Source organism: Streptosporangium lutulentum, assembly GCF_030811455.1.
GTDB lineage: Bacteria > Actinomycetota > Actinomycetes > Streptosporangiales > Streptosporangiaceae > Streptosporangium > Streptosporangium lutulentum.
Genome location: NZ_JAUSQU010000001.1, coordinates 7104507 through 7160753 on the forward strand (window position 1 = coordinate 7104507; position 56247 = coordinate 7160753).

Sequence of the window (56247 nt, forward strand, 5' to 3'; positions counted from 1 at the left end):
CGCGGAGCCGTGGGCCGCTTCTCCTCGGGGAAGTTGACCGTTTCGACCTTCTTGAACATGGTGTGGAAGGTCACGCCGAACCCCTTGACGGGGTTCAGCCAATCAGTTAGTCCCACTGGGAACCTCCTTGCGCTCTACCCCGTGGTAGTGCGGCAGGTCGAGCGGCGGCACAGGGAAGCCACCTGCGGTTGGCTCGGCGTCGAGCCGCTCGAACTCGGCCTCGACCAGTTCGGCCCTGTTCTCCTTGCGCTTCTGCAGGACGCTGTCGAAGCGCCACCAGACTCCGAGGATGACCAGCAGGACGAGCGCGGCCAGGATCAGCACGAGCGACCTGTTCATCTCCGGGAGCTGCAGGGCCCTGACGGTGGCGACCAGCACGATCCACCCGAGGTTGATCGGGATGAGGATCTTCCAGCCGAGGGCCATCAGCTGGTCGTAGCGCACTCGCGGCAGCGAGGCACGACACCAGACGAAGAAGGAGAAGACCAGCACCATCTTGAGGAAGAACCAGAGCAGCGGCCACCAGCCGGTGTTCGCGCCGTCCCAGATGGAGATCGGCCACGGAGCCCGCCACCCGCCCATGAACAGGGTGATCGACACTGCCGAGACGACGAAGACGTTGACGTACTCGGCGAGCATGATGACCGCGAACTTCAGCGAGTTGGAGTACTCGGTCTGGAAGCCGCCGACCAGCTCGCCCTCACCTTCGGGCAGGTCGAAGGGGACCCGGTTGGTCTCGCCCAGCATCGTGATGACGTAGATCAGGAACGACGGGATCAGCAGGACCATGTACCAGGAGGGCATCGGGATGTCGAGGCCGCCCAGGCTGAGGACCCCGCCCGACGCCTGCGCGCTGACGATCTCCGAAGTGGAGAGCGTCCCCGCGAACAGGAACACGCCCACGAACGACAGGCCCATCGCGATCTCGTAGGAGACCACCTGGGCGCTGGCCCGCAGACCGCCGAGCATCGAGTACGGGGAGCGCGATCCCCAGCCGGCGAGCACGATGCCGTACACGCTGATCGAGGCCATCGCCAGCACCAGCAGCACCGCGACCGGAAGGTCGGTGAGCTGCAGCGGCGTCTCGACCCCGAACATCGAGACCATCGGGCCCATCGGGATGACGGAGAAGGCCAGGAAGGCGGGGACCGCGAGGACGACGGGGGCGATGAAGTAGATCACCTTGTCCACGGTCCGCGGCATCAGGTCTTCCTTGAGACCCATCTTGAGACCGTCGGCCACCGACTGGAGCAGACCGAACTTGCCGGCCCGGTTGGGGCCGTAGCGGTTCTGCATGCGGGAGATGAGCTTGCGCTCGAACCACACGCCGAACAGCACGCCCAGCATCAGGACGATGAAGATGACGACGGCCTTGATGATGCTGATCCAGATGGGATCCTTACCGAAGTCGGCAAGGGTCGGATCGGCCGCTAGGAGAGTCCGGGCATTCATTACCGCTCCTCGTTCGCTTCGCCGGCGGCAGTCGTGCCGGAGGCGCGCTCGGGAAGCACGGTGCTCGCCGCGCCGGGCTCGCTCCCGTAGGCCGTCCCGATCTTGACGATGACACCGGCCGTGGCATGCAGGTCACGGGTCACCGAACGGCCGGCGGAGTTCGACGGCAGCCACACCACCCGGTCGGGCAGGTCGGCGATCCGCACCGGCAGGCTCAGCGAGCCCCGCTCGGTGGTGACGGTGATCTTGTCGCCGTCGACGACACCCGACTCGGCCGCGGTGGCCGCGGAGACCAGCGCCTCGGCAGGGCGGGCGGTGCCCGCCAGGTACGGCTCGCCGGCCTGCATGCGGCCGTCGTCGAGCAGCTGGTGCCAGGTGGCCAGAACGGCCTCCCCCGCCTGCGGGGCGGCGGCCGTCTGGCCGCCGACGCCGGGGGCGGCGACTCTGGCACCGCGCCAGGCGCCGATCGAGGCGAGCTCGCGGCGGGCGGCCTCCGGGTCGGGGAGACCGAGGTGCACGTCCATGTGGTCGGCGATCGCGGCGATGACCCGCAGGTCGCTCATGACGCCGGGGACGGGCAGCGCCTCCTCGAAGGTGCGCCCGCGCCCCTCCCAGTCGACGAACGTGCCGGACTTCTCGGCCACCGCCGCGACCGGCAGCACCACGTCGGCGCGGTCGGTGACCGCGCTGGCGCGCTGCTCCAGGCTCACGATGAACGGGGTGTTCTCCATGGCCAGCAGTGCGGCCTGCGGAGCCGCCAGGTCGTAGGGGTCGACACCGGCGATGACGAGGGCGTCGAGCTCCCCGTCCAGCGCCGCCGCCAGCATGGCGGTGGTGTCGCGGCCCTCGGCCTCGGGAAGCGAGGAGACGTTCCAGACCCTGGCCACCTCGGCGCGGGCGGCCTCGTCGCCGACCGGACGGCCGATCGGCAGCAGGTTCGGCAGCGCTCCGGCCTCGATGGCGCCGCGCTCACCGGCGCGACGCGGGATCCAGGCCAGGCGTGCGCCGCTGGAGGAGGCGAGCCGCAGAAGCGCCGAGAGCGCGCCCGGCACGGTGGCGAGCCGCTCACCGGCGAGGATGACCGCGCCCGGCTGCCTGATCGCCTCGACGGCCAGCGCGTCCACGGCCGCCAGGTCGTCCAGGACCGCGGTCTCGGAGCCCGGCGCCGCCTGGATCAGCGTGCCGCCCATCTTGGCCAGGCCTGGCGTGGCGAACGGCGCGACCGAGAAGACCTTCAGGCCCTTCTTCCGCCACGCCTTGCGCAGGCGCAGGAAGACGATCGGCGACTCCTCGTCGGGCTCGAAGCCCACCAGGAGCACGGCCGGGGCCTTCTCCAGGTCCGAGTAGCGGACCTCGATGCCCTTGCCCGCGACGGCGTGCGCGAGGAACTGCGCCTCTTCCGCGGAGTGGGGCCGGGACCGGAAGTCGACGTCGTTGGTGCCGAGCGCGATCCGGGCGAACTTGGCGTAGCCGTACGCCTCCTCGACGGTGAGGCGACCGCCGACGAGCACGCCCGCGCGGCCGCGAGCCGCGGCGAGTCCCTTGGCCGCGGCGGCGAACGCCTCGGGCCAGGAGGCCGGAACCAGACGCCCCTCCTCGTCACGGACGAGGGGGGTCTTGAGCCGGTCGGGCTGGGTCGTGTAGGTGAAGGCCCAGCGACCCTTGTCGCAGTTCCACTCCTCGTTGACCTCCGGGTCGTCCCCGGCCAGACGGCGGGTGACCTTGCCCCGGCGGTGGTCGGTGCGGAGCGAGCAGCCGCTGGCGCAGTGCTCGCACGCGCTGGGCGTGGAGACCAGGTCGAACGGGCGGGCCTGGAACCGGTAGGCGGCACCGGTCAGCGCGCCCACCGGGCAGATCTGGATGGTGTTGCCCGAGAAGTAGGACTCGAACGGCTCACCGTTGGCCGTGGCGACCTGCTCCTTGGCCCCGCGCTCGAAGAAGTCGATGAGCGGGTCACCGGCGATCTCATCGGAGAAGCGGATGCAGCGGGCGCACTGGACGCAGCGCTCGCGGTCCAGCAGCACCTCGGAGGAGAGCGCGACCGGCTTGTCGAAGGTGCGCTTCTTCTCCTCGAACCGGCTCTCGCCCTGGCCGTTGGACATGGCCTGGTTCTGCAGCGGGCACTCGCCGCCCTTGTCGCAGACGGGGCAGTCGAGCGGGTGGTTCAGGAGCAGCATCTCCATGACACCGCGCTGCGCCTTCTCGGCGACCGGGGAGGTGAGCTGGGTCTGCACGACCATGCCCGGGGCGACCTCGATCGCGCAGGAGGGCTGCGGCTTGGGGAATCCGCGGCCGTTGCCGGCGTCGGGGATGTCCACCAGGCACTGGCGGCAGTTGGCCGCCGGCTCCAGCAGCGGGTGGTCGCAGAACCGGGGGATCTGGATGCCCAGCAGTTCGGCGGCCCGGATGATGAGCGTGCCCTTCGGGACGCTCACCTGGAAGCCGTCGATGGTGAGGGTGACCAGGTCTACCGGCGTCTGGGCCGGGGTCGTCGCTTGGACGGTCATGGCGCCTCCTTCGTCGGCCCCGTGACCGAAACAGTGCTGTGTCGCTTGGTTCCCTCGCCGCGCTCGGTCATGGCCCCCTCCGTCGGCCCCATGACCGAGACGGTGCTGTGCTTCCTGGCTCCCTCGCCGCGCGCGTTCACTTGCTCCCCCACACCGTGGAAGGAGCGTGGTCGAACGGGCAGGCGCCGAGCTCGAAGTGCTTGAGGTACTCGTCGCGGAAGTACTTCACCGACGAGTGGATGGGGCTGGTGGCACCGTCGCCCAGGGCGCAGAAGGAGCGGCCCAGGATGTTGTCGGCGATGTCGGTGATCGTGGTCAGGTCCTCTTCGGTGCCCTGACCCTTCTCCAGCCTCTTGAGCACCTGCTTGAGCCAGTAGGTGCCCTCCCGGCAGGGGGTGCACTTGCCGCAGGACTCGTGCGCGTAGAACTCGGTCCACCGCAGGACGGCGCGGACCACGCAGGTGGTCTCGTCGAAGATCTGCAGGGCCCGGGTGCCGAGCATGGATCCCTTGGCCCCGACCGACTCGAAGTCGAGCGGAACGTCCATGTGCTCGTCGGTGAAGATCGGGGTGCTCGATCCGCCGGGGGTCCAGAACTTGAGCCGGTGCCCCTCCCGGATCCCGCCCGCCATCTCCAGCAGCTCGCGCAGCGTGATGCCGAGCGGCGCCTCGTACTGGCCGGGCCTGGTCACGTGCCCGCTCAGCGAGAAGATGCCGAAGCCCTTGGACTTCTCGGTGCCCATCCCCGCGAACCAGTCGGCCCCGTTGGAGATGATCGAGGGAACACTGGCCACGGACTCCACGTTGTTCACGACAGTGGGCGAGGCGTAGAGCCCCGCCACGGCCGGGAAGGGGGGCTTGAGCCGAGGTTGGCCGCGATGACCCTCCAGCGAGTCCAGCAGCGCCGTCTCCTCGCCGCAGATGTAGGCGCCCGCTCCGCTGTGGACCACGAGCTCCAGGTCGTACCCGGAGCCGAAGAGGTCCTTGCCGAGCAGTCCCTTCTCGTACGCCTCGGCCACGGCCGCCTGCAGGCGGCGGATGACGTGGACGACCTCGCCGCGCACGTAGATGAAGGCGTGGTTGGCGCGGATCGCGTAGGAGGTGATGATGACGCCCTCGACCAGCGAGTGCGGGTTGGCCATCATCAGCGGGATGTCCTTGCAGGTTCCCGGCTCGGACTCGTCCGCGTTGACCACCAGATAGTGCGGCTTGCCGTCCCCCTGGGGGATGAAGCCCCACTTCATGCCGGTGGGGAAGCCCGCGCCGCCTCGGCCGCGCAGTCCGGAGTCCTTGACGGCCTGGATGACGGCGTCGGGGTCCATGCTCAGCGCCTTCTTGGCCGCCGAGTAGTCGCCGTAGCCCTCCAGGGTGAAGGAGTTGGGCTGATCCCAGTTCGCGGTGAGAACCGGGGTAAGAGTGGTCACTTCGTCTCCTCGCCTGGCAGCTCGTCGCTCCATGACGAGCCCATGCCGTGCCTGTTGGCTCGCTCGCTCACGAGGACCTCCTTCGTCGGCCCTCGTCCGCAGGCTGCTGCGTAACCAGCTCGCTCGCTCACGCTTCCGGAGCCTTCCATCCGTTGGCCTTGGCGATCTTCAGGCCCTCAAGGGAGGGGCCGCTCGCCGAGGGGCCGTCGCCGGCCAGGCCGTCGGGCAGGCCGGACAGCACCCGCGAGGCCTCCTTGAACGTGCAGAGCCTCTTCGGACCCCGGGTCGGCGAGATTTCCTTGCCGTCCTTGAGGTCGTCGACGAGCTGCTTGGCCGAGGCGGGGGTCTGGTTGTCGAAGAACTCCCAGTTGACCATCATCACCGGGGCGAAGTCGCAGGCCGCGTTGCACTCCAGCCGCTCCAGCGAGATCTTCCCGTCCGGGCTGGTCTCGTCATGGGCGAGGCCGGTGTGCTCGGAGAGCTCGTCCCAGATCTGGTCGCCGCCCATGACCGCGCACAGGGTGTTGATGCACACGCCGACGTGATACTGGCCCGCCGGCTTTCGCTTGTACATCGTGTAGAAGGTGGAGACGCCCACGACCTCGGCCTTGCTCAGCCCGAGCATCTCGGCGCAGAACTCGTGGCCGTCGTCGGAGACGTAACCGTCCTCCGCCTGCACCAGGTGCAGCAGGGGCAGCAGGGCCGACCGCGGCTTGGGGTAGCGGCCGATGATCTCCTTGGCCTCGCGTTCGAGACGCTCGCGGACCTGCGGCGCGTAGCCCTTGTCCATGGTCGCGCTCCCCTCGTCGTTCGCCACGCCGGCGGCCACGTCCCTCTGCGGGAACGTCGGCTCGTTCACCGGCTGACCGCCCGTGCCTGTCGCACTCATCGGTCGACACCTCCCATGACCGGGTCGATCGAGGCCACGGCCGAGATGACGTCGGCGACCATGCCGCCTTCGCATGTCGCGGGCATGGCCTGCAGGTTCGTGAAGGACGGGTCGCGGAAGTGTACGCGGTAGGGGCGGGTGCCGCCGTCGCTGACCACGTGGGCGCCGAGCTCGCCGCGAGGCGACTCGACCGAGGCGAAAGCCTGTCCCGCGGGGACCCGGAAGCCCTCGGTCACGAGCTTGAAGTGGTGGATCAGCGCTTCCATCGAACCGCTCATGATGTGCGCGATGTGGTCGGGCGAGTTGCCCAGGCCGTCGGGGCCGAGCGCGAGCTGCGAGGGCCAGCCGATCTTCTTGTCGTCCACCATCACGCGGCCGTTCTTGAGCGGCCCCGACAGGCGGTCGAGGGCCTGCTCAATGATCTTGAGCGATTCCTCCATCTCGGCCACCCGGACGAGATACCGGCCGTAGACGTCGGCGCTCTTCTCGGTCGGGACGTCGAACTCGTAGGTCTCGTAGCCGCAGTAGGGCTGCGACTTGCGCAGGTCCCACGGCAGGCCCGCGGCCCGCAGCATCGGGCCGGTGACGCCCAGCGCCATGCAGCCGGTGAGGTCGAGGTAGGCGACGTCCTTGGTCCGGGCCAGATAGACCGGGTTCGCGTCGAGCATCTTGCGCAGGTCCTTGATGCGCCCCGGCATGACCTTGAGCAGCTCGCCGACCTTGTCCACGGCGCCGGCCGGCAGGTCGACGGCCACGCCGCCCGGCCGGATGTAGGCCATGTTCATCCGCAGGCCGGTGATGTACTCCATCACGTCGAGCACCATCTCGCGCTCGCGGGACCCGAAGAGGAACGGCGTGGTCGCGCCCAGCTCCATGCCGAAGGTGCCGATGGCCACCATGTGCGAGGAGATGCGGGTGAGCTCCATCATCATCACGCGGATGGCCTGGGCCCGGTCGGGGATCCGGTCGGTGATGCCGAGCAGCTTCTCGACGCCCATGCAGTAGACGGTCTCGTTGAAGATCGGCGCGAGGTAGTCCATCCGGGTGACGAACGTGGTCCCCTGGGTCCACGTCCGGAACTCGGTGTTCTTCTCGATGCCGGTGTGCAGGTAGCCGATGACCGTGCGGGCCTCGGTGACCGTCTCGCCGTCCAGGTTCAGGATCAGGCGGAGCACGCCGTGCGTGGACGGGTGCTGCGGGCCCATGTTGATGACGAGCTGCTCGTCCTGCTGGCCGGTGAGGGTTTCGAGGAGTTCCGCCCAGTCGTTGCCGGAGACGTTGTAGACCTTGCCCTCGGTGGCCTCCTCATAGGGAGCGCTCACGAGTCCTCCTCCGTCTTCCTCGTTCGCGAGCTGCTGCGCATATCGGCTCGCTCGCTTCGCTCGCTCACTTGTAAGACCTCCTCTGGTCCGGCGCGGGGATCTCCGCGCCCCGGTACTCGACCGGGATGCCGCCGAGCGGATAGTCCTTACGCTGGGGGTGACCGTCCCAGTCGTCAGGCATCATGATGCGGGTCAGCGCCGGATGGCCGTCGAAAATGATCCCGAAGAAGTCCCAGGTCTCCCGCTCGTGCCAGTCGTGGGTCGGGTAGACCGAGACCGTGGAGGGGATGTGCCTGTCGTCGTCGGGGCAGGACACCTCGACGCGCAGGCGCCGGTTGTGCGTGATCGAGCACAGGTGGATCACCGCGTGCAGCTCCTCGCCCACGAGGTGGGGATAGTGCACGCCGGAGACGCCGAGCGAGAGCTCGAAGCGGAGGGCGGGGTCGTCGCGCAGGATCTGGGCGACCTCGATCAGGCGCTCGCGCTTCACGTGGAAGGTCAGCTCGTCCCGGTCCACGACCACGCGCTCGACGGCGTCGGCGAGGTTTCCGCCGAGCGCGCGTTCGAGCTCGTCGGCGATGGTGTCGAAGTACCCGCCGTAGGGGCGGGGACTGGACAGCTCGGGCCTGCGCCGTACGACCAGACCGCCGTAACCGGAGGTGTCACCGGTGCCCGAGGCGCCGAACATGCCCAGATGGGCGATCGGCTCCTCCGGGACCTCTGGGAGGTTGTCAGTACTCATATCGCTCGCTTACCGCTCCTCGTTCGCTGCGCGGGCCTCGCGGGCCGCGGTACCGGAGGCACGCCCAGGAGACGTGGTGTCCACCACGCCGGGCTCGCTCCTCATTTGGCGCTCCCCTGGTCGATCAGCGGCAGCGTCCGCAGCGCCTGCAGTTCGAGCTCGTCGATCTGCTTGGCGCGGTGCGCACCGAACTTCGTGTTCTGGATCTTGTCGTGCAGCTTCACGATCGCGTCGATGAGCATCTCGGGCCGCGGCGGGCAGCCGGGCAGGTAGATGTCGACGGGGACGACGTGGTCCACGCCCTGCACGATGGCGTAGTTGTTGAACATGCCGCCGCTGGACGCGCAGACGCCCATCGCGATGACCCACTTGGGCTCGGCCATCTGGTCGTAGATCTGGCGCAGCACCGGGGCCATCTTCTGCGACAGGCGGCCCGCCACGATCATCAGGTCGGCCTGGCGCGGAGACGCCGAAGCGCGCTCCATGCCGAAGCGCGCCAGGTCGTGCTTGGGACCGCCCGTGGACATCAGCTCGATGGCGCAGCAGGCGAGACCGAACGTCGCCGGCCATACGGAGTTCTTGCGTGCCCAGCCGGCAAGCTGCTCGACCGTGCTGAGCATGAACCCGCTCGGAAGTTTCTCTTCAAGACCCATATCTAGTCCCAGTCCAGACCCTTGCGGCGCCACACGTACGCGTAGGCCACGAGCACGGTGACGATGAACAACACCATCTCGACCAACCCGAAGATTCCGAGCTGATCGAAAGCGACCGCCCACGGGTAGAGAAAGATGATCTCGATGTCGAACACGATGAAGAGCATCGCGGTGATCATGTATTTCAGCGGGAATCGGCCACCGCCCACAGGCTGGGGCGTCGGTTCGATACCGCATTCGTAAGCGTCGAGTTTCGCGCGGTTCCAGCGCTTGGGACCGGTGAAGGGCGCGATCGTCACTGAGAAGATCGCAAATCCCGCCGCGAGAACGGCGAGTACGAGGATGGGTGCATACAGCTCCATCGCTACGCCTCCTCTCCCATCTCCACGCGCGCCGGCGCGCAGCTCTGCATGTTGGTGTATTTCGCAAGTCTAGGCACGGCGATCATCGCTCTTGATTCCAGGCTCGGAGCGTTTGCTGAGGTCATGCCGACGGCGCAACCTTCGACAGAGCGTTGATGATGCGGTCTGACGCATCGCCTCGCCGATCGGTGAGGTTAGCAAGGAGTTTCAACGCGAACCGCATCAGGTGGGGGTGGGGCAGTGCGTGACGGGTGGCGAAGTTCATCACACCGGGGTGCCCGAGCAACTCCACGAAGCCCCTGCCGAGGGTGAAGTAGCCGCCGTAGGCGTCCTTCAGCATCGTGGGATAGGCCCGCAGCACCCGCTCCCGCTGCGCGGGAGTCGATCTGCCCAGCGCCTGGACGACGGCCTCGGCGGCGATGTGGCCCGTCTCCATGGCGTAGGCGATGCCCTCCCCGTTGAACGGGTTGATCATCCCCCCCGCGTCGCCGACCAGCACCAGGCCCCGCGTGTAGTGCGGCTGGCGGTTGAAGGCCATCGGCAGCGCGGCGCCCCTGATGGGGGAGGTCATGTTCTCCTCGACGTACCCCCACTCGGCGGGCATGCCCTTCACCCAGCGCTTGAGCAGGTCGCGGTAGTCCATGCCCTTGAACGCCTCACTGGTGTTCAGCAGCCCCAGGCCCACGTTGGACGTGCCGTCGCCGACGCCGAAGATCCAGCCGTAGCCGGGCAGCAGGGTGTCCTCGTCCCACAGCTCCAGCCAGGTCTCCAGATAGTCGTCCTGGTGGCGCGGACTGGTGAAGTACGTCCGTACGGCGACGCCCATCGGGCGGTCCTCGCGCTTGTGCAGCCCCATCGCCAGGGAGATCCGGGTGGAGTTGCCGTCGGCGGCGACCACCAGGCGAGATCGGTAGGAGACCTCCTCGCCGTCCTTCTTGGCGGTGACGCCGACGATGTGGCCGCTGCGGTCGTCGAGGATCGGAGCCGTGACGTTGACGCCCTGGAGCATCCGGACACCCGCGCGCACCGCGTTGTTCGCCAGGATTTCGTCGAAGTCCTGGCGGGTGCGGACCAGCCCGAAGTCCGGGTAGCTGGAGAGGTCGGGCCAGTCGAGCTCGAAGCGCATCCCACCGCCGACGACGCGCAGACCCTTGTTCCGGATCCACCCGGGAGCGTCGATGTCGATCCCCATGCCGATGAGCTGCTTGACCGCTCGGGGGGTCAGCCCGTCGCCGCAGACCTTCTCACGGGGGAATGTGGTCTTCTCAAGCAACAGGACGTCAAGTCCGGCCTGTGCGAGGTGAAAAGCGGTTGTCGAACCGGCGGGCCCGGCGCCGACGACGATTACGTCGGCGTCAGCCTCAGCGACGTTCCGCTGTGTGGCGGCTGGCACGGTCACGGGACTTGTCCTGTCCTACATGCTTTGAGGGCCTCGGAGTAAGGGGCCTTTCGTTCCTTTGTGAAGGGCTTCACAAACTTGTCGGGCCGAAGTCTAACGCCTTTGCAGGGCAAAGTGTCAGGCGGGTGCTGCTATCGCCTGCGAATCTTCTATGCGGGCTTATATGCGCGGTGAAGCGCCACGATACCCAGGGCGAGGTTGCGCCAGGCGACCCGCTCCCAACCGGCCCTTTGAATGATCTTCGCAAGGCCCGCCTGATCCGGCCACGCCCTGATCGACTCCGCCAGATACTCGTACGAGTCATCGTTGGAACCGACCAGCTTGGCGACCTGTGGCATCAACTTCATAAGATACTCCGAGTAGACCAGGTCGAAGGACTTGATCACCGGGTGGGAGAACTCAAGGATCACCAGCCGCGCCCCCGGCCTGGCCACGCGCAGCATCTCGCGCAACGCCTGCTCGGTGTCCTGGACGTTCCGCAGGGCCGTGGAGATGGTCACCGCGTCGAAGACGTCGTCGGCGAAGGGCAGCCTGAGCGCGTCGCCCGCGATGAAGCTGACACCGCGCACCCCGCCGCCACTGATGCCCGAGCCGCCCCTCCGCTTCACCCCGGTGCGCAGCATGCCCAGGGAGAAGTCGGAGGCGATCGCGCGGGCGCCGAGCGCGGTGAACGCGTCGGTCGAGGTGCCCGTGCCCGCCCCCAGGTCGAGGACCAGCTCACCGGGACCGGCGTCGACGGCCGCCGCGGTCGCCTTGCGCCACAGCCGGACCTGCCCCAGGGAAATAACATCGTTGACCAGGTCGTATCGCCGGGCCGTGCGATCGAACATCGCGGCGACCTCATGCGGTTGCTTGTCCAAAGAAGCACGCGTCATGACAGCAAGCCTAGGTCCGACCACGCAGTCCATGAAAAGTAGTCATTCGATTACCAAGAGTCTGCTAGGACTTGTCGAATGTTTGCCAGAACCACTTCCGTGCTGGCCACGGCCATACTTCTGGTCCCCACCGGGATCGCCGCCGCCGGCACCGTGAGGCACGGCGGCGTCGTCTCGGCCGATCCGGTGAACACCACTCCCCACGTGCTCGACGGGATCGTCAACGCCATCGCGCTGGTGGGGAACACGGTGGTCGTCGGCGGCTCGTTCGGCAAAGTGCGCGACGCCGGGAGCGCCACCGTCCTCGAACGCGGCAACATCTTCGCCTACGACCTGGCCACCGGCCGGATCCTGCCCGGCTTCAAGCCCGGCCTCGACCGCCCGGTCCAGGCCCTGGCCGCCGGCGGCGGCGGCACCGTGTACGCCGGCGGCGCCTTCAAGACGATCGACGACGCGCAGGCCCCGAGACTGGCATGGCTTCGCCTCTCCGACGGCTCGCGGGTGCGCGGCTTCGACGCCCGGATCCAGGGAGGTACGGTCACCAGCCTGGCCGGGCGCGGCGGCCACCTCTACGTGGGCGGCGACTTCACCCGGGCCGGCGGCGCCTCCCGTACGGCCCTCGCCCGGCTGAACGCCGCCACCGGCGCCGTGGACCCGGGTTTCGCGATCAGGCCCGGCGCGCCGCGGGGCAGCCGCACCAAGGTCTACGCGATGTCCCTCACCACGAACCGGCTGGCGGTCGACGGCGACTTCACCACCCTCGACGGGCTGTCACGGCCGCAACTCGGACTGATCGACGTGGCCGCCTCCCCCGCGAAGGTCGACGGCTGGCGGACCGACGCCTACGCGGGCAAGTGCATGGACGACTTCCCCAGCTACGTGCGGGGCCTGGACTTCGCCCCCGACGGCAGCTACCTGGCGGTCGTCACGACCGGCGGCCCCGTGACCGGCCCGAAGATGTGCGACACCACCGCGCGCTTCGAGACCCGCGGGAGCGGCAAGGTGGACCCCACATGGGTGAACCACACCGGGGGCGACTCCCTCTACGCGGTGGCGGCGACCGGGGCGGCCGTCTACGTGGGCGGGCACCAGCGCTGGCTGAACAATCCTCGCGGCAGGGATTCGGCGGGGCCGGGCGCGGTGGAACGACCGGGCATCGGGGCGATCCACCCCCGCACCGGTAAGGCCCTCGCGTGGAATCCGACAAGAGATCGCGGAATCGGGGTCAAGGCATTCCTAGCGCACCGGGGGGGATTACTCGTTGGTAGTGACACAACTCACCTTGGTCACGAGTACCATGCCCGAGTCGGCATGTTTCCGTTGCCGATCACTCCCGATTCTTAGTGATTCGCTCGCTCACTGCGTCCCTCTGCTTGGAGAGCAGGACGTAACTGGCCACTCCGCTGACCAGGAATGCGGCGATCAGCAAGATTAGGGGCTGATGCAGACCGAGGATATAGAGCACGCCCAGGCTCACGGCCAGCAGGCCGACTCGGGACGCGGTGTAAACGAAGACGGGATGCACAGAGTCAAGGCTACGTCACCTCGCCCGCTCAAGCCCAGTTGCGAGGTTGAGCGGCACTCTTCGCATCGAGCACGAGCGCTGCTACTGTGCCCAAGAGACCAGTTTTGTAAAGAAACACCCACGAGAGTCCCAAAGAGGCTCTATCATATAACAATCGGGCAGTCAGTCGATAACAACCCGTGATCTTTGTTGAAAACCACGGATAAATCAGGCTTCGCTCGGCACACTGGTTACCTGTCCGCCCGCTGGCAGGAAGCGGGATGCGAGGGGGAGAGATTGTGGAGAGTAGCAGCGAGCGTCTGCTGACGCCCGGAGAGGTTGCCGCCCTCTTTCGGGTCGACCCAAAAACGGTTACACGCTGGGCCGCGGCAGGCCGCATCAGCAGCATCCGTACCCCCGGAGGGCACCGGCGTTTCCGCGAGTCGGAAGTGCACGCCCTTCTGCGCGGAGAGGACGTCTTGACGGCCGAACGGCCGGCAGGCGAGTCCCCGCGCGTTTGACGACTTATGACGTCACGCCTCGGTGATCCTGCGCGCCTTACCCGGAAGCCGCAGGGTCACCGTGGAGTCTTATGATCGCCACGCTCCACGTCGCGATCGGTGACCTCCCCCGTCACCCACCCGCTCGTCTCGCCCCGGATCGCCGTCGCGCCCGGCCCGAGAGTGCGTGAGCCCACCCCTGCCGGCCTGAGAGCCCGCCGGACACCCCCCGCCGAGCCGGGAACAAAAAGCCCCCAGGAACTTCCCCTCAGCTGTCCTGCTCCGCCTTGAAGGCCAGGAACTCCCGCTCCAGCTCGTCGTTCTCCTCCAGCCAGCGCCGACGGCGCTCGGCCAGTTCCTCCTCGGTGAGCGACTCGGGTAACCAGCGGTCGTAGTCGGGATCCCCCGGAGAGATCTCCACGTACGCGTTGCCGATCAGACGCCCGTCATCGCTGGACAGGCTCTGTGGCACCCGCAGAGTCCCGTCAGCGAGCCGGATGACGTACATCCCAGATCACCTAGATTCCGTAGCGCCGATTGAAGAACAACATGACGTTGAGCGCCATCCGCGTGTCGCCGCCCAGCATGTCCACCAGGGCCGGACGTTGCCGGGAGGCGATGGCGGCGAAGGCGTCGGCGAAGAACTCCTTGCGGCCCAGGTCTCCCGGTTGCAGATGGAATCCCGAGACCAGCTTGGGAACGCACTGGGCATAGAGCGCGGCGAACTCCGGGGAGTCCGAGACCCAGTCTCCATAGGGTGCGTCCACGTCGTCGAGGGCGTGTCCGACCTCGTGCATCATGACGTCGGGAGTGGGCGAGGGCCGGTCACCCACCACGATCTTGCGGTCGCCGTACGCTCCGGCGCAGATGTCCCAGGTCGCCCGCCCCGAGGGCAGCGGCGCGCCGCGCAGATAGCCCATGTCGTCCAGATCGGGCACCCCTCCGATGCCGACGTAGATGCCGGCGAGACCGTCGGCCAGCTTGGCCTTCAGCCCCTCCGGCAGCCTGGCGAGGCTCTCCACGGCCCACACGACCTCGGGGGGCGGCGACTCCTGCCTGGAATCCCACTGGCGGTGCAGGATGTTCTCCAGCGGCCCGCAGTGCCGCAGGCCGTCGCCCAGGTAAGGGGTGTCCGGGGCGTTGGGCTGGGCCCTGGGCCGCTCGTCCTCCAGCTCGAAGTCCTGCCAGGTGTATTGCGGGCGGTCGACCACCGGCGCCGTGACCGTCCCGACGCGCCGCTCGGGCTCGCGGGGGACCTCGCGCGGCGCCTCTCTGACGGCACTCTCCGCGCGCTGGGACGACCCTCGCTGCCACCAGCGCCGACGATGGCGGCCCTTATCGCCCGAATGTGCCATCACACCTCCCGCGGAAGCGGCAATGAGCTCTACGGTACGACCTGGATCTTCGTCAGTCACCCGGAATCCGGTGCCAGACCGCACCCCGGCCCACAATGGCTTACAGTTCGGGCATGCCCTTGCTTGTCGGCCTGGCGCTACTCGCCTTCTGGCTCTACTGCTTGTTCGACGTCATCACCACGCCGGATGAGGAGTCGAGAAACCTGCCCAAGCTCCTCTGGGTCATCATCGTTCTGCTGTTGATACCCGTCGGCGGTCTGTTCTGGCTGCTGCTCGGCCGCCCCACCGGACCTCAGGCACCTCGCTCGCTCCTCCCCAACGACAAGCCGCCCCGTCCCGAGGCCCCGAAAGGCCCCGACGACGACCCCGACTTCCTCAAGGATCTCGACCGGCGCCTGCGCGACGAGGACTGACGACCCGTCACACGATCGCCGGAAGACCGGCCCCCAGGGGAGCCGGTCTTCCGGCGGCACTCGACCGGCGTTCGGGGACGGCCGTCAGGGAACCTCGGCGTAGGAGTGCAGTCCGCCGAGGAAGACGTTCACCCCGACGAGGTTGAACAGCAGGCAGCCGAAGGCGATGATCTGCACGATCATCGCGGCCTTGCCCTTCCATCCCGCGGTGGCCCGGGCGTGCAGGTAGGCGGCGTAGGCGATCCAGGTGATGAACGCCCAGATCTCCTTGGGGTCCCAGCCCCAGTAACGGCCCCACGCCTTGTCCGCCCAGAGCGCGCCGGCGATGACGGCGAAGGTCCAGATGGGGAAACCGATCACAATGGCCCGGTGGGCGACCCGCTCCAGGTCCTGCCGGGACGGCAGGCGGACCGCGGTGTCCTTCCTGACCATGTAGAGGATGCCGGAGACACCCGCCACGGTGAACAGGCCGCTGGCGATGATCGCCGCCGACACGTGGATCGCGACCCAGTAGGTGTCCAGCGCGGGCACCACCGGGCCCGCCTGCACGTGCAGGTACCGTACGGCGAAGCCGAGCCCGAGGGCGGCGGCGACCGTGACGAACGCTCCCAGGAAACGGACCCGGTAGCGCAGGTGCATGAACAGGAACGCGCTCACCGCCGTGAAGCACATGGCGACCACGAACTCGTACATGTTGCCCCACGGCCACCGGCCCACGGACAGGCCGCGGGTGAGGATGGACGCGAGGTGCGTGGCCCAGCCGAGCCAGGTCAGCCCGACCGCGATCGGACCCGCCCACGCCATCCAGGCGGAGGGCTCCTTCTCCGTGCGGTTTCCGCCCTCTCCGGAGGCGGCGTCCGGGACGGACGAGGCGGCGGCCGTACCGCCGCCGACCGCGGCGAGCACGGATTCGGGCTTGGACTCGGCCTGCGCCTGGGGCCGCCCGAAGGCCAGACTCAGGGCATAGCCGATCATTGCGAAGACGTAGAGCAGCACCGTCGCCAAGATGAGCTGATCGCTCAGCGTGGCGAGGCCGGCATCGACCTCAGCGGGCATCCTTCACTCCTGGGTTCAAAACGGAGACGATCTCGGCGAACTCCTCGCTGAAATCGCCGCCTTCGGTACGCGTGAGACCGCCCACCTCGATGTGCCGGTGACTGTCCTCGCGACGATCCTCGGCGGGAGGAGCGGACTCGCTTCCCTCCGCCGCCTCTTCCTGCTCCTGCCCGGTCTCCCGGGTGGCGTCCTGGATCCGTACCCACACCCTGCGGCGGCGGACGGTCAGGGTCAGCACGAGCCCGGCGACGATCAGCACCGCGGCCACGAACGCGGGTATCCGCCCCGGGTCGTGGGTGATCTGCAGGGCGATCCATTGCTTGACGCCGGTGAACTGGATGGTGCCCATGCCGTTCGGCAGGACGAGGCTCTTGCCCACGGCCAGCGGATCCGCCTTCATGACCAGCGGCTTCATCTTCTTGAGGATCTCCGGCTCGATCTCGTAGACCGACTGCGGCTGGCCGTTCTTCATGCCCAGGTCGCCGGCGAACGCGCCGTACACCTGGGCGACCGGGTTGGCGGCGCCGGGGAAGACCGACACCCATTCCGTGCCCATCGGGACGGCGGTCGGCAGGAAGGCGATCAGGAGGCCGAGCTGTTCCGGCTGGGCGTCCTGGGCCTTGATCACGCATTCCGAGGCGAAAGTGGCAGGCTGGGAGACCAGGCAGGGCACCGGCCCGTCGAAGGCGACCTGACCCTTGCCGTCGGTGATCTTAAAGGTGGGCGCGTAGCCGTGGTCGATCAGATAGGTCAGCGTGCCGTTGACGTTCAGCGGCTCGTTGACCTTGAGGGAGTAATCATGCGCGGGCTTGCCCGGGGCGTCGGTGACCTTGAGCTTCGCCCCGAAGTCCAGGGGCTGCCCGGTCCGCTCGCCCTCCGCGATGTAGGTGGCCTGGAAGTCCTCAAGGGTGAAGGAGAACGGCTCCAGCGACTCGGCGTTCACCCGCTGGCCGGGCATGTAACGGTCGTAGGCCGCGACCGTGTTGGCGAACCCCTCGCCCTCCACGACCAGCACGTTGCCGCGGTAGCCGTACAGCGCGCCGACCCCGACCGCGAGCAGCAGCCCGAGCAGGGCGATGTGGAACACCAGGTTGCCGGTCTCGCGCAGGAAGCCCTTCTCCGCCGCGACCCAGCCGGGCCCCGTGGTCACCCGGAACCGCTTCGCGCGCAACCGCGCCACCGCCTCCTCGATGGTCAGGGCGCTCTCGAACGAGGCGTGGTGGGGCAGCCGGGTCAGGTTGCGCGGCGCCGCCGGCGGCTTCTTGCGTATCTCGCGCAGGTGGACCAGGGTCCGGGGGATCACGCAACCGATCAGCGACAGGAACAGCAGCAGATAGATCGCGGCGAACCACGGCGCCCTGACCGCGTCGAACAGCCAGAACCTGTCCAGCCACTCGGCGAGCCGGGGGCTGTCGGTGAAGTACTGCGAGACCTTCGCGTCGGAGATGCCGCGCTGCGGCCAGATCGACCCGGGAATCGAGGCCAGGGCGAACAGGAACAGCAGGATCAGCGCGGTCCGCATCGAGGTGAGCGTCCGCCAGAACCAGCGCGCCCAGCCCAGGACGCCCAGCCCCGCGGGCTTCGTCTCACGCTTCTCCCCGGCCGGAGCGTCCTTCACCGCCGTGCCGGTCGCACCGGCCGGGTCGCTCGCCGGCTCGGGATTGGTTTCGCTCACCGCTCGCTCTTTCGCAGTCGGCTTGACGTGCTCCATCAGATCACCGGCTCAAATCCGCCGATCCACACCTGCATCGTCGCGACGAGTTCCTCCCAGAACCCGGTGACGAGCAGCAGGCCGACGGCGACCAGCATGACGCCGCCTGCGCGTGTGATCAGCTGCGAGTGCCGCCGCACCGCCTTGAACGTCTCCAGAACCCTGCGGTAGGCCAGTCCGGCCGCCACGAACGGCAGGCCGAGGCCGAGCGCGTAGGCGAAGGCGAGCAGCGCGCCGCGTCCGGCGCTGCCCTCGTTCATTCCGAGGGTGAGCACGACCCCGAGGGTGGGGCCGATGCAGGGGGTCCAGCCGAGACCGAAGACCAGCCCGAGCAGCGGCGCCCCGGCGAGGCCCGCGGCCGGAAGCCTGTGGATGCGGAAGTCGCGCTGCAGGCCGGGGATGACCCCCATGAAGGCCAGGCCCAGCACGATCGTGAGCGCGCCGAGCACTTTCTTGATGATGTCCGCGTTGCCGAACAGCGCCGCGCCGATCCCGCCGAAGAGCGCCCCGCCCACCACGAACACCGCGGCGAAGCCCAGGACGAACAGCACGATGCCCGTGACCATGCGCCCCCGCTTGGGGTCGGCGCTCATTCCGGTCACATACGACAGGTAGCCGGGGACCAGCGGCAGCACGCACGGCGACAGGAACGACACCAGACCCGCCGCGACCGCGATCGGCAGTGCCAGCGCGAGCGACCCGCCCGCCACCGTGCTCGCCAGATCAGCGTTCATCGGAGGTCCACCGCCGCTCCGGGTTACTTCTCATCGCCGACCTTGGTGACCGCGTCGAGGAGATCGTTGTATTTGACCGCGCCGAGGGCCCTCGCCGCGATCCGCCCCTGGCGGTCGATGATCAGCGTGGAGGGGATCGCCGCGGGAGGGACCGTTCCCTGGAAGGAGAGCGCGACCTCGCCCGGCTGGTCGAAGATGCTCTGGTAGCCGGGCTGCTGGGTGCGCTCGAAGGCGAGGGCCTCGGCCTTGCGGTCCTTGAAGTCGATGCCGAGGAACTCCACGCCGTCGGCCTTGGTCTTGGCCGCGATGTCCTTGAGCACCGGGGCCTCGGCCCGGCAGGGCGCGCACCACGACGCCCAGAAGTTCAGCACCACGACCTTGCCCTTGTGGGCGGCGAGCGTCGCGGTGCCTCCCGACAGGGTCTCCCCCTCGACCGAGGGGGCGACCTTGCGGTCGGCGGCCTCGAACAAAGTGATCTTGCCGTCGCCGGCCACGAAACGGGTGTCCCCGGTCTGCGGCTGCGATCCCTGGTTGCCCGCGCACCCGGTCACGACGAGAAGCAGCGCGGCCGCGACGGCGGCGGCGGAGTTTGCGCGCATCAGAGGCCAGAATCTCCCTGTACTACAACCGGTAGAGCTTCACTCTATCGGCGGGGTCAGGCGCCCGGCACAGTGGGGCGCTTGACGAGGGCGGCCGCGGGTTCGCTGTATCCCACGCTGATCAACCGGTCTCCCTCGAAGGAGAAACTGGTGAGGCTGGCGAGGGCGCACTGCCTGCGGCGGGGGTCGTGAGGGAGTCGCCTGCCCTCGGCCGCGAGCCGGATGACCCAGATCGGGAGCTGGTGACTGACCAGGATCGCCTCGTGGCCGCGCGCGGCGTCACGCGCGGTGTCGATCGCACCCCGCATCCGCCGGACGATGTCCGCGTACGGCTCTCCCCAGGAGGGTCGCAGAGGGTTCCACATATGTCGGTAGTGGCGCGGGTTGCGGAAGAGCGTGTCGCCGACGGGGACACCCTCGAAGATGTTCAGCGCCTCGATGAGCCTGTCGTCGACGGTGACGTCCAGGTGGAAGGTCGAGGCGAACGGGGCCGTGGTCTCCTGCGCCCGCTCGAGCGGGGAGCAGAACAGGGCGGTGACATCGCGTCCGGCGACCGACTTCGCCACCGTCTCGGCCATCTGTCGGCCGTTCTCGGACAGGTGGTATCCGGGCAGCCTGCCGTACAGGACGCTAGCGGGATTGTGCACCTCACCGTGACGCAGGAGGTGGACGACGGTGGTCTCAGCCATGGTGTTCGTCAGCCTACCCACAGGTAGAAGCGAGGGCTCGTGCAGGTGTGCCACTCCGGCCACTTCAGCCACTCCGGCCGGACGGGACGGGCCCGCGGACGATCACTCCCGCCGCTCCGCCCCCTCCGGTCACCCCCCGCCGCTCCGCCTCCTCCGATCACCGCCCGCCGTTCCGTCCCCTCCGGTCACCGCCCGGCGCCCGGAACCGCCGGGCGACGTCAACGTCCGGAGGAGGCGATCCTCAGCGCGTCGACGGCCGCGCGGATCGCCGGGCGGCGGGCCGCGTCGCTCCGCCAGAGCGCGTAGATCCTGCGGCTCGGGCGCGGCAGGATCGGGACGGCCCTCACCCCGTCGGGCATGAAGTCCCGGCCCAGCCGGGGAATGATCGCGCATCCCTGCCCGGCCGCGACGAGGGCCATCTGGGTCGAATACTCGTCCGCCATGCAGGTGATGTCCGGCTCCAGCTCGGCCGAACGCAGTGTGTAGACCAGCCAGTCCCTGCAGACCGTGCCGGGTGTGGAGCTGACCCACTGCTCGGCGGACAGCTCGGCCAGCGCGATCTCGGGCCTGCCGGCCAGCGGATGGGACGCGGGCAGGATCACGTCGGCGATGTCGTCGAAGAGTGCCGCCCTGGACAGTCCCTCGGGGATGGCCATCGGCCGGTTCATCCAGTCTTGGATCACCGCGAGGTCGAGCTCGCCCCTGGCCACCTCGCGAACCTGCCGCTCGGGCTCCCGTTCGTAGAGCTGGAGCCGGAGGTCGGGGTGGCGCTCGCGGAGGAACACCAGCGCGGCGGGCATCAGCCCCCGGGCCGCCGTGGGAAAGGCTCCGATGCTCAGCCGTCCCACGACCTCCCCGCGCAGTGCCTCGAAGTCGGCCTCCGCGGTCTCCACCAGCGCGAGGATGCGCTCGGCGTGGTCGGCGAGCAGGCCGGCCGCGTCGGTCAGCCGCACGCCGCGCCCGTTGCGCTCCAGCAGCGTCGCTCCGGTCTCCCGCTCCAGCTTGGCGAGCTGCTGGGAGACCGCGGACGGCGTCACCATGAGGGCGTCGGCCGCCGCTCCCACCGATCCGTAGACGGACACCGCGTGCAGCGCCTTGAGGCGGTTGAGATCCAACATGTAAGCGATTCTAAATGACCGAGGCCGGAAATTCTTTCTTGTGCTGAATTATCGGCACAAATAATGATTAATCAATGCGAGCCAAGCGCCTTTTCCTCGCCATCGGTCTCGCGGCCGTCCGGGGTTCCCGCGATCCCTTCCTTCCCTATTCGAGACGGAGCAAGAGAGAATGGAACGAGGGCGACAGAGATGATGCGAATGAACACACCGAGTGACGGAGACGATGTTACGGTGACCGACGTGAGCGCCGCACTCGACTACTGGCCGGCCCCGCCCCCATGGGGGTGGACCGCCGACGACCTCGATCGTCTTCCCGCCGAGGGGCCCAACGGCGAGCCCGACTTCTTCAAGCACGTCGAACTGATCGATGGAGCTCTCGTCTTCATGTCCCCCCAGAAGCGCTTCCACCAGCGCATGATCCACCACCTCACCGAGACGCTCTGCCGTCAGGCCCCAGCGCATTTGTCAGCGGTGGACCAGATGGACGTCAAACTCGGATACCGGATGCGCCCCTGCCCCGATGTGCTGGTCATCGACGCTCAGGCAGCCGACGACGACGACCGGACGTTCTACACTCCGGCCGAGGTGCACCTCGTCATCGAGGTGGTCTCACCCGAGTCCGAGGACCGCGATCGCAAGACCAAGCCGTCGCGCTACGCCGAGGCCGGCATCACCCACTTCTGGCGGGTGGAGAACAACGACGGCTCTCCCGTCGTCTACGTCTACGAGCTCGACCCCGCTACCCACGCGTACGGCCTCACCGGCATCCACCACGAGCGGCTGACCGTCCCGGTTCCCTTCCCCATCGACATCGATCTCGGCGACCTGCCCCGGTAGCGAGGACAGACCACCGAGACCAACGGACGTCGTCGACGAAAGCACGGCACCGACGAGCTGAAGATCGTCGGCGTCGTGGGACCGGCTACCCCGTCAGGAGGCCTGGGCCGCGGCCTTGGCCGCGAGGGGGAGGGCGTCGGCGATGCGAGACAGGGCGTCGTCGTCGTGGGCGGCCGACAGGAACCACGCCTCGTAGGCCGACGGCGGCAGGTAGACGCCCTGCTCCAGCATCGAGTGGAAGAACGCCCTGTGGGCGGCGGTGTTCTGCTTCTGGGCCCCGGCGAAGTCGGTGACCTGCTCCTCGGTGAAGAAGATGGAGAACAGGCTGCCCGCGCGCTGCAGGCGGTGCGGCACCCCGGCGGCGGCCAGGGCGTCCGCGGCGGCGCGGCCGATGATCAGAGCCGCGGCGTCGACCCGGTCGTAGACCCCCTCGTCACAGGCCCGCAGGGTGGCCAGGCCTGCGGCGCAGGCCAGCGGGTTACCGGAGAGGGTGCCCGCCTGGTAGACCGGGCCCTCGGGGGCGAGATGGGCCATGACGTCGGCGCGTCCGCCGAACGCGGCGGCGGGCAGGCCGCCGCCCATGACCTTGCCGAAGGTCATCAGGTCGGCGTCGACCGGGTCCATCCCGTACCAACCGGACTCCGACACCCGGAAACCGGTGAGCACCTCGTCAACGATCAGCAGGGCGCCGTGCGCGGTGCAGAGCTCGCGCAGCTTGGCGTTGAACCCGTCCAGCGGCGGGACGACGCCCATGTTGGCGGGGCAGGCCTCGGTGATCACACATGCGATCTCGGAACCGAAGGTTGCGAAGGCCTCGGTGACCGCATCGATCGAGTTGTAGGGCAGCACCAGGGTGTCGGCGGCGGAGGCGCCGGTCACGCCGGGGGTGTCGGGCAGTCCGAAGGTGACCACCCCGGATCCGGCCGCGGCCAGCAGGGCGTCCACGTGGCCGTGGTAGCAGCCCGCGAACTTGACGATCTTGGATCGGCCGGTGAACCCGCGTGCCAGCCGTACCGCGGACATGGTGGCCTCGGTGCCCGAGCTGACCAGGCGCACCTTCTCCACCGGGTCCACCCGGGCGACGATCTCCTCCGCGAGCTCGACCTCGCCGGGCGTCGCCGTGCCGAACGAGGTGCCGTCCCTCAGCGCCTCCTCCAACGCCTCGATCACGGCGGGGTGCCGGTGTCCGAGGATCATGGGGCCCCAGGAGCAGACCAGGTCCACGTAGCGGTTGCCGTCCACGTCGGTGATGTAGGGTCCCTGGCCCGAGACCACGAAGCGGGGCGTGCCGCCGACGGCGCCGAAGGCCCGGACCGGGGAGTTGACACCTCCCGGAACGATCTCACGTGCGCGGGCGAACAAGTCCTCGGAGTTCTCAGTACGGCTCACGCCCTACAGCGTAGTCACGAGGCCGACCAGCCCATTCCACGGGCAAGGATGGCGAGGTGGCCGTCACCCGAAGGAGAGCCTCGGTCCTTCGTCCCGTTCGGCGTGGACGGCCCGCTCCTCACGAGATCACGAAACATCTCGATCATGGGCCGCGACACGGAGCAGGCCCGGCTCCGGAGCTCGCCGGGCGTTCACTCGCAGGTGTCGGCGAGCCAGTCGAGGACGCGGAGCGGGTCGGGCAGCGGGCGGCCGTCCGGGGGACGCAGCCATGAACCGGGCTGACCGGTCGGCAGGGTCGAAGGCGGTGCGAGGACGTAGCTGTCGCGGCAGTGCCAGCGCAGGCCGGGCATCTCCTCGATGCTCGAAGGGCCGAAGTCGAGGGCGCAGGACCACCATTCGTCCTCGTCCTCGGAGGTGTTGCGGGTGGCCACAAAGAACAGGATCCGGTCGCCTCCCGTGGCGACCGGACCCGATACGACTCCGGCGGAGTCCATGTTCGCGAGGGCGGTGTGCCCCGCGGCGAGCGGTACGTCGAACACATCGAACACCCGGCCCGTGGGGAGGATCACATTCGCCTCGGGCTCGCGCTGCCACCAGTGGGTGAGCTGGGTGGGGTCGGTGGTGGCCTGCATCTGCCAGGCTCGCGAGAGCGGGTGGGCGCCCGGCTCGGGACAGCCGATGCGATCGCACGAGCAGGAGCGGGAACCACCCCGCAGCGGCCGTGCGCCGGGACAGCTCGCCCAGCCCAGCGCGGCATACTCCAGAACAGAATTGATCATCTGCTTCGGATGAGCATGCCGTCTACTTCGACGAACCAGCGGTACCCCCACCATTGTGTCCTCCGTCGTCCGCGCATCCCGCGTGTACCCGGATGCGAAGACATATCCACACGCTGGTTAACAAGGGACGCCAAACGCCCAGGGTTCACGTCACCTGGGACACATCCGCACCGGTTCTCGCACTCTAACGCACGGACCCCATAAGCAAACGGTAAACCCCCTGTTCTCAGCATGTGCCGCTCATCTCACCTGAGCTTCTTGGCCACCTCCGTCGCCCAGTAGGTGAGAATCAGGTCCGCTCCGGCACGGCGGATCGCGGTCAGTGATTCCATGATCACTCGATCCCGGTCGACCCAGCCGTTCGCCGCCGCGGCCTCGACCATCGCGTACTCCCCGCTGACCTGGTAGGCGGCCACCGGCACGTCCACCATGTCGCGCACCTGGCGCAGGATGTCGAGGTAGGCCAGCGCGGGCTTGACCATCACGGCGTCGGCGCCCTCGTCGAGGTCCAGCCGCACCTCGCGCAGCGCCTCGCCGACCGGTCCCGCCGCGTCCTGCTGGTAGGCGTTGCGGTCACCGAACCGGGGCGCGCACTCGGCGGCCTCGCGGAAGGGGCCGTAGAACGCCGAGGCGTACTTGGCGGAGTAGGCGAGGATCGGGATCTGCTCGAAGCCGTCGCCGTCCAGGGCGGCCCTGATCGCCGCGACCTGGCCGTCCATCATGCCGCTCGGCGCGATGACCTGCGACCCGGCCCGCGCCTGGGCCACCGCCGTGGCGGCGTAGCGCTCCAGGGTGGCGTCGTTGTCGACCTCCCCGTCCGGGGTCAGGATGCCGCAGTGCCCGTGGTCGGTGAACTCGTCCAGGCAGGTGTCGGTCATCACCACCATCGCGTCGCCCACCTCGGCGACGAGGTCGGCGACGGCGAGCTGGACGATTCCCTCCGGGTCGTCGCCGGCCGACCCCCGGCCGTCCTTCACCGCGGGGATGCCGAACAGGATCAGCCCGCCGACCCCGGCCTCGGCGGCCTCGTGGGCGGCCTTGCGCAGCGAGTCGCGGGTGTGCTGGAACACCCCGGGCATCGAGCCGATCGGGTTCGGCGCGGTGATGCCCTCCTTCACGAACATCGGCAGCACCAGCTCCGCCGGGTGCAGCCGGGTGCCGGCGACCATCCGGCGCATCGGTGACGTACGGCGGAGCCTGCGCGGTCGTGCGACAGGGAACTGTGCGGTCATGGTGTCTCCCCTTTCCCCCGGCCGGTAGGGGATTCGGGCCGGAGGACCTCGGTGTCTGTTCCGGTGCGCCGTTCGGGACGGCCACCGTCCGACGCGACGCGTCGCCCAACACGGCTCACCGTTCAGCCCGGCGAGCCGTCCAACGCGGCTCGCCTCTCGATCCGGCGAGCCGATCCATGCGGTTCGTCGTCCGCTCCGGCGAGCCGTCCAACACGATTCGCCGTTCGATCCGGCGAGCCGATCCGTGCGGCTCACCGCTCGATCCGGCGAACCGCCCGGCGCGAGCCGCCGTCCATGGCGATTCGTGACGCTCACGATGCCGTCGTGGACGCCTCGTCCGCCGTCTTGCTCTCGTCTTCGGCGACCACCACACCAAGGCTACTTGGCGCGGCGCCGGGCTCCTCGCCGGGTCTGGGAGGGCCTGCGGGGCAGATCTCCCGCCGTGACCGCGGCCTGGCGTTGCTTCGCACCATACTCGGCCAGCGCGGCGGCGAGGGCGGAAGCCGATGGTTTGTCGGACATCACATCAACGCGGAGCCCGAACTCCTCGGCCGTCTTGGCGGTCTGCGGGCCGATCACGGCGATGACCGTGACGTTGTGCGGCTTACCCGCGATGCCCACCAGGTTGCGGACGGTGCTCGACGAGGTGAACAGCACCGCGTCGAATCCGCCGCCCTTGATGGCCTCACGGGTCGGGGCGGGCGGCGGCGCGGCGCGGACGGTCCGGTAGGCGGTCACGTCGTCGCACTCCCAGCCGAGCTCGGTCAGCCCGGCCACCAGCGTCTCGGTCGCGATGTCGGCGCGTGGCAGCAGCACCCGGTTGATCGGGTCGAGCATCGAGTCGTACGGGGGCCACTCGGCCAGCAGGCCCTCCGACGACTGGTCTCCCGACGGCGTCAGGTCGGGCTTCACGCCGAACTGCACCAGTGCCCGCGCGGTGCTCTCGCCCACGGCCGCGACCTTGAGCCCGGCGAACGCGCGGGCGTCCAGGCCGTACTCCTCGAACTTCTCGCGCACGGCCTTGACCGCGTTCGCGCTGGTGAACGCCACCCACTCGTAGCGTCCCGTGACCAGGCCCTTGATCGCCCGGTCCATCTGCTGCGGGGTGCGCGGCGGCTCGACGGAGATCGTGGGGACCTCCTCGGGCACCGCACCGTAGGACCGCAACTGCTCGACCAGGCTGGCCGACTGCTCCTTGGTCCTGGGCACGAGCACCCGCCAGCCGAACAACGGCTTGGTCTCGAACCACGAGAGCCTGTCACGCATGGCGACGGCCTCGCCGACGACGATCAGCGTCGGTTCCGTCATCCCGGCGTGCTTGAGGTCGGGTCCGATCCGGCCGAGGGTCGTCACCACGGTGTACTGCTCGGTGGTGGTGCCCGCGCTGCTGATCGCCACCGGCGTCGAGTCGGGACGGCCCGCGGAGATCAGCGCCTTGCCGATCGCGACGGCCTCGGAGATGCCGTTGTAGATGACCAGGGTGCCCGCACCCGCGGCGTAGGCGGACCAGTCGTCGATCTGGGTCGCGTCCACGACCCGGAACTCCGGGACCGACACCGCCGCGGGGATGCCCGCGTAGGTGAGCACCGCCGTCGCCGGGGGCACGCCGGGCACGATTTCGAAGTCCACCTCCGCCTTGGCGCAGGCCGCGACCTCCTCGGTGATCGAGGAGAAGAACATCGGGTCACCAGGGCAGAGCCGTACGATGCTGCTGCCGCCCTTGGCCGACGTGACGATCTTCGGCGAGACGGCGCCCTCCTCCGCGACGTCCATGACCTGGACGTTCTCGCGGCAGTGACGCAGCAGCGAGCCGTACGCCTCCTGGTCGAGGATGACGACGTCCGCCCTGGAGAGCAGGTCCGCGCCACGTAATGTGAGCAGCCCCTCATCACCGGGGCCCGCGCCCACGAAGGCGACGAACCCGGATGGGCGCTCGAAAGTGGTACTTCCGGAGCTCAATGTGCTCGCTCCCCTATCAACGTGCCAGCCCCTTCGGCGATCATCTCGGCCGCGAGGTCGCGGCCGAGATCCATGGGCGCCGAACAGGTCCCGGCGGTGGACTTGCGCACCGCGCGCTTGCCGTCGATGGAGACGACAGCGGCGGTCAGAATCAATTCTTGCCCGTGATCGGCCGAGTACGCACCCACCGGAGCTGCGCATCCCGCTTCCAGGGCGTTGAGCACCGCGCGCTCGGCGGTCACCGCGGCGCGGGTCCTGGCGTCGTCGAGCACGCTCAGGACGTCGATGAGGTCGTCCCTGTCGGACCTGCACTCCACGGCCAGCGCCCCCTGACCGGGGGCGGGGAGCATCTCCTCCACCTCGAAGATCTGGGAGATCTCGGCCTCACGGCCCAGCCGCCCGAGTCCGGCGGCGGCCAGCACGACACCCTGCAGCTCGCCGGAGGCGACCTTGCCGATCCGGGTGTCGGCGTTACCCCGGATGGGGACGTAGTCCAGATCGGGACGGAGCACGCGGAGCTGGGCGACCCTGCGCGGGGAGCCCGTGCCGACCTTCGCACCGGCCGGCAGATCGGCCAGCTTCGCCGCGCTCACCAGGGCGTCCCTGGGGTCGTCGCGCGGCGGGATCGCCGCGATGACCACGCGCGGGTCCTGGACGGTGGGCAGGTCCTTCAGCGAGTGGACCGCGAAGTCGATCTCGCCTTCGATCAGCTTGTCGCGCAACGCGCTGACGAAGACGCCCGTCCCGCCGAGCTGCGTGAGGGCGGCCTTGGTCACATCGCCGAAGGTGGTGACGCCGACGAGCTCGACGGCCCGGCCTGTCAGCTCGGTGAGGCGGGCCGCGACCAGGCCCGACTGGGTCGTCGCCATGAGGCTCCGCCTCGTACCCAGCCGGAGCGAAGGAACGCTGTTCACAGGCCTGCCTCCTTCTTGCTCGGCTTGGTGTCGACCGTCTCGACGTGTCTCACCGCATTCGGCACCTTCGGATCCAGGTTGAACAGCTCACGCAGTGCTTCCGCATAATGATCGCCTGCTGGGGACTCCGCGAGCTGTTTGACACGCACAGTGGGCTCATGGAGCAATTTGTCGACTACACGCCTGACGGTCTGCGTGACCTCTTCGCGGACCCGCCCGTCGATCTCGGGAACCCGTGCGACGAACCGCCCCAGCTCCGCCTCGACCACCTGCGCCGCCTTGCTCCGCAACGCGACCACGGTCGGCGTCACGCGGGCCGCGCGCTCGGCCGACAGGTAGGCCTCGACCTCACCGGCGACGATCTCGCGCACGGCGGTGACCGCCTCGGCGCGTCCGCCGTCGTCGGTGACGGCGACGATCGCGCCGTCCTGCATCGACTCCAGGTCGACGAGGGTCACACCGGGAATCCGCCGTACGGCGGGGTCCACGTCATGCGGCAGGGCGAGATCCAGCAGGAACATCTCCCTGGGCGTCACCATGGCGGCGGTGATGACCACGTCGGCGGCGCCGGTGCAGGAGATGACCAGGTCGGCCTCGGCCAGCTCCGCCGTCAGCTCGTCGAACGCGGCGGCCCGGCCGCCGACCGTCTGCGCCAGCCGTACGGCGCGGTCGTGGGTCCGGTTGACCACCACGATGTCGGTGACGCCGGCTCGCTGCAGGGTCGCGGCCGACAGGGCGCTCATCGAGCCCGCGCCGACCACCAGGGCCCGCTTGCCCTGGATGGGACCGAGGGCGCTCTCGGCGAGGGCGAGCCCCACCCCGACGAGCGAGGCGCCCGCCCGGTCGATGCCGGTCTCGGTGTGTGAGCGCTTTCCCACCCGCAGTGACTGCTGGACGAGTTCGTTGAGCGTCGGGCCGATCGTGCCCTCTTCCTGGGCGAGCCTGAGCGCCGAGCGCACTTGGCCGAGAATCTGCCCCTCGCCCACGACCATCGAGTCAAGGCCGGAGCCGACCGAGAACAGGTGCTCGACGGCCCGGTCCTCGTAGTGCACGTAGAGATTGTTCGCGAGCTGCTCCATGGGGACACCCGAATGGATGCTGAGCAGTTGCGAGACTCCGGTCACCGCGGGGTGGAACCGGTCCACCTCGGCGTAGACCTCGACCCTGTTGCAGGTCGAGACGACCATGGCCTCGGCGACGTGGTCGTCCTGCTGAACGTCGTGGAGCAGTTTCACCAGCGCGTCACCGGAGACGGCCACCCGTTCGAGCAGGGCCACCGGGGCCGTCCGGTGGCTCAGGCCGACGACGAGGACGCTCATCGGTCCTCCCCTGTTCTCCGCGGACGAACGCGGTCTCTCATCCCTGCCGTGCCGACGACTCGGAAGCTGCGGAGGATGCGGTGTTCACCGGCTCGCTCGCCGTACTCGTTCACAAGTCCACCGCCTCGGGCCACTCTTCGGCCATCGCGGGCCCCCCAGTCATTCGATCCGTTTTGCGCTGCTCATGGAACGCAAGGATCTGCAATTCAATTGATAGGTCGACTTTACGGATATCGACGCCCTCGGGCACGGTGAGTACGACGGGGGCGAAGTTCAGGATGCTGGTGACCCCCACGGCGATGACCCGGTCGGCCACCTGCTGTGCCGCCGCCGCCGGTGTCGCGAGCACCACGATCGACACTCCCCGCCGCTTGATCACGGCTTCCAGCTCGTCGATGTGCTCCACATTCAATCCCGCTATGTGGTCGCCCACCACGTCGGGGTCGGCGTCGAGAAGCGCCGCGACCCGGAAACCGCGGGAGACGAACCCGCCGTAGTTGGCGAGCGCACGCCCGAGGTTACCCACTCCGACGATGGCGACGGCCCAGTCCTGGGTCAGGCCCAGCTCGCGGGAGATCTGGTAGACGAGGTATTCGACGTCGTAGCCGACCCCGCGGGTGCCGTAAGAACCCAGGTGGGAGAGGTCTTTGCGGAGCTTCGCCGAGTTGACGCCGGCGGCGGTGGCGAGGTCCTCGGAGCTCACGGTCGCCAGTCCTCGTTCGGCCATGCCGTTCAGCGCTCGCAGATAGAGCGGCAGCCGGGCGACGGTCGCCTCGGGTATGCCACGTTCACGCGCTTGGGACAGACGGCGAATCACGTGCCGAAGCTCCAGGGGGACAGGCGTCCGGCGCGACCCGGACGCGACGGATGACGAGGTGAGACCACTGTCATTCAGGTTAGTCCCTTTGTGAACCGATGCACAAAGTGAGTCCCCCGAAGCCGTCGGCGCCGCCCGTCGAGGCTCCGGGCCCGCGCTGATCGAGATCTCGCCCGAAATCTCGACCGACGCGCTGGTCAGACCACCGGCGACCGATGATTTCTCCGGCCCCCGCCTTACGCCGTCGGCCCGCGTCGACCGGTCCGGGGTGAGCCCGGATCGCCGGCCCGCGTCACCGGCTCACCCACGGGACTCGGCTACCGTGGCGGTCATGTCACCGCGAGATCACCGCATCACGTTGCTCGGCAAGCCCGGCTGCCATCTGTGCGACGACGCGCGGGCGGTGGTCGAGCGGGTCGCCACGGAACTTGGCGTTCCCTGGGACGAGCGCGACATCACCGCCTCCGAGGACGACCAGGCCGCATACGGGGAGATGATCCCCGTCACCCTGATCGACGGCGTCCAGCACGACTTCTGGCGCGTGGACGAGAACCGCCTGCGCGCCGCGCTCAACGCCTGAAAGCCGTCGGCAGCGGCACCACCTTGGCGGCGTTCACGTTCAGCTCGATCACGTTGGTGGCGAGCACCATGGCCTGCCGCTCCCGGACGAAGCGCTCCACGTGGGGCTGGCGCTGGTGTTCGGTGTAGGCGACCTCGTCGCGATAGAGCTCGTAGACGATGCGCTGGAGCGGCGCCGACTTCACCGAGTGGCAGGCGTAGATCAGCGTGTCGGGTTCGGCTCCGCGGACGGCCTCGACCGTCTCCTCCGCCAGCCGGTCGAACCGCTCGCCGGTGCCGTCGATCAGGGTGAACACCGTCAGCAGGCCGAAGATGGTGGGTGAGGGACGGCCCGATCCGCCCTGCTGGTCGGCGATCCCCCCCGGATACACGGCTCCGGTGGAGGGCGTGCCGCCGAATCCCTGGTCGGCGCCGTAACCGCGGGGGCCTCGCCCCTGCTCGGCGCCCTGGCCGTAGCCCCGGGAACCGGCCGGATCCTGGCCGTAGCCGGGCCGCCCGCCGAACCCCTGCTCCGCGGCGGGGTCGTAAACGGGCGCGCCGCCGAAGGCCTGGTCGGCGGGCATGGGCTGGAGGCTGCCGGACCGCCCGCCCGACGGATCGGGCATGGCGAACTCGCCGGTGGCGGGTCCCGCGGGCCTGCCGAACTCGCCGGTGCCGGGTCCGGCCGGGCCCTGGGGCCTGCCGTACTCGCCGGTGCCGGTGGGCCTGCCGAACTCGTTGACCGGGATGTTGTACTCACCGGTCGCGGGATTGGCGGACGGCATGGCGAACTGGCCGGTCGTGGGGGGACGCTGGGCGAAGTCGCCGCCGCCGGCGGGGCCGGGGGGCGGGTCGGCGAGCGGCATGCCGTACTCGCCCGCCATGAACGTCCCGGTGGCCGGGCCGCCGAACCTGTCGCCGGACGGGGGCTGCTGCTGCATGCGAGCCGCGTAGTCGATGTCCTGCTCGCCCGCGCGATACTCGGCGACCAGGTCTCCGAGACCGGAGCGGCGGGACTCCTCCGGCAGGAGGCGGCGGCCCGCGACCTGCACGTCCCGGGGCGGCTGGTCGGGGGTCTGGCGGCGGGAGACCGGGGGCCGCTTCTCCCAGTCGTCCTCGTCGTCCTCCTCGTCCTCGTCCTCATAGGGCGCGAGCGGGCGGAGAACGACGTACCAGACCGCGGCGGCGGTCACACAGAGTAAAAGTGCGGCGAACATTCCGGGCACTGTGAAACTCATGGATCCGACGAGGGCGAGCCCCGTGGGACCGAGCACCAGCAACGCGTGCATGTTGTCGGCGTCGTAGTCGTCGCCACCGCGCCAGCGCACGACCGCGAGCGCGAGACCCGCCAGCAGGACGAGCGCGACGACCACATGGACGGCCGTCAGCAGATAGGACGGCGGCAGACCCCAGTGGCGGCCGCCCGGCGGGAGGGCCTTGGTGAAATCCTTGTCCGCCAGGAGGGGGTCGACCATCATGATCACTAAGGCGATGACGGTGAAGGCGCTCCCCAGAAGCCAGGAGGCGAACCTGGCCGTGGACTTCCGTGCCAGCAGCTGAACGGCTCCGACGGCCAGCCATATGGGGGCCAGCATAGATCCGGTCAGCTGGTAAATGCGGAATGTGGCCGGCCCGAATGAGAGCAAATAGCCGACGGCGATTACCCCGAGTGACACGGAGAGCGACGCCGTCGTAACACTCCAGGCGATCAGCCATCCCTTGGGCTCGCTACGGAACCTGGTGACGAGAGCGACGGTGGCGATGGCTGCGAGCAGTGCACCGGCGAGGGCGATGACAGCGACGAGGACTTCCATGGTGTCTCCAATGCTGCCGGACATTACCCCCTAACCGGTAGCCGAACTCCCAGTCGGCTCCCCGGACCGGCCCAAAACAACCGGCCCCACACGGTATCCGGCGATTACCCCCAGTCACGACAGACCCAAGTGGATTGTGGAATTACCCGTTCATTTCTAGAGTGATCGAGCACGCCGTACCCCCTCCCCTCAGGGATACCGGATGCCAGACACGTGGCCGCTTGCCGGGCCCCTCCCCGCGACTGCCGGGGTGGCCCAGCCCGTCCGCAGCAATGAGCTCGCCGTACGCGAGGACGCCTCGGATGACCTCCGGAGGCTTGTTCTGCGTGCCAAAACCGGAGACACGGAGGCGTTTGGCACGCTCTATGACCGATACCTGAACCTGGTCTACCGCTACGTCTACTTCAGGGTCGGCTCACACCCCCTGGCCGAGGATCTCACGAGCGAGACCTTCCTCCGCGCGCTTCGCCGAATCGCCGACTTCACCTGGCAAGGACGTGATTTCGGAGCCTGGCTCGTGACCATCGCCAGGAACTTGATCACCGACCACTTCAAGTCCGGCAGGTACCGCCTTGAGGTTTCGACGGCCGAGGTGATCGACACCCCGCTCGACGGCCCGCACATCCCGGAGAACGCCGTCGTCACCGCGATGATCAGTGACCGGGTGCTCAGCGCCGTCCGCGACCTCGGTCCCGAGCAGCAGGAGTGCGTGGTCCTGCGTTTCCTTCACGGCATGTCGCTGGCGGAGACCGCGCTCATCATGGGCAAGAAGAGCGGAGCGATCAAAGCGCTGCAGTTCCGTGCCATCCGGGCGCTCGCTCGCGCCCTGCCCTCCGATCTCGGCTGAGACCGCCCCGAGCCGGGGCGACGACGGCACGGGGCGCGGATCGTGACGCGCTCACACCGGCGATCGCCCTGGATCCGGGCCGGGTACGGCTCGCCATGCCGATGGTGAGGTAGCGCGTAACCTGGCGTGCCAGGTCTCGTTAGGCAGGTGACACCTAATTGATCGTGCTCTGGGGGGCGGCAGGGAGAGTTCATGGGTAAGTGGCTGCCCGGAATCTCGCGGAGATCGCAGGCGCGCATCCAAGATCGCGTGTCGCGACTCGGTGCCCGCATGACAGGCGGTCCCCGGCTGGAGTTCCGTACCCGGCTCCGGGAGCAGCTCATGGAGATGCCCCCGGAGGAGGACTTCCCCGAGCGGCAGGTCTTCCCCTCGCGACCGAGGCCCCGTACGGGCCTGTTCTCCGGGCTGCTGTGCGCGACGCTGGCGGGCTCGATGGTCATGGCGGGGATACTGACCTACGAGTCGATGCCCGGCGACACCTTCTACCCGCTCAAACGCGCCGCCGAGAACACCCTGTTCCATCTGAGCAGCGACGACGCCGAGCGGGCCGACCGCTCCTTCGGCTACGCGGAGACCCGCGCCCAGGAGGTCGAGGAGCTGCTGGGCTCCACCCAGGGCAAGAACAGCCTGATCGGGGAGACCCTCCAGGCGATGGAGGAGACCACCCGCTCCGCCGTCACCTCCCTCACGCAGGTACGGCGCCGCGACGCGAAAAGCGCCGGAGAGCTCAAGCGCTTCGTCCAGAAGCAACGCCACCAGATCGAGGGAATGATTCCCAAAATGGACGCGGAAGATCAAAAAAAAGCCAACGGCTATCTCAGCTACATCGAGGGACTGGCCCCGCCCAATTAGCCTGTCCAAGAGGGTCTCGCGGCATAGCGCGGCGATAAGACGTCACACTCCGCTAACACGACGTATACCGCTTTCACCCACACATGCCGGTTAAGCTGAGGTGCTATGAGGCGGCTACTACGACGGCGTGACGAAGCGGAAATAGCTGGAGAGGTGGCGGCCGCGGCGGCTGTCGCAATGCCGATGGCAGAGCCCGATCCGACGACCGCCGCCTTCTTCGACGTCGACAACACCATGATGCGCGGCGCCTCCATTTATCACTTCGCCCGGGGCCTCGCCTCACGCGGCCTGTTCACCAGCAGAGATCTGCTCAAGTTCGCGCTCGGCCAGGCGGTGTTCCGGGTCCGCGGCAACGAGAACCCCCATCACATCGCCGAGGCCAGGGAGACCGCGCTGGCATTCGTGGCGGGCAGCAAGGTCGAGGAGATCGTGCGGCTCGGCGAGGAGATCTTCGACGAGGCCATGGCCGACCGGATCTGGCCCGGCACCCGCGCCCTCGCCCAGAGCCACCTGGACGCCGGGCAGCGCGTCTGGCTGGTCACCGCGACCCCGGTGGAGCTCGCCCGCGTGATCGCACAGCGCCTCGGCCTGACCGGCGCCCTCGGCACCGTGTCCGAGACCGAGAACGGTGTCTACACCGGCCGTCTGGTGGGCGACCTGCTGCACGGCCCCGCCAAGGCGGAGGCGGTCCGGGCCCTGGCCCGCAGGGAGGGCCTCGACCTGTCCCGCTGCTATGCCTACAGCGACTCGGCCAACGACCTGCCGCTGCTCTCGCTGGTCGGCCATGCCACCGCGATCAACCCCGACGCCGAGCTGCGCTACTACGCGAGAGAGCGCAACTGGAACATCCAGGACTTCCGTACCGGCCGCAGGGCCACGATGATCGCCCTGCCCATCGCCGCGAGCGCGGGGGCCATCGCCGGCGGCGTCGCCGCCGCCATCGCCCTGCGCCGCCACTACCGCGGCTGAGCCCCCCGTACAGCGCGCTCAGAAGAAGGGCGGGAAGGCGTGACCGCGCTGGAGACGGAGCTCGTCCAGTTGCTGCTGGACGACCTCGCGGACCTGGTCGGTGAGATTGAAGACCAGCATGGGATCGTCCGCCTCGGCGGGGTCGAACTGGTCGGTGCGGATGGGCTCGCCGAAGCCGATCATCCATTTGGACGGGAGCGGGACCAGGCCCAGGAGCCCGAACCAGGGAAACAGCGGGGTGACCGGCAGGTACGGCAGGCCGAGAGCCCTGGCCAGGAAGCGCAGGTCACCGATCTTGGGGTAGATCTCCTCGGCTCCCACGATGGCGCAGGGAACGATCGGGACTCCGGCCCGGATGGCCGAGGCGACGAAGCCGCCGCGGCCGAACCGCTGCAGCCTGTAGCGCTCGGAGAACGGCTTGCCGACGCCCTTGAAGCCCTCGGGGAAGACCCCGACGAGCTCGCCCTTGCGGAGCAGGCGGTCGGCGTCCTCGCGGCAGGCCAGGGTGTGGCCGGTCTTGCGTGACAGGTGGCCGAGCACCGGAAGCTTGTAGACCAGGTCGGCGCCGAGGAGCCGGATCGCGCGGCGCTCGGGGTGGTCGTCGTGCAGGGCGACCTGGAGCATGAGCCCGTCGAGCGGGACGGTGCCCGAGTGGTTGGCCACGATGAGGGCGCCCGAGTCGTCCGGCACATTGCGCATGCCGACGGTCTCGACGCGGAACCAGCGCCGGTACAGCGGGCGGATCAGCTCCAGCAGCACCTTGTCGGTGAGCTCCCGGTCGAACCCGAACTCGTCGACCTCGTACTCGCCCGCGAGGCGACGCCGCAGGAAGGCGAGGAACTCGGCCAGGCGGTCGTCGGTGACGGGTGGGAGCTCGGACGACGGATCGGGGAAGGGCTCCTGGGACGAGCGGGCCCGGGTGATCGGAATCACCTGGGCGTCCTCCGGGTGACCTGGCTCACCTGACGTCTCGGTCACTTCGCCGCCACAGCCTGGGAGAACAGGTCCGTCATGGTCGTGGGAGGCCCGCCGCCCAGGTCGCGCGCGCGGACGAAGTCCTCGAAGGCCGCGGCGGTGGAGAACTTCGGCCTCCAGCCGAGGGCCCCGGCCAGCAGGGTGGTGTCCACCACACGGCCGTGACACATCAGGCGGAGCTGCTCGGGAGAATAGTCGACGAGTCCCGCGCCCCGGGCGAGCTCGCCCATGAGACGGAACACGGGAGAGGGCACGGGCAGCGAGAGCAGGCCGGCCCTGCGGGCGCACTGCGACAGGAGCAGCACTCCGTCCCCGGACACGTTGAACGTGCCGGGATGATCCTCCGTCGCCATCCGCCGGAGCACCTCGACCGCGTCGTCCTCGTGGACGAACTGGAGCCGGGGGTCGAATCCGAACACGGTCGGCAGGAGGGTCTGGGTGAAGTAACGGGTCAGCGGAGAGTCGACGCCGGGTCCCATGAAGTTGGCGAACCTGAGCGTCGACACCGCCACATCACTCCGGCGCCTGGCGAAACCGCGGACGTAGCCCTCCACCTCGGAGGCGTCCTTGGCGTAGCCGTGGGTCGGCGGCTCGCCCGGCTCGGCGTCCTCGGTGAAGACGGCCGGGTCGTGCGAGGACGAGCCGTACACCGCGGTGGTCGAGCGCACGACGACACGGCGGACCGTCGCGGACCGCTGACAGGCACCGAGCAACTGCATGGTGCCTATGACGTTGTGCTCTTTCATGAGGGTTCTGCCGCCGCTCCGAGGGGGAGCGCTCACCAGACTCATGTGAACGACGGTGTCGATGTCGGCGGCCGCGATCACCTGGGCGATGTCGGGACCGCGTAGATCGACGCGGACGAACTCCGTCCGGCCGAGAGGTACGCCGCCATCACACGAGAGCGAGGGCGGCGGCACCGTATCTACTCCGATGACCCGGTCGATGTCCGGGTCAGCCGCGAGAACGCTCGCCACTCGGGCGCCGATGTGGCGCGAGACCCCGGTGACAAGCACGGTGTGGGTCATCGGCGCCTCGCAAGTCCGCGTTACTACTTCTTGTTACGCCGCTGGATACGGGTCTTCTTCAGAAGCTTGCGGTGCTTCTTCTTCGCCATGCGCTTACGGCGCTTCTTGATCACAGAGCCCACGGGACCCCCAGGTAGCTGGTAGCCGAGATTGCCAAACCGGTGCGCGAACACACACCGGCTCAACAGCCTACCGGCGATCCACGGTAGATCGCCCCTGGGAGACCCCGGGCACTTGAACTCACGACGTCATGACGTCGCTACCTCAGCGAAGCATGAGCCCGTCACATACCGGCCCGAACCGGGAGGAGTGGCACCCGTAAGCCACTCACCACTCCTCATCGCCTCGCGGCCGGCTCGTCGCGCTCCGGCCACTCAGCTCTATGTGTCGAGGTCCCCCTGCTTCAACCCGCCTCGATGTAGGCATCCCTGAGATAATCGTGCACCGCCTGCTCCGGCACTCGGAAGGATCGACCGACCCGGATGGCCGGCAGCTCGCCCGAATGCACGAGTCGGTACACAGTCATCTTGGACACCCTCATGACAGTGGCCACTTCTGCCACCGTCAGGAACTTCACCTCGCTGAGAGGTCTTTCGCCTGCACCCATCGGACGCCTCTTCCGCACGTGTTTCCGGGTTATCCCCACTGGTGCCATTGCTCACGCACGTGTACTGCCGTCAGCGTAAGTCGGGACTCCGAGTGCGCAAACCCCCTATTTTCTCAACCTGCGTAGCCCCATGTCAGCGAAACGGATGAAATCGCTGGCCAGCAGCCGGACCGTGCCCCTCGCATTGATCTTGGAACGGACCAACTGTCTCCTATTAGAGTCGCCCACAATCCTCAAAAAGTTGGCAAACGGTCGGCGAGCTCCGTGGAATGCAGGCGCGAAAAGCGCGTATAGGGATGACCCAATTTGTGCATCCCCCGTCTCAGAGGGCTCGCAGGACCCTCTCGACCAAGTGGTGCGTCAGGGGTTCGTAATATCTGGGCAGCACGTTGTCATCGAGCGGGACGGTCACCGCGATCTTGCCCTCCGCCTCTCCGACGAAGAGCGCGGGGTCGTTGCTGTCGGCGAACCCGACCGTGAGGATTCCCGCCTCGCCGGCCGCGCCGGCCCAGCCGTGGTCGGCGATGACCAGGTCGGGACGTTCGTCGCCGAATTCGGCGATCATGGCCCGCATCGGGGCCGGGTCGTGGGTGTGCACGAAGGCGCCGCGGTCGTCCAGCATGGCGACGTCGTCCATGTAGCGGATCTTGCGCTTGCGGCCGAAGCCGTTGCCCCAGTAGGACCAGCCCTCGGCCGTGCTCATCAGGGTGGCGCCGCGCTCCCGCACCAGCCGCGCGAGGGCCATGTGGACGGTGAGCAGCCCGGTGGGGTGCCCCGTGGCGATCAGGATCCGGGGGCTCCCGCCCCGGAGCACGCTTGCGATCGTGTCGCCCATCCGCTCGGTCGCCTCGATCGTGCGGTCGGGGTCGATGGTGTCCTGGCCCTCACGATGACCGGGGTCCGCCACCACGCCCGCGGACTTGGCCATCAGCTCCAGCACGTCCCTGTAGGACCATCTGCCGTCCGGCGTCAGCCCGAACATGTGATGCGGGTCCCGGTTGGCCAGCGACCGGTAGTGGTCCAGGTTGTTCTCCCGGCTGGTCGCCACCTCACCGGCGATGCGGGTGCGGACCAGATGCTCGCGAAGATCGTCAACGGTCGGCGGCGGCACGGCCTGTCCCGTCGCGAGCACTGACAGCCGTTGACCTCGCTCGTCGCTCATCCGCATCCCTCTGACTCGAAGCCGTTCGTGGCCGCGGCCCCACGTGTCGCGACCGGGGCGTTGATGTGCCGGTGACTTCCCTCGTTCCTCCGATTACGGGAGTGGGTCCAGCCCGTGGAGGGGGAAGACGGCGTTCCGCGTCGCCATGATGGCCCGGTCGATCTCGTCCGCTGGGTCATAACCAGCAGAGAAATCACGAAATTCCGCATGTCTGCCATCGGTCATCGTCAACGGTGCCGTCTGCCCGGTCCGCTCCTTGACAAACCGGCGCCACGCCTCGGGGGTGGCGGTGGCGGGATCGAGCGGGTGCCCCGAGACCTCGGCGATCAGGTGGGTCCACACCCGGGGCACGACCTGCACCAGCTCGTATCCTCCGCCGCCGGTGACGACCCACCGCCCGCCCGCGGTCTCGTGCGCGAGCCCGTGCAGCGCCTCGTACGCGGTGCGCTGGCCGTCCACGCTGAGCATCAGGTTGGCCAGCGGGTCCAGGGCGTGACTGTCGCAACCGTGCTGGGTGACCAGGATCTCGGGGGCGAACTCCCGCAGAAGCGGCGGTACCACCGCGTGGAAGGCCCTCAGCCAGCCGCTGTCGCCACATCCGGCGGGCAGGGCCACATTGACCGCGGTCCCCTCCGCTCCGGTCTCCTGAGGGAAACCAGTGCCGGGGAAGAGCGTGCGAGGGCTCTCGTGAAGGCTGATGGTGAGCACCCTGGGGTCGTCGTAGAACAACGACTGGACACCGTCCCCGTGATGCACGTCCACGTCCACATACGCGATCTTGGAGGCTCCCTGGGCCAGCAGCCAGGCGATCGCCGCCGCGGGGTCGTTGTAGACGCAGAACCCGCTCGCCACGGCGGCCATCGCGTGGTGCAGGCCCCCCGCGACGTTCACCGCGTGCTCGGCCTCGCCCGTCCACACGGCGCGGGCCGCCGCCAGGGAGGCCCCGGTGATCAGCGCGGACGCCTCGTGAACCCCGGTGAAGGCGGGGTTGTCGGCGGTGCCGAGCCCGTGGGCCAGGTCGGGCCGCCCCGTCGCGGAGACCCGCTTGACGGCCTCGATGTAGTCGCGCTTGTGGACGAGCGCCAGTTCGTCGTCGGTGGCGGGCGCGCACCCGCCCATCTCGACCTCGTCCAGCACGCCGAGCTCTCTGGCCAGTGCCATGGTCAGCTCGACCCGCACGGGCGCGAGCGGATGCCCGGGCCCGAAGTCGTAGGAGGTGAGCGCATCGTCCCAGATGACCCGCACGGACCGGCTCATGGATCCTCCCCGTTCGGTTGCGTGCTTCGATCTTCCCTCTTTCGGCCGACGTTACCGCACGAATTCGGGCACCGGTTTACACGGCCTTCGCGGAGGTGAAAGCCGTTTTGATCCGAGCGAAACATTCGAACTTATTTCGGTTAAAAAAGCACACTTTGTCGAAGTACGGTGTGCCGTACCGTCGGAGCATGCGCTTGAACGCCCCCCGCGCCGCATGGCGTTTTCTCAAGCGTCCCCGCGTCCAGGACGCGCTGCTCGCCGGACTGGTCCTCCTCCTGGAGGGATCGGCGATGCTCGCCGCCCACCGGGGCGACCCGCGCGACCAGATCGCCGGCGTCGCGATCGCCTCGGCCGGCTGCCTGGCCCTCCTGTGGCGGCGGAGCCGTCCCGCCACCGTCGCGGTGATCGCCCTGACCTTCGATCTCGCCGGCGTCGTCGCCGGCGTCGACGGCCCGGGTACCACGCCCGGCGTCATCGCCCTCTACAGCGCGGGCCGCCACGCCTCGAACAGGGCGGCCTGGCTTCTCGCCGTCGTCGCCTGGGGCACCTACCTGCTCGGTACGGTGCTGGTCGTCCCCCGGCCCCCCGGCAACCAGACCATCGGGGTCCTGACACCTCTCCTGTTCGTCGGGCTGGGCCAGTACATCCGCTTCCGGGGAGAGCTCAGGGACCGCGGGCGGCACGAGGCGGCCGAGAACGCGGTGCGGGCCGAGCGCCATCGCATCGCCCGCGAGCTGCACGACGTCGTGGCCCACCACATCAGCGTGATCACCGTGCTCATGGGCGCGGCCAGGACCACGGTGCCGGCCGACCCCGGCAAGGCCCAGGAGACCCTGCTCACGGCCGAGCGGACGGCGCGGGCCGCGATGGCGGAGATGCGACAGCTCCTCCACGTGCTCCGCGCCGAGGACGGCGCGGAGCCGGAGAACCAGGCGGGCATCGGGACGTCGGCGCTGCCGGAGCTCGTCGAGCAGGCCGCGCGCGCCGGGTTGCCCGCGCGGCTGGAGGTGACCGGGGACGCGGTGGCCCTGCCCTCGGCCGTGGACCACGCGATCTACCGGATCGTTCAGGAGTCCCTCACCAACACCCGCAAGCACGCGCGGGGCGCCCGCTCCAGCGTGCGGCTCGCCTACCTGCCGGACGCGGTCGAGGTGGAGGTCCTGGACGACGGGCCGGGCGCCGAGGCACCCCCGACCGGCGGGTTCGGGCTGGGCGGCATGGCCGAACGGGTGGCGTTGTCCGGCGGCGAGTTGCGGACCGGGCCCCGGCAGGAGGGCGGCTTCGGGGTGCACGCCCGGTTCCCGCTGCCCGGGGCCGCCGATCTGGGAGCAGGGGCCCAGCCGGGGGCGTGAGCCGTACCGTGCTCCCAGGGTGAGAACCCTTCGCGGGGCGGAGGAGAACCGGCCGGGGCGAGGCGAGGCTTGAATCATGATTCGAGCAACGGAACTCACGAAACGGTACGGCTCGACCGTCGCCGTGGACGATCTGTCGTTCAGCGTGGAGAGCGGCCGGGTGACCGGTTTCCTCGGGCCCAACGGCGCGGGCAAGTCGACCACCATGCGGATGGTCCTCGGACTCGACCGGCCGACGAGGGGCGCGGTCCACATCGACGGCTCGCCGTACCGCGAGCTGCGGCACCCGCTGCGCAAGGTCGGCGCGCTGCTGGACGCCAGGGCCGTCCACGGCGGGCGCACGGCCCGCGACCACCTGCTCTGCCTCGCGCGGGGGAACTCGATCCCGGCCTCACGGATCGGGGAGGTCCTGGAGCTGGTCGGCCTCACCGAGGTGGCCGGACGGCGGATCGGCGGCTTCTCCCTGGGCATGTCCCAGCGGCTCGGCATCGCCGCGGCGATGCTCGGCGACCCGGAGGTGCTCCTGTTCGACGAGCCGGTGAACGGACTGGATCCCGAGGGCATCCTGTGGATCCGCACGCTGATACGGAAACTGGCGGCGGAGGGCCGCACGGTGTTCGTCTCCAGCCACCTGATGAGCGAGATGGCCCAGACCGCCGACCACCTGATCGTGATCGGCCGGGGCAGGCTCATCGCCGACTCGGGAATGGGGGCGTTCATCGACCGCAGCTCGCAGTCCTACGTCCGGGTGGGCTCGCCGAGATCGGCCGAGCTCGCGGCGCTCCTGTCGGCGGCGGCCGCGAAGCCGTCCGGGGACTCGGCGGCGATGGTGGGGTCGCCTGCGGACCCGGCGGTGGAGTCGCACGGAGACCGTCTGCGGGTGACGGGCATGACGGCGGCGGAGATCGGCGAGGTGGCCGCGGTGGCCGGGATCGCCCTGCACGAGGTGACGCTCGTCCAGCCGACGCTGGAGGCGGCCTACATGGAACTGACCAGGGACAGCGCGCAGTACACAGCGGAAGGGACGAGGGCGTGAACGGGATACTGCTCGGCGAATGGACCAAGATACGCTCGGTGCGCTCCACGATGTGGACGCTGCTCGCCGCGGCGGTGCTGATGATCGCCGTTGGCGCGGGGTTCTCGATGATCATGACCGCGTCGTGGGACGACCTGGCACCGCAGATGGCGGCCGCCTTCGACGCCACGACGATCAGCCTGTTCGGCGCCGGCTTCGCGACCCTGGCCACGGCAGTGCTCGGCGTGCTGGTGATCAGCGGCGAGTACCGGACGGGCATGATCCGCACGACGTTCCTCGCGGTGCCGCGGCGGCCTCGCGCGCTGGCGGCCAAGGCGGCGGTTCTGGCGGTCACGGTCCTCATCGTGACGACGGGGGCGTCGCTCGTCTCCTTCCTCGCGGGCCAGGCGCTGCTGGCGCCCACCGGCTCGCAGGTGTCCCTGGGGGATCCCGGTGTGCTCCGCGCAGTCCTGGGGGCCGGGCTCTACCTGACGGCGAGCGCCCTGTTCGGGCTGGCGGTCGGCGCGCTGGTCCGGCACGCGGCGGGGGCGATCGTCGCGGTCATCAGCCTGATCTTCGTCCTGCCTCCGATGGCGTCCGCGCTGCCCGGCGACTGGGACCGGTATGTCACCGTCAACGCCGGTCAGCAGATCATGGCCACGCGGACGGCCGAGGGGGCGCTGGGACCGTGGGCCGGATTCGGGGTGTACTGCGCCTGGATCGCGGTGACGATGATCGCCGCCGCGATCCTGATGAACCGCCGCGACGCCTGAACCACCGGGCCCGGCCTCCCGGACCGCCGCTCCCCCGCCGGACCTCGCCCGTCGAGCGATCCCGCCGAGGCCCGCCGCACACGAGCCCGATCCCGCCGAGGCCCGCCGCGTACGGGCCGCACCGGCGGGGCCGGTCAGGCGGGGGCCGCCCTGCGCAGGCCCCGGACGGCCGGCAGCAGGAGCAGGGTGACGCAGCCCGCGACCGCCACGATCGAGGAGACGGTCAGCAGCTCCGGTGCCCCCACCACCCCGGCGACCGGGCCGGCGAGCACCTGACCGACCGGGACGAACAGGGTCGATCCCCCGACCTCGTAGGCGGTGACGCGGTTGAGCGCCTCCGGCGGCACATGCGTCTGGATGCTCGTGGCCCACATGACCGACCAGAACGCCCAGCCCACGCCGCCGATCACATGCGCGCCCATCAGGACCGGGAGCGGCATCGCCCCGGCGATGGACAGCGGCTCCAGCGCGAAGCCGAACAGGCCGATCGCCCCGGCCATCAGCGGCCGTCCCGGGCGGATCCGCATCGCGATCAGGCCGCCGATGACGGTACCCGCACCGGAGGCGGACATGACCAGGCCGTAGGCGGTCTCGCCGAGCTGGTCGGTGACGAGGATCGAGCCCAGCGGGAGCATCGGGCCGAACAGGGTGACGCCGAAGACCGCCCAGACCAGGATCACCGACCACATCCAGGTCCTGGACCGGAACTCCTGCCAGCCGCCGCGCAGATTGCGCCACATCGACTCCTCCGCGGGCGGGGAGGCGACCGCGGGCAGGCGCAGGAGGAGCAGGCAGACCGCGCTGGTCGCGAACCCGGCGGCGTCGATGGCGAAGACGACCCCGACGCCCGAGAAGCCGACGATGGCGCCCGCGACGCCCGGCCCGGCCAGCAGCATGATCGCCTCGGAGACGCGCAGGGTGGCGTTGGCCCTCTGCACGTCCCGGGCCACGCGCGGGACCGTGCTGGAGACCCCGGGCTGGTACATCGCGGCGGCGACGCCGTTGACCGCGGCGATGACCAGGATCTGCCAGAGCTCCGGCCTGCCGAAGATGTACAGCGCCGCGCTGATCCCCTGGCTCACCACCCGGACCGTGTCGGCGCCGATCATCATGCGGCGCGGCGTGAACTTGTCGGCGAACACCCCGCCGAACAGGATGAGCACCGCGAAGGGCGCCATCCACGCGGCCAGCGCGAGCCCCACCCCTGTCGAGCCGTACCCGAGCCCGCCCACCCCGATCGCCGTCGCGAACGGGACCATCGCGGCGCCGAGCATGGAGACGGACCGCGCGGTGAAGAACAGGGTGAAGCTCCGCGACCAGACCGCGGGCCCCGCCTGCTCCCGCTGGTCACCAGCTTGTACGGCCTGCACCACGACGACCTCGTTCCCACCGGAGTTCTGGTGGAAATGATGCCGTATGTAGGAAAGTTTCCTAATAGAGGGGGCGGTCAGCCCTCGGCGAGCTGGCGTCCGCGATCCCTGGCGGCCTCGATGGCGGCCAGGAAGGCGGCGCGGACACTGTGCCGCTCCAGCTCGGCGATGGCCGCGATGGTCGTGCCGCCGGGAGAGGTGACCGCCTCGCGGAGGATCACCGGGTGCTCACCCGAGTCGCGGAGCATGATGGCCGCCCCGACGATCGACTGGGTGACCATGTCGAGGGCGGCGGCGCGGGGCATGCCGAGCAGGATGCCCGCGTCGACCATGGCCTCGACGAGGTAGAAGAAGTAGGCGGGGCCGCTGCCCGACAGCGCGGTGGCGGCGTCCTGCTGGGACTCGGGGATGCGCAGCACCTTGCCGACCGGCCGCAGCAGGTCCTCGGTGCGCTTGAGGTGCTCCTCGGAGGCGTGGGCGCCCGCCGAGATCACGCTCATCGCCTCGTCCACCAGCACGGGGGTGTTGGACATCACCCTGACCACCGGGACGTCGCCGCCCAGGCGCGACTCGACGAAGGAGGTCGTGATGCCCGCCGCCGCCGAGATCACCAGGATGTCCGCCGGGACGTGCGCGGCGATCTCCTCCAGCAGGGAGGCCATGTCCTGCGGCTTGACCGCGAGAATGATCGTGCCGGCCTTCTCCGCGGCCTCGGCGTTGGAGACCACCCGCACGCCGTACCGCTCCTCAAGGGCCCCGGCACGCTCCGCGCGCCGGGTGGTCGCCAGCACGTCGTCAGGCTTGAACCCGGCCCGCAGCAGCCCCGACAGGAGCGCCTCGCCCATCTTGCCGGTTCCAAGAATCGCGATCATGGGAACACCTCGAAGTCAAGAGGAGGAAACTCCTCGCAGCTTATCGGCCTCGTCACCGAGGAAATCATCCTGAGAACCACGCGGGCCCTGAACCTCTCGTGGCTTCGATCCGTTGTAGGGACATGCGTATGATCGCGACCTCTCTTGTGGCCGGAAGCCTGCTGCTGACCCTGGGCTGCGGCACCGAACCCAGCACCGTGAGCACGGGCGCCGAATCCAGCGCCGTGGCCACGGGCACCGAACCCTCCCAGCCGGTGGGCCACACGGTGCCGCCCCGGACCGAGCCGACGGAAGGCACTCCCAAACCGGTCAAACCCGAGGGCCACGCCGACAATCCCCACAAGGTCAGGTGGCTCAAGGCCACGCCGTCGAAGGACGGCCGGAGCCTGCGGATCGTCTGGTGGTCCGGGGTGGAGCCCTGCACCGTGCTCGACCGGGTCACCGTGCGCGAGACCGCCACGCAGGTGACCGTCACCCTCTGGGAGGGGTCGAGCAGCAAGGCCCAGAACGTCGCCTGCATCGAGATCGCCATCCAGAAGACGACGACCGTCAAGCTCAAGCAGCCCCTGGGCAACCGCAAGATCGTCGACGGCGCCAAGCCCTGACCGGACGCCCCGCTCCTGACAGGGCCCGGCACCGGTCAGGGGCGCCGAGGGGCCGGCGAAAGGGTCCTCAGCCGTGGCGTGTCAACGGGTCGGTGGCGGCCTGCCGGCTCCTGCTGGGAAGGCTGCCGAGCTTGTTGACCTCGTTCGCCAGCCCTTCGAGAACCGCGCGCAACTGGACCTGCGTGACCTCCGCGAAGGTACGCAGGTAGGCGATGCGGCTCTCCAGTTCCTCGGCTTCGGCCGACTGGACCACACCACTGGAGCGGTAGGCGTCCACGGCCTCGACGGCCGCTTCCTCGGCTCGCTGCTGGGCCTCCTGAAGGGTCAGCTCGTACTGCTGGCGCGCCTGGCCGACGAGCCTGCGGGCGTAGTCCTCGGCCTCGGCTATCTGGGCGTCGGCGGTCTGCTGGGCTCGGGAGAGGATGTTGACCGCGTCGATGCTGACCCGAGGCTGCCCCATGCCGGGATCGGCGACGTCCGCGCCCTGGTTCTTGTACCAGTTCTTGAGACGGTCGATCTCCGCGCGCAGGTCGGCCTTCTCCTTGTCGCCGCCCGCCATCTCGTCCGCCACGCGGTACAGGAAGGACTCGACCTCCTCCTCGCTGTAGCCGCGGCGTGCGAGCTTCGCGCGAGAGAACTGCTTCTTGCGCACCTGATCCGGTGTGAGCGGACGGAAGTCGCGTGAGGAGTGGTGTTCCCACGTCATCTCGCCCATCAAGGCTCCTTACCTTCGCCAGTGGTGGACTCGTCAAAGTGGATCTGCTCGTTCGGCACGCCGGCCTCCACCAGACGCGTGACCGTGGCCCCGACCATCTCGCCGGAACCGCATACGAAGACCTCCTGCCCGCGCCAGGCCCTCAACGCGACGTCGGCCACCTGGCCACGCTCGCCCCGGTAGAGGACGTCGTGGGACACGACGGGCACCACGCTCAGCCACGGGTATTCGGTTTCGAGTTTGGTCAGCGCCTCGATGTCGTACAGCTCCCTGGACGTCCGGGCGCCCACGAAGAAGTGGACCCTGCGCGTCGGCCCCTCATAGGCCACCTGTTCCACGAGTGCCTTGAGGGGGGCGAGACCGGTGCCGCCGGCGATGAGGAGGAGGTCTCGGGGGAGGTTCGGATTCAGCGTCAGTCTGTCGCCCACCGGCGCCCCGACGCGCAGGATGTCGCCGCGTTGCACGCCGTGGACCAGTGCCGTGCTGACCGTCCCGCCGTCGACCACCCGTACGTGCAGGTCGATGGTGTTGTCCCGGCGCGGCGCGTTGGCGAAGGAGTAGAAGCGCCACAACCTCGGCCGCAGGGCGAACGAGAACGACGCCGACTGCCCGGGACGGAAGGGGTACGGGTAGTTCAACCGGGCCCGGATGACCGCGATGTCGAGCGTGAGCCGCTCGTGGCCGATGATCTCGCCCTCCCACCAGGGAGGCGAGGTGGCCGAGGCCGCGTCGGCCGCGTCGATCATGACCTTCGCGATCAGCTCGTACGCCTGCTTCCAGTCGTTCGCCAGAGCGGGAGTCCACCGGTCGCCGAGGAAGTGCTGGAGCGTGGCGAGCAACGCGTGACCGACGGCCGGATAGTGCCCGGCGACGACGGCGAACTTACGGTGGTCACGGCCGAGTTGCTGGATCAACGGGACCGCTTCGTCCACCCTGTCGACGTTGCTGACGATACGCCCCAGCGCGCTGACGAGCCGGTCGCGCTGGGCCGCCATGGACACGGGGAACATGTCCCGCGTCTCGGGATGCATCAGGAACAGGGTGGAGTAGAAGAAGAGCGGCACCTGGTCGCCGGAGCGCGCGACCAGATGCCAGCTGTCCTTCAGCGCTTGCGCGTCCACTTAGCCGGCCACCCCGGTGGGCTCCTCCACTATGGCCCCCCGCACCTGGCCCAGAGTGTGGACGACGTGCCGCACGACCTCCTCGTCGGCCCCCTGGCCCCGCAGCACCGTCACGAGGAGGTCGCCGACCTTGTCGTAGTGCTCTCCCGCGATGCCCATTCCCCTGTGCGCGTCGGCCAGTTCACGGCCTTCGTACGGCTTCGGGCCGCCGAGCACCGAACCGAGCAGGGCGACCATGTGCCGCTTGAGGCCCGGCATGTCCACATCGGCGAAATACGGCTTGAGGTCGGCGTCGTCGAGCACGGCCACGTAGAAGCGGTCGACCACTTCCCGGACGGATGACGCGCCACCTATCGACTCGTAGTACGAAGACGGGTCTGCCACGAAACCTCCTGGATATCGCACACATATGGCCGCACAATCGTCATCACGGCGATGTGTGCTTCGCGTTGACTGTTTGACTCCTCGCAGCCACCCCGCGTCACGGGCGGGCGACCGCACCCCTCACACCTACGAGAACCATCGTCTGGCGGCCTCGAAGGACGAGGAACGGTCGCGTCAACCCAGCGGAGCACCGCGCGGCGGGAACGCACTGTGCGATCTCCGCCGTCACTCTCCCTGAGGCCGGGCAGGCCATGAAATCCCCTGCGGCGCTCAAGATTGCAACATGTGGATCATTTACAACCTTCGCCCATCTAAGCATTAATCACATCGAATGTCACAAAAACAAAACTTGTATCTTTTTGCTCATTTTACCCAAAAGTTATGTTTCTTAACATTTGTGACATTCCGGAGTAAACCTCCGTATCAGACAGGTAGCACCCGATGGCGACCGCCGTTGTCACCCGAAAGATCGATAGGGATGACGACCGACGAGCTGCCCGTTTCCGGCCCTTTCGGCGCGGTGGGCGCGACCCGCGACGCCGTCGGCCCCCGGCGCTCCGGGGACCCGCGAAGGTGACGACCGTCACGCTCAAACGCCCCCCGGTCACCGCGAGATCGTCGACGGCGCCAGGCCCTGAGCGTCGGTACGGCTCCCGCGGCGTGCGGGAGCCGTACCGACGGTTTCACCGGGTCAGGGGCAGCCGCCGCCGCTCTTCGGGTGGCAGCCCGGGGGAAGCACCGGCCGCTCGTCGGTCCAGCCCACCTCGCTGACGGTCTCGCTGGCGAGCACCGTGCCCTTCGGAAATCCGTCCTCCACACGCACCGTGACGAACCGCAAACCGAGTCTCATACCGGTCAGTGGGTCCAGGACGGTCTCCTGCCTGACCGGGACCAGACGGTCGCCGAACACAAGCTGAGTCATCTCCCACAACTCGTGGCCGCGGGGATCGACGGCGAGGGCGGAGCGGCCCAGCGGATCGACGATCTCGCGGACGGACACGCCTCCGGGCAGTTCCACGTACAGCCGGAGCAGCGCCGCCCGGACGCCGGGACTGACCGGCAGCCCGAGCATCCTCGGCACGCCCCCCACGAGGAATTCCTCAAAGGTTCCCTTGAAGCCTCGCTTCACCTTCGCTGCGTAATATCCGGCCAGGCGTTTCCTCAACAGTGCCGGATCGGCCGGGAGAGCCGCCAGCTCCGCGAGGGTGAAGGAGGACACGGAGCGATCGGAGGGCCGTCCTTTGGAAGGCGCCCCGAACTGGAGGTGGCGGGGAGACGGCTCGCCGCGGGGGATGATCTGCTTCCCGCAGCCGGGGAATTTCGGTGGCATGCAGCTGTTCGGCACCTTCCAGTGCTTCGGAGAGCCCTGCTCACGCCAGATCCGCTCATCCTGCGCGGTGAGCGGCTCAAAACTCTTCTCCTGCGTCTCGTAGACGGGCAGCGCCCCGGGATCCGCCGGAATCCACTCGCTCATGTCCCCCGTGGCGGCGATCAAGTAGCGGGCGGAGGCCGTGCCCACCTGCACCGAAGTCCTGTGGAGGATCCGCGACCTCCAGTAGGCCCCGGTCTCGGCGGGTAGCCTCTCCACCCTGTCCGCGAGTTCAGAAGCAGTCGCGCGCCGCTCTTCGGCGTCGGCGACGCCGGGGCCGACACGGGGGCCGGCGCGCGGGCCAGGAGGGTCGCGGCCAGGGCGGCGGCGGTGACGACGGCGGCGGTGGCCGTGGCGGCTCCGATGATCAGCGCCCAGGTGTGGCGCGGGCGGCGCCGTACCTCGTGGGCGGCCAGACGGGCGCGGGCACGGGCGACGACCTCGGGCGCGGGCGGCGGCGCGTCCGGCAGCGAGGACGACAGCAGGGTGATCTCATCCATCGTGGGCCTCCTTCAGCGGGTTGACGTCGCCCAATGCCTTGCGGAGCTGCTTGCGCGCCCGGTTCAGACGGGACGCCACGGTCCCGTAGGGGATGCCGAGGGCGGCTGCCACCTCGGCGTGGGTGAGCTCGGCGAGGGCGACGAGCAGGACCACGTCGCGGTCGCGCTTGGCGAGACCGGCCAGCGCCCCCGCGAGCCGGCCGGTCACCTGCCCGGCGGCGACCTTGGTGGCGACGGTGCTCTCGTGGCCCTCCACGCGCTCGTCCGTCCCGGCCCGGCTGAGCGCTCTCCACCGGCGCACCTCGCTCCGGCGGTGCCTGGCCAGGATGTTGGTGGCGATGCCGTACAGCCAGGGCCGGACCCCGCCCCGGGCGGCGTCGAAGCGGTCGCGGTCGCGGAAGGCGGCGAGGAAGGTGTCGGCCGCGAGGTCGTCGGCGGCGTTGACGTCCAGGCGCCGCGCGATGTAGCGATGGATCTCGGCGAAGTGGGCGTTGAACACCCGGTCGAAATCGTCGCGTGGCGACCACTCGCCGATCTCGGGCCGCGGCCCGAGATCAGGGGGAGCGATCATTCATGTTCCTTCGTTGTAGGGGGACAGAAGGCGTATCCCGGCCGCGCCGGGGGACGTCCCTTGTTGCCCGGAAGCCGGGAATGCTTTCATCCGAATCAGGGTTGAGCCCACTAGACTCAAGTCGTTTGACAAACGTCACGCGAGACTCCAGTATGAGTCGCATCGACTCAACTTTGACTACAAGGACGTACTCATGGCACGTGCGGTAGGTATCGACCTGGGGACGACCAACTCCGTCGTCTCGATCCTCGAGGGCGGTGAGCCCACCGTCATCGCCAACGCGCAGGGCTCGCGGACCACCCCGTCTGTGGTCGCCTTTGCGAAGAACGGCGAGGTTCTCGTCGGCGAGGTCGCCAAGCGGCAGGCCGTCACCAACGTGGACCGGACGATTCGCTCGGTCAAGCGGGAGATGGGCACGAACTGGTCCGTCGAGATCGACGGCAAGAAGTTCTCCCCGCAGCAGATCAGCGCCTTCGTGCTGCAGAAGCTCAAGCAGGACGCCGAGGCCTACCTGGGCGAGAAGATCACCGACGCGGTGATCACCGTCCCGGCCTACTTCAACGACGCCCAGCGTCAGGCGACCCAGGAAGCCGGCACCATCGCCGGCCTCAACGTGCTTCGCATCATCAACGAGCCCACGGCCGCGGCGCTCGCCTACGGCCTCGACAAGGAGAAGGACGAGACCATCCTCGTCTTCGACCTCGGCGGCGGCACCTTCGACGTGTCCCTGCTCGACGTCGGCCAGGAGGACGGCCACGGCTTCGTCGAGGTCAAGGCCACCAGCGGCGACAACCACCTCGGTGGCGACGACTGGGACCAGCGTGTCGTCGACGAGCTCGCGACCCGCTTCAAGAACGCGCACGGCGTCGACCTGACCAAGGACAAGATGGCCCTGCAGCGCCTCCGTGAGGCCGCTGAGAAGGCCAAGATCGAGCTCTCCAGCCAGTCGGAGACCTCCATCAACCTGCCCTACATCACCGCCTCCGCCGAGGGCCCCCTCCACCTGGAGGAGAAGCTCACCCGCGCCGAGTTCCAGCGGATCACGGCCGACCTGCTCGAACGGTGCAAGGGCCCGTTCAACCAGGTCATCAAGGACGCCGGGATCAAGGTCTCCGACATCGCCCACGTGGTGCTCGTCGGCGGCTCGACCCGTATGCCCGCCGTCGTCGATCTCGTCAAGAACCTGACCGCCGGCCAGGAGCCCAACAAGGGCGTCAACCCGGACGAGGTCGTGGCCATCGGCGCCGCGCTCCAGGCCGGTGTGCTCAAGGGCGAGGTCAAGGACGTCCTGCTGCTCGACGTGACCCCGCTGTCGCTGGGCATCGAGACCAAGGGCGGGATCTTCACGAAGATCATCGAGCGCAACACCACGATCCCGACCAAGCGCTCCGAGGTCTTCACCACCGCCGAGGACAACCAGCCGTCGGTGCAGATCCAGGTCTACCAGGGCGAGCGCGAGATCGCGGCCTACAACAAGAAGCTGGCCACCTTCGAACTGACCGGCATCGCCCCGGCGCCGCGCGGCATCCCGCAGGTCGAGGTCACCTTCGACATCGACGCCAACGGCATCGTCAACGTCTCCGCCAAGGACCTCGGCACCGGCAAGGAGCAGACGATGACGATCACCGGCGGCTCCGCGCTGCCGAAGGACGACATCGAGCGCATGATGCGCGAGGCCGAGTCCTACGCCGAAGAGGACAAGCAGCGTCGCGAGGAGGCCGAGACGCGCAACAACGCCGACTCCCTCGTCTACCAGACCGAGAAGTTCCTCGGCGAGAACTCCGAGAAGGTTCCGGACGACGTCAAGACCGAGGTCAACGAGGCCGTCGCCGACCTGAAGAAGACCCTCGAGGGCACCGACTCGGCCGCGATCCGCGCCTCCGCGGAGAAGCTCGCCACGGTCAGCCAGAAGATGGGTTCGGCGATCTACGCCCAGGCCCAGGCGCAGGGCGCCGAGGGTCAGACCGGCACCACCGACGCCGAGACCGCGGACGGCCAGAAGGCGGACGACGATGTGGTCGAGGCCGAGATCGTGGACGACGAGCCGAAGCCCGAAGACGGCAAGAAGTGACCGCGGGAAAGTCGAGGGGAGCAAGAGCGTGAGCACGCGCGAGAACGGTTCCGAGGAGGAGCCGGTTATCCGCGACAACCGCAAGATCGACCCAGAGACGGGACAGGTGCGTCAGCCGAAGCAGGCGGGCGAGGAGACCGGGGAGCAGGCCGACCAGCCCTCCCTGGCCGACAACCTGGCCTCGATCGAGCTGGCCACCCAGCTCGCCGAGCGCACCGCGGACCTGCAGCGTCTCCAGGCGGAGTACTCCAACTACCGCAAGCGGGTGGAGCGCGACCGGGCGGCCGTCAGGGAGCAGGCGGTCGCCGGCGCCCTGGTCGAGCTGCTGCCGGTTCTCGACGACATCGGCCGGGCCCGCGACCACGGAGAGCTCACCGGCGGCTTCGCCAAGGTGAGCGAGTCCCTGGAGGCGGCCACGGGGAAACTGGGGTTGACGACCTTCGGCACCAAGGGCGAGCCCTTCGACCCGACGGTGCACGAGGCACTGATCCACAGCTACTCCCCCGATGTCACCGAGCCGACCTGCGTGGAGATCCTGCAGCCCGGTTACCGGATCGGCGAGCGTGTGCTCCGCCCCGCGCGGGTCGCGGTCGCGGAGCCCGAAGAGCCCGCCGCGGGCGACAACTGACACCCCCGTACTTGATCTCTGATAAGGAACGAAGATGAGCACCAAGGACTACCTGGAGAAGGACTACTACGCCGTCCTTGGTGTGCCCAAGACCGCCACCCCGGACGAGATCAAGAAGGCCTACCGGAAACTGGCCAGGCAGTACCATCCGGACGCCAACCCCGGAAGCTCGGGGGCCTCTGAGAGCACCGCCAAGTTCAAGGAGGTCTCCGAGGCCTACGACATCCTGTCCGACACCAAGCGCCGCAAGGAGTACGACGAGGCGCGGACGCTGTTCGGATCGGGGATCGGCGGCTACACGGGGGGCGGGGGAGCTTCCCGCGGCGGGTTCCCCTTCGACCTGGGGGACCTGTTCGGCGGCACCAACCAGCAGCAGAGCGGCACCGGAGAGCGCATCGGCGACCTCTTCGGCGGCCTCTTCAACCGGGGTGGCGGCACCGGCCGCGCCGGCGGGACGACCACCAGGGCGCGACGCGGCCAGGACGTCGAGTCCGAGGTCACGCTCTCCTTCGGCGAGGCGGTCGAGGGCGCCACGGTGTCGCTCCGCCTGACCTCCTCATCCGCGTGCACGGCGTGCGGAGGCACCGGCGCCAAGGCCGGGACCACCCCGCGGGTCTGCCCGACCTGCGAGGGCACCGGCGCGGCCAGCCGGAACCTGGGCAACTTCGCCTTCTCCGAGCCGTGCCGCGACTGCAAGGGCCGCGGCCTGCTGGTGGACGACCCGTGCCCGGTGTGCGAGGGAAGCGGACGGGGCAAGAGCACCCGCACGATCCAGGCGCGCATCCCGGCGGGGGTCGGCGACGGCCAGCGCATCAAGATCAAGGCCAAGGGCGCTCCCGGTGAGAACGGCGGCCCGGCCGGTGACCTGTACGTCCTGATCCACGTCAAGCCGCACCCGGTGTTCGGCAGGACGGGTGAGAACCTCACGGTCACCGTTCCGGTCACCTTCACCGAGGCCGCGCTCGGGGCGGAGATCAAGGTGCCGATCCTCAAGGGGATGCCGGTCACGCTGCGCATCCCCGAGGGCACCCCCAACGGCCGCACCTTCCGGGTGCGGGGCAGGGGCGTGGCCCGCAAGGACGGCACCAAGGGCGACCTGCTCGCCACGATCGAGGTTCTGGTGCCGCAACAGCTGGAGGACAAGGCGCGTGGCGCCCTGGAGGAGTTCCGCGACGCCACGGCGGGTGGTGACCCGAGGGCCGAGCTGATCCAACAGGCCAGAGGCGAGTAGCCATGGAAGCCAACTACTTCGATCTGTCGGACGACACTCCCGTCTACGTGATCTCGGTGGCCGCCCAGCTCTCCGGTCTGCACCCGCAGACCCTGCGCCAGTACGACCGTCTCGGCCTGGTCAGTCCAGGCCGGACGGCGGGTCGCGGGCGCCTCTACTCCACCCGCGACATCGTGATGCTCCGCGAGGTCCAGCGGCTCTCCCAGGAGGAGGGCATCAACCTCGCGGGCATCAAGCGGATCCTGTCGCTGGAGACCGAGGCGCTGCGCCTGCGCGACGAGAACCACCGCCTGCGCGCGGAGATGACCATGATCCGCGCCCTGATCCAGTATCAATTGCCACCCGCTTGACTCCATGAGGTCCCGGGGGGGCTTTACCTCCAAACGGAGCGAGGCACACAAGCATGGACTACAAGCTCACGCAGAAGAGCCAGGAGGCGGTCTCGTCCGCCATCCGCCGGGCCGCCGCCGAGGGCAACCCCGAGGTCGCCCCCGCCCACCTCTTCACCTCACTTCTCTCCCAGACCGGCGGCACCGCCGTCCCCCTGCTGGAGGCCGTGGGCGCCGACTGGAAGCAGTTGCGCACCGACGCCGAGAAGCGGCTCGCGGCCCTGCCCAAGGCGCAGGGCTCCACGGTCAGCGCGCCGTCGAGCTCCCGGCAACTGCTCACCGTGCTGAACACCGCGGCCCAGCGGGCCCGCCGGCTTGAGGACGACTACGTCTCGACCGAGCACCTGCTGGTCGGCCTCGCCGCCGACGGCGGCCCGATCGCCGAACTGCTCAAGGCGCAGGGGGCCACTCCCAACGCCCTGCTGGACGCCTTCGAGCAGGTGCGCGGGCACGCCAGGGTGACCACCGCGACGCCCGAGGACACCTACCAGGCGCTGGAGAAGTACGGCATCGACCTGACCGAGCGGGCCAGGGCGGGCAAGCTCGACCCCGTGATCGGGCGCGACTCGGAGATCCGGCGGGTCATCCAGGTGCTCAGCCGCAGGACCAAGAACAACCCGGTGCTCATCGGCGAGCCCGGCGTCGGCAAGACCGCCGTGGTGG

At 69.0% G+C, this 56247-nt stretch carries 58 protein-coding genes and 1 pseudogene (2 of these 59 running past the window's edge); 17 read left to right on the forward strand and 42 right to left on the reverse strand.

Annotated elements, in window-relative coordinates:
- The 11 genes from nuoI to J2853_RS31770 form a co-directional block, all read right to left on the reverse strand.
- Positions 1–116: the beginning of an NADH-quinone oxidoreductase subunit NuoI gene (gene nuoI, locus J2853_RS31720; protein WP_307564382.1), read on the reverse strand. 400 nt of this gene lie to the left of the window's left edge; 116 of the gene's 516 nt are visible here — the first part of the coding sequence; its start codon is at positions 114–116; its stop codon lies beyond the left edge, outside the window.
- Entirely contained in the window at positions 103–1452 is a 1350-nt protein-coding gene (nuoH, locus tag J2853_RS31725; RefSeq protein ID WP_307564383.1) for an NADH-quinone oxidoreductase subunit NuoH, read from the reverse strand. The genes nuoI and nuoH overlap by 14 nt, the downstream gene beginning before the upstream one ends.
- The gene (locus tag J2853_RS31730; protein ID WP_307564384.1) at positions 1452–3959 is read right to left on the reverse strand and encodes an NADH-quinone oxidoreductase subunit G; all 2508 of its coding nucleotides are present in this window, start codon (positions 3957–3959) and stop codon (positions 1452–1454) included. Before J2853_RS31730 ends, nuoH begins: the two co-directional genes overlap by 1 nt.
- Before the next feature lie 136 nt (positions 3960–4095).
- Positions 4096–5382: an NADH-quinone oxidoreductase subunit NuoF gene (nuoF, locus tag J2853_RS31735; protein ID WP_307564385.1), complete on the reverse strand. Its 1287-nt coding sequence runs from the start codon at positions 5380–5382 to the stop codon at positions 4096–4098.
- 127 nt (positions 5383–5509) lie between these two features.
- Entirely contained in the window at positions 5510–6172 is a 663-nt protein-coding gene (gene nuoE / locus J2853_RS31740) for an NADH-quinone oxidoreductase subunit NuoE (RefSeq protein ID WP_307568896.1), read from the reverse strand.
- 95 nt (positions 6173–6267) lie between these two features.
- Positions 6268–7593: an NADH-quinone oxidoreductase subunit D gene (locus tag J2853_RS31745; RefSeq protein ID WP_307564386.1), complete on the reverse strand. Its 1326-nt coding sequence runs from the start codon at positions 7591–7593 to the stop codon at positions 6268–6270.
- A 64-nt stretch (positions 7594–7657) separates the two neighbouring features.
- Positions 7658–8335, reverse strand: a complete 678-nt coding sequence (locus J2853_RS31750) for an NADH-quinone oxidoreductase subunit C (protein ID WP_307564387.1) — start codon at positions 8333–8335, stop codon at positions 7658–7660.
- A 101-nt stretch (positions 8336–8436) separates the two neighbouring features.
- Entirely contained in the window at positions 8437–8988 is a 552-nt protein-coding gene (locus J2853_RS31755; protein WP_307564388.1) for a NuoB/complex I 20 kDa subunit family protein, read from the reverse strand.
- A gap of 2 nt (positions 8989–8990) precedes the next feature.
- A complete protein-coding gene (locus tag J2853_RS31760; RefSeq protein WP_307564389.1) occupies positions 8991–9350 on the reverse strand; it encodes an NADH-quinone oxidoreductase subunit A in 360 nt (119 codons plus the stop codon).
- Between the two features lie 121 nt (positions 9351–9471).
- Positions 9472–10749, reverse strand: a complete 1278-nt coding sequence (locus tag J2853_RS31765; protein ID WP_307564390.1) for a geranylgeranyl reductase family protein — start codon at positions 10747–10749, stop codon at positions 9472–9474.
- A gap of 149 nt (positions 10750–10898) precedes the next feature.
- On the reverse strand, positions 10899–11624 hold the full coding sequence (locus J2853_RS31770) for a demethylmenaquinone methyltransferase (RefSeq protein WP_307564391.1): 726 nt from the start codon (positions 11622–11624) through the stop codon (positions 10899–10901).
- 78 nt (positions 11625–11702) lie between these two features.
- Between J2853_RS31770 and J2853_RS31775 the strand changes: the two genes are divergently transcribed.
- Positions 11703–12968 (forward strand): delta-60 repeat domain-containing protein, encoded by a 1266-nt coding sequence (locus J2853_RS31775; RefSeq protein ID WP_307564392.1) that lies wholly within the window; start codon positions 11703–11705, stop codon positions 12966–12968.
- Here the strand turns inward: J2853_RS31775 and J2853_RS31780 are convergent.
- Complete coding sequence (locus J2853_RS31780) at positions 12952–13149, reverse strand: DUF4229 domain-containing protein (protein WP_307564393.1); 198 nt, start codon at positions 13147–13149, stop codon at positions 12952–12954. The two genes, J2853_RS31775 and J2853_RS31780, sit on opposite strands and share 17 nt — an antisense overlap.
- Before the next feature lie 260 nt (positions 13150–13409).
- Here J2853_RS31780 and J2853_RS31785 point away from each other — a divergent pair, with 260 nt between their 5' ends.
- Positions 13410–13649 carry a BldC family transcriptional regulator gene (locus J2853_RS31785; RefSeq protein ID WP_012887349.1) on the forward strand — a complete coding sequence of 80 codons (240 nt, stop codon included), beginning with the start codon at positions 13410–13412 and terminating at the stop codon, positions 13647–13649.
- A 247-nt stretch (positions 13650–13896) separates the two neighbouring features.
- Here the strand turns inward: J2853_RS31785 and J2853_RS31790 are convergent, their stop codons facing one another.
- Both J2853_RS31790 and J2853_RS31795 read right to left on the reverse strand, forming a co-directional pair.
- The gene (locus tag J2853_RS31790; RefSeq protein WP_307564394.1) at positions 13897–14136 is read right to left on the reverse strand and encodes a hypothetical protein; all 240 of its coding nucleotides are present in this window, start codon (positions 14134–14136) and stop codon (positions 13897–13899) included.
- A gap of 10 nt (positions 14137–14146) precedes the next feature.
- Complete coding sequence (locus J2853_RS31795; protein WP_307564395.1) at positions 14147–14983, reverse strand: hypothetical protein; 837 nt, start codon at positions 14981–14983, stop codon at positions 14147–14149.
- Between the two features lie 113 nt (positions 14984–15096).
- On the opposite strand from J2853_RS31795, the gene J2853_RS31800 reads away from it, so the two are divergent.
- Complete coding sequence (locus J2853_RS31800) at positions 15097–15396, forward strand: PLDc N-terminal domain-containing protein (RefSeq protein ID WP_307564396.1); 300 nt, start codon at positions 15097–15099, stop codon at positions 15394–15396.
- Between the two features lie 84 nt (positions 15397–15480).
- Here the strand turns inward: J2853_RS31800 and ccsB are convergent, their stop codons facing one another.
- The 6 genes from ccsB to J2853_RS31830 form a co-directional block, all read right to left on the reverse strand.
- Positions 15481–16452: a c-type cytochrome biogenesis protein CcsB gene (gene ccsB, locus J2853_RS31805; protein WP_307564397.1), complete on the reverse strand. Its 972-nt coding sequence runs from the start codon at positions 16450–16452 to the stop codon at positions 15481–15483.
- The gene (resB, locus tag J2853_RS31810; protein ID WP_307564398.1) at positions 16442–18127 is read right to left on the reverse strand and encodes a cytochrome c biogenesis protein ResB; all 1686 of its coding nucleotides are present in this window, start codon (positions 18125–18127) and stop codon (positions 16442–16444) included. Before resB ends, ccsB begins: the two co-directional genes overlap by 11 nt.
- Positions 18128–18162: 35 nt before the next feature.
- Positions 18163–18897 (reverse strand): cytochrome c biogenesis CcdA family protein, encoded by a 735-nt coding sequence (locus J2853_RS31815; RefSeq protein ID WP_307564399.1) that lies wholly within the window; start codon positions 18895–18897, stop codon positions 18163–18165.
- Between the two features lie 23 nt (positions 18898–18920).
- A complete protein-coding gene (locus tag J2853_RS31820) occupies positions 18921–19496 on the reverse strand; it encodes a TlpA family protein disulfide reductase (protein WP_307564400.1) in 576 nt (191 codons plus the stop codon).
- Between the two features lie 56 nt (positions 19497–19552).
- On the reverse strand, positions 19553–20185 hold the full coding sequence (locus J2853_RS31825) for a histidine phosphatase family protein (protein WP_307564401.1): 633 nt from the start codon (positions 20183–20185) through the stop codon (positions 19553–19555).
- Positions 20186–20403: 218 nt separating this feature from the next.
- Positions 20404–21303 (reverse strand): LysR family transcriptional regulator, encoded by a 900-nt coding sequence (locus tag J2853_RS31830; RefSeq protein ID WP_307564402.1) that lies wholly within the window; start codon positions 21301–21303, stop codon positions 20404–20406.
- A 231-nt stretch (positions 21304–21534) separates the two neighbouring features.
- Between J2853_RS31830 and J2853_RS31835 the strand changes: the two genes are divergently transcribed.
- The gene (locus tag J2853_RS31835) at positions 21535–22140 is read left to right on the forward strand and encodes a Uma2 family endonuclease (protein ID WP_307564403.1); all 606 of its coding nucleotides are present in this window, start codon (positions 21535–21537) and stop codon (positions 22138–22140) included.
- Between the two features lie 93 nt (positions 22141–22233).
- Here the strand turns inward: J2853_RS31835 and hemL are convergent, their stop codons facing one another.
- The 7 genes from hemL to J2853_RS31870 form a co-directional block, all read right to left on the reverse strand.
- Positions 22234–23529 carry a glutamate-1-semialdehyde 2,1-aminomutase gene (gene hemL / locus J2853_RS31840; RefSeq protein ID WP_307564404.1) on the reverse strand — a complete coding sequence of 432 codons (1296 nt, stop codon included), beginning with the start codon at positions 23527–23529 and terminating at the stop codon, positions 22234–22236.
- A gap of 191 nt (positions 23530–23720) precedes the next feature.
- Positions 23721–24362: a bifunctional DNA primase/polymerase gene (locus J2853_RS31845; RefSeq protein ID WP_307564405.1), complete on the reverse strand. Its 642-nt coding sequence runs from the start codon at positions 24360–24362 to the stop codon at positions 23721–23723.
- 191 nt (positions 24363–24553) lie between these two features.
- The gene (gene hemB / locus J2853_RS31850; protein WP_307564406.1) at positions 24554–25540 is read right to left on the reverse strand and encodes a porphobilinogen synthase; all 987 of its coding nucleotides are present in this window, start codon (positions 25538–25540) and stop codon (positions 24554–24556) included.
- A 378-nt stretch (positions 25541–25918) separates the two neighbouring features.
- Positions 25919–27499 carry a bifunctional uroporphyrinogen-III C-methyltransferase/uroporphyrinogen-III synthase gene (locus tag J2853_RS31855; protein ID WP_307564407.1) on the reverse strand — a complete coding sequence of 527 codons (1581 nt, stop codon included), beginning with the start codon at positions 27497–27499 and terminating at the stop codon, positions 25919–25921.
- Positions 27496–28368, reverse strand: a complete 873-nt coding sequence (gene hemC / locus J2853_RS31860) for a hydroxymethylbilane synthase (protein WP_370879545.1) — start codon at positions 28366–28368, stop codon at positions 27496–27498. The genes J2853_RS31855 and hemC overlap by 4 nt, the downstream gene beginning before the upstream one ends.
- 41 nt (positions 28369–28409) lie before the next feature.
- Positions 28410–29732, reverse strand: coding sequence for a glutamyl-tRNA reductase (locus tag J2853_RS31865; RefSeq protein WP_307564409.1), 1323 nt, complete (start codon positions 29730–29732; stop codon positions 28410–28412).
- Positions 29733–29841: 109 nt separating this feature from the next.
- A complete protein-coding gene (locus tag J2853_RS31870; RefSeq protein ID WP_307564410.1) occupies positions 29842–30549 on the reverse strand; it encodes a redox-sensing transcriptional repressor Rex in 708 nt (235 codons plus the stop codon).
- Between the two features lie 331 nt (positions 30550–30880).
- Here J2853_RS31870 and J2853_RS31875 point away from each other — a divergent pair, with 331 nt between their 5' ends.
- Positions 30881–31129, forward strand: a complete 249-nt coding sequence (locus tag J2853_RS31875) for a glutaredoxin family protein (protein ID WP_307564411.1) — start codon at positions 30881–30883, stop codon at positions 31127–31129.
- On the opposite strand, the gene J2853_RS31880 is transcribed toward J2853_RS31875, so the two are convergent.
- Positions 31119–32921 (reverse strand): putative quinol monooxygenase, encoded by a 1803-nt coding sequence (locus J2853_RS31880; protein WP_307564412.1) that lies wholly within the window; start codon positions 32919–32921, stop codon positions 31119–31121. The genes J2853_RS31875 and J2853_RS31880 overlap by 11 nt on opposite strands.
- A 202-nt stretch (positions 32922–33123) precedes the next feature.
- Between J2853_RS31880 and J2853_RS31885 the strand changes: the two genes are divergently transcribed.
- The 3 genes from J2853_RS31885 to J2853_RS31895 all read left to right on the forward strand — a co-directional run bounded on the left by J2853_RS31885 (position 33124) and on the right by J2853_RS31895 (position 35589).
- Positions 33124–33768 (forward strand): sigma-70 family RNA polymerase sigma factor, encoded by a 645-nt coding sequence (locus tag J2853_RS31885; protein WP_307564413.1) that lies wholly within the window; start codon positions 33124–33126, stop codon positions 33766–33768.
- A 192-nt stretch (positions 33769–33960) separates the two neighbouring features.
- Positions 33961–34620, forward strand: coding sequence for a DUF5667 domain-containing protein (locus tag J2853_RS31890; RefSeq protein WP_307564414.1), 660 nt, complete (start codon positions 33961–33963; stop codon positions 34618–34620).
- Positions 34621–34725: 105 nt separating this feature from the next.
- Positions 34726–35589 (forward strand): HAD family hydrolase, encoded by an 864-nt coding sequence (locus J2853_RS31895; RefSeq protein ID WP_307564415.1) that lies wholly within the window; start codon positions 34726–34728, stop codon positions 35587–35589.
- Positions 35590–35607: 18 nt separating this feature from the next.
- Here J2853_RS31895 and J2853_RS31900 read toward each other — a convergent pair whose 3' ends face one another.
- The 6 genes from J2853_RS31900 to J2853_RS31925 form a co-directional block, all read right to left on the reverse strand.
- A complete protein-coding gene (locus J2853_RS31900) occupies positions 35608–36522 on the reverse strand; it encodes a lysophospholipid acyltransferase family protein (protein ID WP_307564416.1) in 915 nt (304 codons plus the stop codon).
- Between the two features lie 41 nt (positions 36523–36563).
- Entirely contained in the window at positions 36564–37592 is a 1029-nt protein-coding gene (locus J2853_RS31905) for an NAD-dependent epimerase/dehydratase family protein (protein WP_307564417.1), read from the reverse strand.
- Between the two features lie 23 nt (positions 37593–37615).
- Entirely contained in the window at positions 37616–37714 is a 99-nt protein-coding gene (locus J2853_RS31910) for a 30S ribosomal protein bS22 (protein ID WP_018654693.1), read from the reverse strand.
- A 281-nt stretch (positions 37715–37995) separates the two neighbouring features.
- On the reverse strand, positions 37996–38199 hold the full coding sequence (locus J2853_RS31915) for a helix-turn-helix domain-containing protein (protein WP_012887307.1): 204 nt from the start codon (positions 38197–38199) through the stop codon (positions 37996–37998).
- A gap of 322 nt (positions 38200–38521) precedes the next feature.
- A complete protein-coding gene (locus J2853_RS31920; RefSeq protein WP_307564418.1) occupies positions 38522–39361 on the reverse strand; it encodes a phosphatase in 840 nt (279 codons plus the stop codon).
- A gap of 93 nt (positions 39362–39454) precedes the next feature.
- Positions 39455–40618 carry an acetoin utilization protein AcuC gene (locus J2853_RS31925; RefSeq protein ID WP_307564419.1) on the reverse strand — a complete coding sequence of 388 codons (1164 nt, stop codon included), beginning with the start codon at positions 40616–40618 and terminating at the stop codon, positions 39455–39457.
- A 188-nt stretch (positions 40619–40806) separates the two neighbouring features.
- On the opposite strand from J2853_RS31925, the gene J2853_RS31930 reads away from it, so the two are divergent.
- The 3 genes from J2853_RS31930 to J2853_RS31940 all read left to right on the forward strand — a co-directional run bounded on the left by J2853_RS31930 (position 40807) and on the right by J2853_RS31940 (position 43758).
- Positions 40807–41970 carry a sensor histidine kinase gene (locus tag J2853_RS31930; RefSeq protein WP_307564420.1) on the forward strand — a complete coding sequence of 388 codons (1164 nt, stop codon included), beginning with the start codon at positions 40807–40809 and terminating at the stop codon, positions 41968–41970.
- A gap of 76 nt (positions 41971–42046) precedes the next feature.
- Positions 42047–43006 carry an ABC transporter ATP-binding protein gene (locus J2853_RS31935; RefSeq protein WP_307564421.1) on the forward strand — a complete coding sequence of 320 codons (960 nt, stop codon included), beginning with the start codon at positions 42047–42049 and terminating at the stop codon, positions 43004–43006.
- On the forward strand, positions 43003–43758 hold the full coding sequence (locus tag J2853_RS31940) for an ABC transporter permease (RefSeq protein WP_307564422.1): 756 nt from the start codon (positions 43003–43005) through the stop codon (positions 43756–43758). Before J2853_RS31935 ends, J2853_RS31940 begins: the two co-directional genes overlap by 4 nt.
- A 134-nt stretch (positions 43759–43892) precedes the next feature.
- On the opposite strand, the gene J2853_RS31945 is transcribed toward J2853_RS31940, so the two are convergent.
- Both J2853_RS31945 and proC read right to left on the reverse strand, forming a co-directional pair.
- Entirely contained in the window at positions 43893–45131 is a 1239-nt protein-coding gene (locus J2853_RS31945; RefSeq protein ID WP_307564423.1) for an MFS transporter, read from the reverse strand.
- Positions 45132–45205: 74 nt separating this feature from the next.
- Positions 45206–46000: a pyrroline-5-carboxylate reductase gene (gene proC / locus J2853_RS31950; protein ID WP_307564424.1), complete on the reverse strand. Its 795-nt coding sequence runs from the start codon at positions 45998–46000 to the stop codon at positions 45206–45208.
- A gap of 128 nt (positions 46001–46128) precedes the next feature.
- Between proC and J2853_RS31955 the strand changes: the two genes are divergently transcribed.
- Complete coding sequence (locus J2853_RS31955; protein WP_307564425.1) at positions 46129–46605, forward strand: hypothetical protein; 477 nt, start codon at positions 46129–46131, stop codon at positions 46603–46605.
- A gap of 67 nt (positions 46606–46672) precedes the next feature.
- Here the strand turns inward: J2853_RS31955 and J2853_RS31960 are convergent, their stop codons facing one another.
- From J2853_RS31960 to J2853_RS31985, 6 genes are all read right to left on the reverse strand, one after another.
- A complete protein-coding gene (locus J2853_RS31960) occupies positions 46673–47320 on the reverse strand; it encodes a DivIVA domain-containing protein (protein ID WP_307564426.1) in 648 nt (215 codons plus the stop codon).
- Positions 47320–48441 carry a globin domain-containing protein gene (locus J2853_RS31965; protein WP_307564427.1) on the reverse strand — a complete coding sequence of 374 codons (1122 nt, stop codon included), beginning with the start codon at positions 48439–48441 and terminating at the stop codon, positions 47320–47322. The genes J2853_RS31960 and J2853_RS31965 overlap by 1 nt, the downstream gene beginning before the upstream one ends.
- A complete protein-coding gene (locus tag J2853_RS31970; protein WP_307564428.1) occupies positions 48442–48825 on the reverse strand; it encodes a group I truncated hemoglobin in 384 nt (127 codons plus the stop codon).
- Between the two features lie 691 nt (positions 48826–49516).
- Positions 49517–50350, reverse strand: coding sequence for a hypothetical protein (locus J2853_RS31975; RefSeq protein WP_307564429.1), 834 nt, complete (start codon positions 50348–50350; stop codon positions 49517–49519).
- On the reverse strand, positions 50317–50694 hold the full coding sequence (locus J2853_RS31980; protein WP_307564430.1) for a hypothetical protein: 378 nt from the start codon (positions 50692–50694) through the stop codon (positions 50317–50319). Before J2853_RS31980 ends, J2853_RS31975 begins: the two co-directional genes overlap by 34 nt.
- Positions 50687–51265, reverse strand: a complete 579-nt coding sequence (locus J2853_RS31985; RefSeq protein WP_307564431.1) for an RNA polymerase sigma factor — start codon at positions 51263–51265, stop codon at positions 50687–50689. The genes J2853_RS31980 and J2853_RS31985 overlap by 8 nt, the downstream gene beginning before the upstream one ends.
- Positions 51266–51458: 193 nt before the next feature.
- On the opposite strand from J2853_RS31985, the gene dnaK reads away from it, so the two are divergent.
- From dnaK to clpB, 5 genes and pseudogenes are all read left to right on the forward strand, one after another.
- The gene (gene dnaK / locus J2853_RS31990; protein ID WP_307564432.1) at positions 51459–53336 is read left to right on the forward strand and encodes a molecular chaperone DnaK; all 1878 of its coding nucleotides are present in this window, start codon (positions 51459–51461) and stop codon (positions 53334–53336) included.
- Positions 53337–53364: 28 nt separating this feature from the next.
- Positions 53365–53964, forward strand: a complete 600-nt coding sequence (gene grpE, locus J2853_RS31995) for a nucleotide exchange factor GrpE (protein ID WP_307564433.1) — start codon at positions 53365–53367, stop codon at positions 53962–53964.
- Between the two features lie 34 nt (positions 53965–53998).
- A complete protein-coding gene (gene dnaJ, locus J2853_RS32000; RefSeq protein WP_307564434.1) occupies positions 53999–55195 on the forward strand; it encodes a molecular chaperone DnaJ in 1197 nt (398 codons plus the stop codon).
- A gap of 2 nt (positions 55196–55197) precedes the next feature.
- Positions 55198–55450, forward strand: a pseudogene (locus J2853_RS32005) (heat shock protein transcriptional repressor HspR); the annotation flags it as partial.
- A 148-nt stretch (positions 55451–55598) separates the two neighbouring features.
- Positions 55599–56247, forward strand: partial view of an ATP-dependent chaperone ClpB gene (gene clpB / locus J2853_RS32010; protein ID WP_307564435.1) — the beginning only. It continues 1934 nt past the right edge of the window; only the first 649 of its 2583 coding nucleotides appear in the window; the start codon lies at positions 55599–55601; its stop codon lies beyond the right edge, outside the window.

Bases quoted from the DNA above. Each gene is read 5' to 3' on its own strand.
- nuoH (WP_307564383.1), bottom strand. From the start codon at position 1,452: ATGAATGCCCGGACTCTCCTAGCGGCCGATCCGACCCTTGCCGACTTC.
- J2853_RS31730 (WP_307564384.1), bottom strand. From the start codon at position 3,959: ATGACCGTCCAAGCGACGACCCCGGCCCAGACGCCGGTAGACCTGGTC.
- nuoE (WP_307568896.1), bottom strand. From the start codon at position 6,172: ATGGACAAGGGCTACGCGCCGCAGGTCCGCGAGCGTCTCGAACGCGAG.
- J2853_RS31750 (WP_307564387.1), bottom strand. From the start codon at position 8,335: ATGAGTACTGACAACCTCCCAGAGGTCCCGGAGGAGCCGATCGCCCAT.
- J2853_RS31755 (WP_307564388.1), bottom strand. From the start codon at position 8,988: ATGGGTCTTGAAGAGAAACTTCCGAGCGGGTTCATGCTCAGCACGGTC.
- J2853_RS31760 (WP_307564389.1), bottom strand. From the start codon at position 9,350: ATGGAGCTGTATGCACCCATCCTCGTACTCGCCGTTCTCGCGGCGGGA.
- J2853_RS31770 (WP_307564391.1), bottom strand. From the start codon at position 11,624: ATGACGCGTGCTTCTTTGGACAAGCAACCGCATGAGGTCGCCGCGATG.
- J2853_RS31775 (WP_307564392.1), top strand. From the start codon at position 11,703: ATGTTTGCCAGAACCACTTCCGTGCTGGCCACGGCCATACTTCTGGTC.
- J2853_RS31785 (WP_012887349.1), top strand. From the start codon at position 13,410: ATGCGAGGGGGAGAGATTGTGGAGAGTAGCAGCGAGCGTCTGCTGACG.
- J2853_RS31790 (WP_307564394.1), bottom strand. From the start codon at position 14,136: ATGTACGTCATCCGGCTCGCTGACGGGACTCTGCGGGTGCCACAGAGC.
- J2853_RS31795 (WP_307564395.1), bottom strand. From the start codon at position 14,983: ATGGCACATTCGGGCGATAAGGGCCGCCATCGTCGGCGCTGGTGGCAG.
- J2853_RS31800 (WP_307564396.1), top strand. From the start codon at position 15,097: ATGCCCTTGCTTGTCGGCCTGGCGCTACTCGCCTTCTGGCTCTACTGC.
- ccsB (WP_307564397.1), bottom strand. From the start codon at position 16,452: ATGCCCGCTGAGGTCGATGCCGGCCTCGCCACGCTGAGCGATCAGCTC.
- J2853_RS31815 (WP_307564399.1), bottom strand. From the start codon at position 18,897: ATGAACGCTGATCTGGCGAGCACGGTGGCGGGCGGGTCGCTCGCGCTG.
- J2853_RS31820 (WP_307564400.1), bottom strand. From the start codon at position 19,496: ATGCGCGCAAACTCCGCCGCCGCCGTCGCGGCCGCGCTGCTTCTCGTC.
- J2853_RS31825 (WP_307564401.1), bottom strand. From the start codon at position 20,185: ATGGCTGAGACCACCGTCGTCCACCTCCTGCGTCACGGTGAGGTGCAC.
- J2853_RS31830 (WP_307564402.1), bottom strand. From the start codon at position 21,303: ATGTTGGATCTCAACCGCCTCAAGGCGCTGCACGCGGTGTCCGTCTAC.
- J2853_RS31845 (WP_307564405.1), bottom strand. From the start codon at position 24,362: ATGGTGGGGGTACCGCTGGTTCGTCGAAGTAGACGGCATGCTCATCCG.
- hemB (WP_307564406.1), bottom strand. From the start codon at position 25,540: ATGACCGCACAGTTCCCTGTCGCACGACCGCGCAGGCTCCGCCGTACG.
- hemC (WP_370879545.1), bottom strand. From the start codon at position 28,368: ATGGCGACGACCCAGTCGGGCCTGGTCGCGGCCCGCCTCACCGAGCTG.
- J2853_RS31865 (WP_307564409.1), bottom strand. From the start codon at position 29,732: ATGAGCGTCCTCGTCGTCGGCCTGAGCCACCGGACGGCCCCGGTGGCC.
- J2853_RS31875 (WP_307564411.1), top strand. From the start codon at position 30,881: ATGTCACCGCGAGATCACCGCATCACGTTGCTCGGCAAGCCCGGCTGC.
- J2853_RS31880 (WP_307564412.1), bottom strand. From the start codon at position 32,921: ATGGAAGTCCTCGTCGCTGTCATCGCCCTCGCCGGTGCACTGCTCGCA.
- J2853_RS31885 (WP_307564413.1), top strand. From the start codon at position 33,124: ATGCCAGACACGTGGCCGCTTGCCGGGCCCCTCCCCGCGACTGCCGGG.
- J2853_RS31890 (WP_307564414.1), top strand. From the start codon at position 33,961: ATGGGTAAGTGGCTGCCCGGAATCTCGCGGAGATCGCAGGCGCGCATC.
- J2853_RS31895 (WP_307564415.1), top strand. From the start codon at position 34,726: ATGAGGCGGCTACTACGACGGCGTGACGAAGCGGAAATAGCTGGAGAG.
- J2853_RS31905 (WP_307564417.1), bottom strand. From the start codon at position 37,592: ATGACCCACACCGTGCTTGTCACCGGGGTCTCGCGCCACATCGGCGCC.
- J2853_RS31915 (WP_012887307.1), bottom strand. From the start codon at position 38,199: ATGGGTGCAGGCGAAAGACCTCTCAGCGAGGTGAAGTTCCTGACGGTG.
- J2853_RS31920 (WP_307564418.1), bottom strand. From the start codon at position 39,361: ATGAGCGACGAGCGAGGTCAACGGCTGTCAGTGCTCGCGACGGGACAG.
- J2853_RS31925 (WP_307564419.1), bottom strand. From the start codon at position 40,618: ATGAGCCGGTCCGTGCGGGTCATCTGGGACGATGCGCTCACCTCCTAC.
- J2853_RS31930 (WP_307564420.1), top strand. From the start codon at position 40,807: ATGCGCTTGAACGCCCCCCGCGCCGCATGGCGTTTTCTCAAGCGTCCC.
- J2853_RS31935 (WP_307564421.1), top strand. From the start codon at position 42,047: ATGATTCGAGCAACGGAACTCACGAAACGGTACGGCTCGACCGTCGCC.
- proC (WP_307564424.1), bottom strand. From the start codon at position 46,000: ATGATCGCGATTCTTGGAACCGGCAAGATGGGCGAGGCGCTCCTGTCG.
- J2853_RS31955 (WP_307564425.1), top strand. From the start codon at position 46,129: ATGATCGCGACCTCTCTTGTGGCCGGAAGCCTGCTGCTGACCCTGGGC.
- J2853_RS31960 (WP_307564426.1), bottom strand. From the start codon at position 47,320: ATGGGCGAGATGACGTGGGAACACCACTCCTCACGCGACTTCCGTCCG.
- J2853_RS31980 (WP_307564430.1), bottom strand. From the start codon at position 50,694: ATGGATGAGATCACCCTGCTGTCGTCCTCGCTGCCGGACGCGCCGCCG.
- J2853_RS31985 (WP_307564431.1), bottom strand. From the start codon at position 51,265: ATGATCGCTCCCCCTGATCTCGGGCCGCGGCCCGAGATCGGCGAGTGG.
- dnaK (WP_307564432.1), top strand. From the start codon at position 51,459: ATGGCACGTGCGGTAGGTATCGACCTGGGGACGACCAACTCCGTCGTC.
- dnaJ (WP_307564434.1), top strand. From the start codon at position 53,999: ATGAGCACCAAGGACTACCTGGAGAAGGACTACTACGCCGTCCTTGGT.